48 protein-coding genes and 3 pseudogenes (2 of these 51 cut by a window edge) are annotated in these 57,671 nt (G+C 61.5%); 30 read left to right on the plus strand and 21 right to left on the minus strand.

Annotation, left to right across the window (positions count from 1 at the left end; genetic code table 11):
* A protein-coding gene (locus tag ABSE61_RS18595) for a cysteine desulfurase family protein (RefSeq protein WP_423872591.1) crosses the window boundary here: on the minus strand, positions 1-330 show its 5' portion. Its footprint begins 828 nt before the window's first position; only the first 330 of its 1,158 coding nucleotides appear in the window; its start codon is at positions 328-330; its stop codon lies beyond the left edge, outside the window.
* 296 nt (positions 331-626) lie between these two features.
* On the opposite strand from ABSE61_RS18595, the gene ABSE61_RS18600 reads away from it, so the two are divergent.
* Positions 627-1,274: an alpha/beta hydrolase gene (locus ABSE61_RS18600; protein ID WP_298106051.1), complete on the plus strand. Its 648-nt coding sequence runs from the start codon at positions 627-629 to the stop codon at positions 1,272-1,274.
* 63 nt (positions 1,275-1,337) lie between these two features.
* Here the strand turns inward: ABSE61_RS18600 and ABSE61_RS18605 are convergent, their stop codons facing one another.
* A complete protein-coding gene (locus ABSE61_RS18605) occupies positions 1,338-2,438 on the minus strand; it encodes an anhydro-N-acetylmuramic acid kinase (protein ID WP_423872650.1) in 1,101 nt (366 codons plus the stop codon).
* A 185-nt stretch (positions 2,439-2,623) separates the two neighbouring features.
* Here ABSE61_RS18605 and tyrS point away from each other — a divergent pair, with 185 nt between their 5' ends.
* Positions 2,624-3,877, plus strand: a complete 1,254-nt coding sequence (gene tyrS / locus ABSE61_RS18610) for a tyrosine--tRNA ligase (RefSeq protein ID WP_423872592.1) — start codon at positions 2,624-2,626, stop codon at positions 3,875-3,877.
* 72 nt (positions 3,878-3,949) lie between these two features.
* Positions 3,950-5,197 carry an MFS transporter gene (locus ABSE61_RS18615; protein WP_423872593.1) on the plus strand — a complete coding sequence of 416 codons (1,248 nt, stop codon included), beginning with the start codon at positions 3,950-3,952 and terminating at the stop codon, positions 5,195-5,197.
* Between the two features lie 14 nt (positions 5,198-5,211).
* On the opposite strand, the gene ABSE61_RS18620 is transcribed toward ABSE61_RS18615, so the two are convergent.
* Positions 5,212-8,820, minus strand: a complete 3,609-nt coding sequence (locus ABSE61_RS18620) for a YhdP family protein (protein ID WP_423872594.1) — start codon at positions 8,818-8,820, stop codon at positions 5,212-5,214.
* A 390-nt stretch (positions 8,821-9,210) separates the two neighbouring features.
* On the opposite strand from ABSE61_RS18620, the gene ABSE61_RS18625 reads away from it, so the two are divergent.
* Positions 9,211-9,897, plus strand: coding sequence for a peroxiredoxin (locus ABSE61_RS18625; protein WP_423872651.1), 687 nt, complete (start codon positions 9,211-9,213; stop codon positions 9,895-9,897).
* A gap of 104 nt (positions 9,898-10,001) precedes the next feature.
* Positions 10,002-11,345, plus strand: a complete 1,344-nt coding sequence (locus tag ABSE61_RS18630) for a M23 family metallopeptidase (protein ID WP_423872595.1) — start codon at positions 10,002-10,004, stop codon at positions 11,343-11,345.
* A 14-nt stretch (positions 11,346-11,359) separates the two neighbouring features.
* Here the strand turns inward: ABSE61_RS18630 and prfB are convergent.
* From prfB to ABSE61_RS18645, 3 genes are all read right to left on the minus strand, one after another.
* A protein-coding gene (gene prfB, locus ABSE61_RS18635; RefSeq protein WP_423872596.1) for a peptide chain release factor 2 occupies positions 11,360-12,491 on the minus strand; the annotation gives its coding sequence in 2 pieces (ribosomal slippage) (positions 11,360-12,421 and positions 12,423-12,491; 1,131 coding nt in all).
* Between the two features lie 89 nt (positions 12,492-12,580).
* The gene (locus ABSE61_RS18640; protein WP_423872597.1) at positions 12,581-15,073 is read right to left on the minus strand and encodes a penicillin-binding protein 1A; all 2,493 of its coding nucleotides are present in this window, start codon (positions 15,071-15,073) and stop codon (positions 12,581-12,583) included.
* A gap of 203 nt (positions 15,074-15,276) precedes the next feature.
* Complete coding sequence (locus tag ABSE61_RS18645; protein ID WP_423872598.1) at positions 15,277-16,590, minus strand: N-acetylmuramoyl-L-alanine amidase; 1,314 nt, start codon at positions 16,588-16,590, stop codon at positions 15,277-15,279.
* 687 nt (positions 16,591-17,277) lie between these two features.
* Here ABSE61_RS18645 and ABSE61_RS18650 point away from each other — a divergent pair.
* Positions 17,278-20,331 (plus strand): Rne/Rng family ribonuclease, encoded by a 3,054-nt coding sequence (locus ABSE61_RS18650; RefSeq protein WP_423872599.1) that lies wholly within the window; start codon positions 17,278-17,280, stop codon positions 20,329-20,331.
* A 72-nt stretch (positions 20,332-20,403) separates the two neighbouring features.
* Here the strand turns inward: ABSE61_RS18650 and ABSE61_RS18655 are convergent, their stop codons facing one another.
* Positions 20,404-21,732, minus strand: a complete 1,329-nt coding sequence (locus ABSE61_RS18655; protein WP_423872600.1) for a dicarboxylate/amino acid:cation symporter — start codon at positions 21,730-21,732, stop codon at positions 20,404-20,406.
* Positions 21,733-21,821: 89 nt separating this feature from the next.
* Positions 21,822-23,012, minus strand: a complete 1,191-nt coding sequence (locus tag ABSE61_RS18660; protein ID WP_423872601.1) for a pyridoxal phosphate-dependent aminotransferase — start codon at positions 23,010-23,012, stop codon at positions 21,822-21,824.
* 162 nt (positions 23,013-23,174) lie between these two features.
* Here ABSE61_RS18660 and ABSE61_RS18665 point away from each other — a divergent pair, with 162 nt between their 5' ends.
* The 10 genes and pseudogenes from ABSE61_RS18665 to aat all read left to right on the plus strand — a co-directional run bounded on the left by ABSE61_RS18665 (position 23,175) and on the right by aat (position 33,026).
* The gene (locus ABSE61_RS18665; protein ID WP_423872602.1) at positions 23,175-24,671 is read left to right on the plus strand and encodes a M48 family metalloprotease; all 1,497 of its coding nucleotides are present in this window, start codon (positions 23,175-23,177) and stop codon (positions 24,669-24,671) included.
* A gap of 35 nt (positions 24,672-24,706) precedes the next feature.
* Positions 24,707-25,474, plus strand: a complete 768-nt coding sequence (locus ABSE61_RS18670; RefSeq protein ID WP_423872603.1) for a DsbA family protein — start codon at positions 24,707-24,709, stop codon at positions 25,472-25,474.
* 228 nt (positions 25,475-25,702) lie between these two features.
* Complete coding sequence (locus ABSE61_RS18675) at positions 25,703-26,425, plus strand: DUF1236 domain-containing protein (protein WP_423872604.1); 723 nt, start codon at positions 25,703-25,705, stop codon at positions 26,423-26,425.
* Between the two features lie 257 nt (positions 26,426-26,682).
* On the plus strand, positions 26,683-27,150 hold the full coding sequence (gene aroQ / locus ABSE61_RS18680) for a type II 3-dehydroquinate dehydratase (RefSeq protein ID WP_423872605.1): 468 nt from the start codon (positions 26,683-26,685) through the stop codon (positions 27,148-27,150).
* Between the two features lie 141 nt (positions 27,151-27,291).
* Positions 27,292-27,780, plus strand: a complete 489-nt coding sequence (gene accB / locus ABSE61_RS18685; RefSeq protein ID WP_423872606.1) for an acetyl-CoA carboxylase biotin carboxyl carrier protein — start codon at positions 27,292-27,294, stop codon at positions 27,778-27,780.
* Positions 27,781-27,855: 75 nt separating this feature from the next.
* Complete coding sequence (gene accC / locus ABSE61_RS18690) at positions 27,856-29,205, plus strand: acetyl-CoA carboxylase biotin carboxylase subunit (protein WP_423872607.1); 1,350 nt, start codon at positions 27,856-27,858, stop codon at positions 29,203-29,205.
* Between the two features lie 153 nt (positions 29,206-29,358).
* Positions 29,359-30,767: pseudogene (locus tag ABSE61_RS18695) on the plus strand (sensor histidine kinase).
* Positions 30,764-31,204, plus strand: coding sequence for a response regulator (locus tag ABSE61_RS18700; RefSeq protein WP_423872608.1), 441 nt, complete (start codon positions 30,764-30,766; stop codon positions 31,202-31,204). Before ABSE61_RS18695 ends, ABSE61_RS18700 begins: the two are co-directional and overlap by 4 nt.
* Positions 31,201-32,301 carry a sensor histidine kinase gene (locus tag ABSE61_RS18705; RefSeq protein ID WP_423872609.1) on the plus strand — a complete coding sequence of 367 codons (1,101 nt, stop codon included), beginning with the start codon at positions 31,201-31,203 and terminating at the stop codon, positions 32,299-32,301. Before ABSE61_RS18700 ends, ABSE61_RS18705 begins: the two co-directional genes overlap by 4 nt.
* A gap of 47 nt (positions 32,302-32,348) precedes the next feature.
* Positions 32,349-33,026 carry a leucyl/phenylalanyl-tRNA--protein transferase gene (aat, locus tag ABSE61_RS18710; RefSeq protein WP_423872610.1) on the plus strand — a complete coding sequence of 226 codons (678 nt, stop codon included), beginning with the start codon at positions 32,349-32,351 and terminating at the stop codon, positions 33,024-33,026.
* Positions 33,027-33,050: 24 nt separating this feature from the next.
* Here the strand turns inward: aat and ABSE61_RS18715 are convergent, their stop codons facing one another.
* A complete protein-coding gene (locus ABSE61_RS18715; RefSeq protein ID WP_423872611.1) occupies positions 33,051-34,046 on the minus strand; it encodes a DUF2155 domain-containing protein in 996 nt (331 codons plus the stop codon).
* Positions 34,047-34,246: 200 nt separating this feature from the next.
* Positions 34,247-34,702, minus strand: a complete 456-nt coding sequence (locus ABSE61_RS18720) for a DUF3617 domain-containing protein (protein ID WP_423872612.1) — start codon at positions 34,700-34,702, stop codon at positions 34,247-34,249.
* A gap of 176 nt (positions 34,703-34,878) precedes the next feature.
* Here ABSE61_RS18720 and ABSE61_RS18725 point away from each other — a divergent pair, with 176 nt between their 5' ends.
* Together ABSE61_RS18725 and ABSE61_RS18730 are read left to right on the plus strand one after the other, a co-directional pair.
* On the plus strand, positions 34,879-36,705 hold the full coding sequence (locus ABSE61_RS18725) for a tetratricopeptide repeat protein (RefSeq protein ID WP_423872613.1): 1,827 nt from the start codon (positions 34,879-34,881) through the stop codon (positions 36,703-36,705).
* A gap of 149 nt (positions 36,706-36,854) precedes the next feature.
* Entirely contained in the window at positions 36,855-37,502 is a 648-nt protein-coding gene (locus ABSE61_RS18730) for a hypothetical protein (protein ID WP_423872614.1), read from the plus strand.
* Positions 37,503-37,527: 25 nt separating this feature from the next.
* On the opposite strand, the gene ABSE61_RS18735 is transcribed toward ABSE61_RS18730, so the two are convergent.
* Positions 37,528-38,853 carry an MFS transporter gene (locus tag ABSE61_RS18735; protein ID WP_423872615.1) on the minus strand — a complete coding sequence of 442 codons (1,326 nt, stop codon included), beginning with the start codon at positions 38,851-38,853 and terminating at the stop codon, positions 37,528-37,530.
* 253 nt (positions 38,854-39,106) lie between these two features.
* On the opposite strand from ABSE61_RS18735, the pseudogene ABSE61_RS18740 reads away from it, so the two are divergent.
* Positions 39,107-39,996, plus strand: a pseudogene (locus ABSE61_RS18740) (Na+-dependent transporter); the annotation flags it as partial.
* Between the two features lie 291 nt (positions 39,997-40,287).
* Here the strand turns inward: ABSE61_RS18740 and ABSE61_RS18745 are convergent.
* The 3 genes from ABSE61_RS18745 to ABSE61_RS18755 all read right to left on the minus strand — a co-directional run bounded on the left by ABSE61_RS18745 (position 40,288) and on the right by ABSE61_RS18755 (position 42,290).
* Positions 40,288-40,563: a high-potential iron-sulfur protein gene (locus ABSE61_RS18745; RefSeq protein WP_423872616.1), complete on the minus strand. Its 276-nt coding sequence runs from the start codon at positions 40,561-40,563 to the stop codon at positions 40,288-40,290.
* Between the two features lie 84 nt (positions 40,564-40,647).
* Entirely contained in the window at positions 40,648-41,217 is a 570-nt protein-coding gene (locus ABSE61_RS18750) for a cytochrome P460 family protein (RefSeq protein ID WP_423872617.1), read from the minus strand.
* 134 nt (positions 41,218-41,351) lie between these two features.
* Positions 41,352-42,290, minus strand: a complete 939-nt coding sequence (locus ABSE61_RS18755; protein WP_423872618.1) for a GlxA family transcriptional regulator — start codon at positions 42,288-42,290, stop codon at positions 41,352-41,354.
* A gap of 104 nt (positions 42,291-42,394) precedes the next feature.
* Here ABSE61_RS18755 and ABSE61_RS18760 point away from each other — a divergent pair, with 104 nt between their 5' ends.
* The 3 genes from ABSE61_RS18760 to ABSE61_RS18770 all read left to right on the plus strand — a co-directional run bounded on the left by ABSE61_RS18760 (position 42,395) and on the right by ABSE61_RS18770 (position 43,670).
* A complete protein-coding gene (locus ABSE61_RS18760) occupies positions 42,395-43,081 on the plus strand; it encodes a DJ-1/PfpI family protein (protein ID WP_423872619.1) in 687 nt (228 codons plus the stop codon).
* 143 nt (positions 43,082-43,224) lie between these two features.
* Complete coding sequence (locus ABSE61_RS18765; RefSeq protein WP_423872620.1) at positions 43,225-43,485, plus strand: hypothetical protein; 261 nt, start codon at positions 43,225-43,227, stop codon at positions 43,483-43,485.
* Positions 43,485-43,670: a cupin domain-containing protein gene (locus ABSE61_RS18770; RefSeq protein WP_423872652.1), complete on the plus strand. Its 186-nt coding sequence runs from the start codon at positions 43,485-43,487 to the stop codon at positions 43,668-43,670. Before ABSE61_RS18765 ends, ABSE61_RS18770 begins: the two co-directional genes overlap by 1 nt.
* 12 nt (positions 43,671-43,682) lie before the next feature.
* Here ABSE61_RS18770 and ABSE61_RS18775 read toward each other — a convergent pair whose 3' ends face one another.
* Together ABSE61_RS18775 and ABSE61_RS18780 are read right to left on the minus strand one after the other, a co-directional pair.
* Positions 43,683-43,940 carry a type 2 periplasmic-binding domain-containing protein gene (locus tag ABSE61_RS18775; RefSeq protein WP_423872621.1) on the minus strand — a complete coding sequence of 86 codons (258 nt, stop codon included), beginning with the start codon at positions 43,938-43,940 and terminating at the stop codon, positions 43,683-43,685.
* Positions 43,918-44,511 (minus strand): LysR family transcriptional regulator, encoded by a 594-nt coding sequence (locus ABSE61_RS18780; protein ID WP_423872622.1) that lies wholly within the window; start codon positions 44,509-44,511, stop codon positions 43,918-43,920. Before ABSE61_RS18780 ends, ABSE61_RS18775 begins: the two co-directional genes overlap by 23 nt.
* A 168-nt stretch (positions 44,512-44,679) precedes the next feature.
* Between ABSE61_RS18780 and ABSE61_RS18785 the strand changes: the two are divergent.
* Positions 44,680-45,252, plus strand: a pseudogene (locus tag ABSE61_RS18785) (DUF4865 family protein).
* 182 nt (positions 45,253-45,434) lie between these two features.
* Positions 45,435-47,042 (plus strand): alpha-amylase family glycosyl hydrolase, encoded by a 1,608-nt coding sequence (locus ABSE61_RS18790; protein ID WP_423872623.1) that lies wholly within the window; start codon positions 45,435-45,437, stop codon positions 47,040-47,042.
* Here the strand turns inward: ABSE61_RS18790 and ABSE61_RS18795 are convergent.
* On the minus strand, positions 47,039-48,739 hold the full coding sequence (locus tag ABSE61_RS18795; protein ID WP_423872624.1) for an alpha-amylase family protein: 1,701 nt from the start codon (positions 48,737-48,739) through the stop codon (positions 47,039-47,041). The two genes, ABSE61_RS18790 and ABSE61_RS18795, sit on opposite strands and share 4 nt — an antisense overlap.
* Positions 48,740-49,427: 688 nt before the next feature.
* Positions 49,428-51,227, minus strand: coding sequence for a sensor histidine kinase (locus ABSE61_RS18800; RefSeq protein ID WP_423872625.1), 1,800 nt, complete (start codon positions 51,225-51,227; stop codon positions 49,428-49,430).
* Positions 51,228-51,462: 235 nt separating this feature from the next.
* Here ABSE61_RS18800 and ABSE61_RS18805 point away from each other — a divergent pair, with 235 nt between their 5' ends.
* From ABSE61_RS18805 to ABSE61_RS18820, 4 genes are all read left to right on the plus strand, one after another.
* Positions 51,463-52,245, plus strand: coding sequence for a substrate-binding periplasmic protein (locus tag ABSE61_RS18805; RefSeq protein WP_423872626.1), 783 nt, complete (start codon positions 51,463-51,465; stop codon positions 52,243-52,245).
* A gap of 5 nt (positions 52,246-52,250) precedes the next feature.
* Positions 52,251-52,763: a substrate-binding periplasmic protein gene (locus ABSE61_RS18810; RefSeq protein ID WP_423872627.1), complete on the plus strand. Its 513-nt coding sequence runs from the start codon at positions 52,251-52,253 to the stop codon at positions 52,761-52,763.
* Positions 52,764-52,869: 106 nt separating this feature from the next.
* Positions 52,870-53,019, plus strand: a complete 150-nt coding sequence (locus tag ABSE61_RS18815) for a hypothetical protein (protein ID WP_423872628.1) — start codon at positions 52,870-52,872, stop codon at positions 53,017-53,019.
* A gap of 102 nt (positions 53,020-53,121) precedes the next feature.
* Entirely contained in the window at positions 53,122-53,820 is a 699-nt protein-coding gene (locus tag ABSE61_RS18820) for a substrate-binding periplasmic protein (protein ID WP_423872629.1), read from the plus strand.
* Between the two features lie 343 nt (positions 53,821-54,163).
* Here the strand turns inward: ABSE61_RS18820 and ABSE61_RS18825 are convergent, their stop codons facing one another.
* Positions 54,164-55,072 carry a LysR family transcriptional regulator gene (locus ABSE61_RS18825; protein WP_423872630.1) on the minus strand — a complete coding sequence of 303 codons (909 nt, stop codon included), beginning with the start codon at positions 55,070-55,072 and terminating at the stop codon, positions 54,164-54,166.
* A gap of 96 nt (positions 55,073-55,168) precedes the next feature.
* On the opposite strand from ABSE61_RS18825, the gene ABSE61_RS18830 reads away from it, so the two are divergent.
* Positions 55,169-56,044, plus strand: coding sequence for an aldo/keto reductase family oxidoreductase (locus ABSE61_RS18830; protein ID WP_423872631.1), 876 nt, complete (start codon positions 55,169-55,171; stop codon positions 56,042-56,044).
* A gap of 102 nt (positions 56,045-56,146) precedes the next feature.
* On the opposite strand, the gene ABSE61_RS18835 is transcribed toward ABSE61_RS18830, so the two are convergent.
* The gene (locus ABSE61_RS18835; protein ID WP_423872632.1) at positions 56,147-56,869 is read right to left on the minus strand and encodes an HAD family hydrolase; all 723 of its coding nucleotides are present in this window, start codon (positions 56,867-56,869) and stop codon (positions 56,147-56,149) included.
* On the minus strand, positions 56,851-57,261 hold the full coding sequence (locus ABSE61_RS18840; protein WP_423872633.1) for an NADH:ubiquinone oxidoreductase subunit NDUFA12: 411 nt from the start codon (positions 57,259-57,261) through the stop codon (positions 56,851-56,853). Before ABSE61_RS18840 ends, ABSE61_RS18835 begins: the two co-directional genes overlap by 19 nt.
* Before the next feature lie 265 nt (positions 57,262-57,526).
* Here ABSE61_RS18840 and ABSE61_RS18845 point away from each other — a divergent pair, with 265 nt between their 5' ends.
* Positions 57,527-57,671, plus strand: the start of a protein-coding gene (locus tag ABSE61_RS18845; RefSeq protein WP_423872634.1) for a BA14K family protein. It continues 386 nt past the right edge of the window; 145 of the gene's 531 nt are visible here — the first part of the coding sequence; its start codon is at positions 57,527-57,529; its stop codon lies off the right edge, out of view.

The following is a 57,671-nucleotide window of genomic DNA, read 5'->3' on the forward strand; positions in this document are numbered from 1 at the left end:
AAACCGTCCGCCCGATAGCACGGAGGCATGCTCGATCGCCGACACCACCAACCGCTCAACCGCTGGACCTGCGTCGCGTCTGAGATTGGGCGCCAGTGCAAGCGCATTGGCCTCGGTCCCGCCCGAGGTGAAAACGACGTTTAGCGGCACGGTTCCGACGGCCTTCGCAACCGCAGCTCGCGCGTTCTCGATCCATTTCCGCGCTTCGCGGCCTTCCGCATGAACCGAGGATGCATTGCCCGGAAGATATAGCGCGTCGCTCACAGCTCGCCGCGCTTCGTCACGAAGCGGGGTCGTCGCATTCCAGTCGAAATACACGCGGTTACCCATTGCGTAATATAATACCTTCACGTTTAGCGGGCTTGTTCGGCTTGCCGCGCGTTATGCCAATTGGCGCGCATCCCGTCTCGCCGCAATCCCGGAATGCCGCCTAACATCCGGAGCAAGCAAGTGGATGTTGAAAACCCTTGCTTTTCGCCCCTCGCTCTATGTTAGAACGCGGCCTTCATCACGGGCCGTCGATCAGGCTTTGCCCAGACGTCTGTCTCACCTTCCTCTTCGCGAGGTTCTTCTGGAGCGCCAGATGATGCCTGCGACTTACTGGTCGATCTCGCCAAGGACCATCCATGCCTGAAGTCATTTTCACCGGCCCCGCGGGCCGTCTCGAAGGCCGCTATCATCCGGCCAAGCAGAAGAACGCGCCGATCGCGATGATCCTGCATCCGCACCCGCAGTTTCATGGGACGATGAATCATCAGATCGTCTACCAGTGCTACTACGCCTTTGCTCACCGCGGATTTTCGGTGCTGCGTTTCAACTTCCGCGGCGTCGGCCGCAGCCAGGGCTCGTTCGATCATGGCACCGGCGAACTGTCGGACGCGGCTTCCGCGCTCGATTGGGCGCAGACGATCAATCCGGAAGCGCGCGCCTGCTGGGTCGCCGGCTTCTCGTTCGGCGCCTGGATCGGCATGCAGTTGTTGATGCGCCGGCCGGAGGTCGAAGGCTTCATTTCGATCGCGCCGCCCGCCAATCTCTATGACTTCTCGTTCCTGGCGCCCTGCCCGTCCTCGGGCCTGATCGTGCATGGCGAGAAGGATGCGGTGGTGCCGCCAAAGGACGTCAATACGCTGGTCGAAAAACTCAAGACGCAAAAGGGCATCGTGATCGATCAACAGATCATCCCCGGCGCCAATCATTTCTTCGACGGCAAGCTCGAGCCGCTGATGCAATCGGTGACCGCTTATCTCGACATGCGGCTCGCCAACGTTCGCTGACACAGCGTTTTCAAGCGAAGCGGGTAGCGGTTCGCGTCAAGAAAACGCGTCAGACCAAGGTTTTCACGGCCGCGCGACGATGCCGCCGGTCATCGGAAACGATACGCCCGTCGTGGCGGGATAGCTGAGCGGCAGGCCTTTCAGGCCACGGGCGGCCAGAAAGCCGAAAGCCTGGGCTTCGATCGCATCCGCCGACCAGCCGAGCGCATCGGCTGCTTCGACGGTCGCCGGTTGCAACCGCTCCCGCAGCATCCGCATCATGGTGAGATTGCGCGCGCCGCCGCCGGCAACGACCCAGCTTCTGGGCCGCTTCGGCAACCGCGGAACGATTTTGGCGATTGCCGCGACGGTGAAGGCTGTCAGCGTCGCCGCACCGTCGGCGGGAGCCACATTGCCAAGCACCCGCCTCGCGAACGCGTTGCGGTCGAGCGACTTCGGCGGCGGCTGCATGAAAAACGGATCGTTCAGCGCGTCTGCGATCCACGCCGCATCCACCGTGCCTTGCGCGGCCATGCGGCCCTCGCAGTCGAACCGCTGACCGGTCGTCCGGTGCATGAAATCATCGAGCAGCGCGTTGCCGGGTCCAGTGTCACAGGCAATCAAGGTGTCGCCGTCGATATAGGTGATGTTGGAAACCCCGCCGATATTGAGCACCACAACCGGTCCCTCGCGCTCCAGCGATTGCGCAAGCGCCCGATGATAGACCGGAACAAGTGGCGCGCCCTGGCCGCCAGCGGCGACATCGGCGGCGCGGAAATCATGCATCACCGGGATACGGATGGCTTTGGCGAGCGCTGTGGCATCGCCGATCTGCACCGTCAGTCTGTCGGCGGGGCGGTGCAACACGGTCTGGCCATGGAAACCGACGATGTCGATATCTTCGCTGGCGATGCGGTTCTGGGCCTTGAAGCTGGCGACGGCTTCGGCATGGGCCGCGGTGACCACCCGCTCGGCCTCCCGAAGGATGCCCGGCCGCGCCTCGCGCGCCTCCAGATGAACGGCTTCCGTCAGGGCCTGGAGCAGGAGGCGGCGCTCGACGTCGGAATAAGGCCGATAGCCGGATGGGCCGAATGCCTTGACGCGTTTGCCGTCGGTTTCGATCATGGCGACGTCGACCCCGTCCAGCGAAGTCCCGCTCATCAGACCGATGGCCGTTAATATGATGCTCATTTAGCCTCAGCCCTACCCCAAGGGTTCAGCTCACGGTTCAGTTGGCGCGTTCAGCTTGTGCCACGCAGGCACATCTTATAATGCCACAGCACCGATGCGGGCGGCAGTCCGGCCGGTCAAGTTCCAGCAGCTTTGCTTAGCAATTAACGTAAAACAAAAATGATCAGGTTCGAAGAAAGATGAGCGCTTTCAAGTCTAATTTCCTCAACGTGCTGAAGGAACGCGGCTTTATCCACCAGGCCTCGGATTTCGAAGGCCTGGACGCGCTCGCCGCCAAAGGCGAGGCGACGGCCTATGTCGGCTACGACTGCACCGCGCCCTCGCTGCACATCGGCAATTTCCTGACCATGATGATGCTGCACTGGCTGCAGCAAAGCGGCAACAAGCCGATCACGCTGATGGGCGGCGGCACCACCATGGTCGGCGACCCCTCCGGCAAGGACGAGACCCGCGCCATCCGCACGGTTGCGGAGATCGAGGCCAACAAGGCCTCGATCCGCGGCGTATTCGCCAAGGTCCTGCATTACGGATCGGGCCAAAGCGACGCCATCATGCTCGACAATGCCGAATGGCTGACCAAGCTCAACTGGATCGAGATGCTGCGCGATATCGGCAAGCATTTCTCGGTCAATCGCATGCTGACTATGGATTCGGTTCGGCTCCGCCTCGAACGCGAACAGGAGATGAGCTTCATCGAATTCAACTACATGGTCTGTCAGGCCTACGACTTTGTCGAACTGGCGCGACGCACCGGCTGCCGCTTGCAGATGGGCGGCTCCGACCAGTGGGGCAATATCATCATGGGCGTCGATCTCGGCCGCCGCATGGGCACGACGCAACTGTTCGCGCTGACGACCCCGCTGCTCACCACCGCCTCCGGCGCCAAGATGGGCAAGACCGCGCAAGGCGCGGTCTGGCTCAATGCCGATCAGTTCTCGCCCTACGACTTCTGGCAATACTGGCGCAACACGGAGGATGCGGACGTCGTCCGGTTCTTGAAGCTGTTCACGACCTTGCCGATGGGCGAGATCGACAAACTTGCCAAGCTTGAGGGGGCCGAAATCAACGAAGCCAAGAAGGCGCTGGCGGACGCCGCCACCACACTGCTGCACGGCGCGGAGGCCGCACGCTCAGCCTCCGAGACCGCGCGGCAGACATTTGAGGAAGGCGCGATTGCGGCAAACCTTCCCACTGTCGAAGTGCCTCGCGGCGAACTCGAGGCCGGCATCAGCGTGCTCGCCTCTTTCGTCAAAGCGGGCCTTGTGGCCTCGAACGGCGAGGCACGGCGTCAGATCAAGGGCGGCGGTTTGCGTGTCAACGACGTCGCGGTCACCGACGAGAAGATGCTGCTCAAACCTTCGGAACTGACGCCTGAGGGTGTGATCAAGCTGTCGTTCGGCAAGAAGCGCCACGTCCTTCTAAGACCGATGTAATTGCCAAGGCCGCATAGGCGTATTCGCTTTTCACGCTTGCGAGGGCGCGACGAAACGCGCTCTCTGCAAAGAATGGATAAAGCCACGCAGAGGGAGGAAGCGGCCACTACGCCGGCAAAACCGGTTCGCACGGCACTCGGCGTGCTCGCGATTTGCTTTGCGCTATCGGTCCTCGGCCGCGGGTTGGGCGAAAGCTTCTCGGTTTTCCTGCTGCCGATTTCCGAAAGTTTCGGCTGGGACCGCGCCGACGTCGTCTCGGTCTACTCGCTGAGCGCCTTGGCCGGCGGCCTAGCCTCTCCTCTGATCGGCCGGCTGTTTGATTATTCCGGTCCGCGCAGCGTCTATTCGCTCGGCCTGTTGTTGTTCGGCGGCGCGTTCCTGTTCGCAGCCAACGCCAGCCATCTTTGGCAAATCCAGTTCAGCGTTGGCATCTCGGTCGGCTTGGGGATTGCGCTGATCGGCAACGTGCCGAATTCGATTTTGCTCGGGCGCTGGTTTGGCCCGAAGCTGCCGACCGCGATGGCCGTGGTCTATTCTGCAACCGGCGCCGGCGTATTGGTGCTGTTGCCGACCTCGCAGGTTTTGATCGATCATGTCGGCTGGCGCGGCACCTATCAGATCTTCGGCACGACCGCGCTGCTGTTGCTTCTTCCGCTTCTGATCCTGCCGTGGCGCCTGTTCTCGACGGGCTCGCCCCATGTCGTCAAGGAAGCGGCGGCCGATATGGCCGACGAAGGCTGGACGCTCAGTCGCGCCGTGCGCCACCATGCCTTCTGGGCGCTGTTCTGGACCTTCTTCTTCACGGCGATCGGCATGTATGCGCTCACGCCGCAGGTCGTCGCCTATCTGATCGATGCCGGGTTTCCACCATTGCAGGCGGCAACCGCCTGGGGTTTTTCCGGCGTCGTGCTGTTGTTCGGAATGCTCGGAGTTTCCTGGCTCGACGGCATCATCGGCCGCAGACCGTCGGTGCTGCTTTCCTACGCAATGTCGATCTTCGGGATTTTTCTGCTTTGGCTGTTGCAGTGGTATCCCAACATTTGGGTGCTGACCGGCTTTGTCGTCTGCTTCGGCAGCATGATCGGTTCGCGCGGTCCGTTGCTGACGGCAACCGCGATGAAGCTGTTTCGCGGAAAGCGCGTCGGAACCATCTATGGAAGCATATCGATCGGCAGCGGGCTTGGATCGGCGTTTGGCTCATGGAGCGGAGGCCTGATCCACGACGTCACGCATAGCTATAATCCGCTGCTTCTCTACGCGCTGATCGCCGTCATTCTCGGCATGATCCCGTTTCTGGTGGTCCCGGCGCTCAGGCAGTGACGTCGCGCCGTTGATCAGTTGCTTGACGGAAACTCCGCCGTTCCGTTCTGCCTGCCGGTATTGAAGTCCCAGATTTTTCTGGCGACGCCCGGGAAAACCATCGAAATCGGATTGACGCGAAGCGTCGGCTTGTCGGGAGTTCCGACCACCTCATAGGTCATGCCGAAAAGACCTTCATTGCTGCCGCCGCCGAGAAACAATCCGACCACCGGAATCTGTCCGAAGATGTTGTTGAGGCCGTAGATCGGAACGAAGGTGCCGCTCATGCGCACCTGGTTGCCGGGAAAGTCGATACTGCCTTCGATCGTACCGCCGATGGTCGGCCCCTTGAGGACGCCTTCCTTGATCGTAAGCTGCCCGCTTTGCCGGACAAACTCTGCGCGCAGCCGCGAGAAACTGATGCCGTTTGGCGCGCCCGCCGAACCGCCCGCCGCGAGTTTATCAAGCGATGCCTCGCCCTTGACGGTGAAGTCCTTGACGTTGAGCAATCCTTCCTTTGGGCTCGGATCCGCGGTCGGCGGATCCAGTGCCAGTTGGAGCTGGCCACCGACGACCTTGGAATAGGTGTCGGTGAAGCGCAGGAATGCGCCCGCGTCGTTGGTCTCGAGGAAAATCACCTCGCGGCCCTGCTGGCGGCGCAAATCGGCCGTAACAGGCGTGTCGCGTCCAAGCTTGCTGGAGAACGAGAAGCTTTTGAGCGTCCCGCCGCGCCTCGACATCTTGGCGTCGACGCTGCGCAACGCCTCGCCGAAGAACCCGGCGACCGCCCCCAGTTTCACGTCGACGTCGAAGTCGACGGTTTTGGCCTTGCTCTTGGCGTCGGCCTCCCTGCCGGAGATCGCGGTTTTGAGAAAGCCGCGGCCGTCGAACACGTCGCCGCGCATGGTAACCTTGATCACGCCGTCCGGCCCGCGATCGGCCCGCAGCGATGTCTTGTCGCCTTCAGATGGCGCGTAGGTCGGGAAATTCGCGTTCATGAGGTCGCCGTTCTGGTCGACTTCGAGCGATCCCTTGATGGACGCACCGCCGCCTTCGACCACGATGTCCTCGAGCCTGGTCGATTGCGGCTTTTGAACCACGTTGAAGGTGGCGCGCGTCGACTTGCCTGACGCCTTGACCCAGCCGGGAAGGATATTGTCGAGTTTCAACCCGGTGAGATCGGCATCGATGCCGAGGCGGGTGTCGCCGCCGATCTTGCCGCTTAGTTTGACCGGGATGGAGCCGCTGAGCGCGGGTCCGAGGTCGAAGCCGAACCGGGCACGGCTCGCCTCGTCGAACGTCGCCGACAATTTGATATCCGCATCGCCGTCGTTCTGTTTGCGATAATCGAGCGAAGCCGCCTGCCCGTTGATCTTCACGTCGCCCTTGACCTGATAGCCCTGATTGTTGGCGACCACTTTCAGCCCGTTCGCCTCGACCTTCTGATTCATCATCAGCCGGTCGGCGGCAAAGCCGCCGAGATCGGCGCTAACCGTGTAATTGACTTCGGCCCGGGCGATCTCGTGCTTGATCGGCAAGGCAAGGTTGACGACGGCAGAAATCGTTCCTTTGCTCGCATTCGGATCGATCAAGGTTGCGGAAAGATCGCTCAACTTGTCCGAGGAGAGAATCTCGGCAGCCGCCGGTACCGGGCCGTCGATCCGGAATTTCACCTTGGACTGCACCGGCTTTGGCGCCATGTCCGCGATCTCGAAGACCGCATCCGAAACAGTGAGCTTGCGGCCCGTCGGCGTATCGGCCGCGCCCTGAGCGATGCTGACATTCGCGGTCCGGCCGGTGATATGCGCCTTCAGATCGGCATCGCGAATAGCTGGCAAGCCGTCCACGGGACGCAACGTCACACCGTTGGAGACAATGTTGACGTTGAGACCATCGTCGGGGATCGGCGGCCCTTTTCGCGACAGGTTTTTGACGGGAGAATTTACCCCGATTTCGATACGCTGGATCGCGCCGCGTTCGACGTGGTCGATCACCCACTGCCGCACATCGGCTACGACTAACGCGGGCCAAATCCGCTTGAGCGCCGCGACCGTCATCGGCGTGCTGGCAAATCCCAGCATCATGCGCGGCTCGCCCGAATAGTCGACACTGCCGGTGCCGGCCACGCCGATCTCGCCGTTACTGAAATCGGCCTGCGTCAGGGTCACCCGTTTTTTGTCGGTATCGAAACGCACACCGATCGAGACGCGATTGAAGATGACCGGCGGATCGTTGTTGTCGTTGCCAGCCAGCAAAACCGTGCCGCCGCTAAAGCCCAGTTGCCATTCGTTGACATTGCCGTTGGGGGGCTCAAGCGTCGCGAGCAGCGTGATCCGGCTCTGGCCGGAAACAATCTGGAAAGGCGCCGCCAGCACCCGCTTGTTGGCGTCCCAATCCAGGCTCACTTCGGCCGAATCGATCGCCATCGGATACTCGGGCGTATCGCTGTCGGCGATCTCTCCGGCGCCCGCGGTGATCTTGCCGCGGAAATAGGTAGGCAAACCGTCGCGGCCGAGTTCGCCTTTCAATTCACCGCTAAGCGGCAAGTTCGCGCTGTAGTTCATATCCTTCCGGCGCATCGCCAACAGGATGTTGGTGGTCGAAACCTTGTCGGCCTTGATGTCCACCGACCGCACGCCGTTGGTGGGCGGGCCCACAGCCACACGCAGCGACCAAGCTTGGGGGCCTTCTTCGGCAAGACTCAGCACGACGCCGCCGCCGCTTGGACGGCGCATACTGAGCGAGATGTTCTGGAAATTCCATTTGTTGCCGCGCTGCTGATCGTCAACAATGAGGCTGCCGTTCTTCAAACCGATCTCGTTGAGATTTTGCCCGTCAAGACCCGTCAGGCTCAGGCTGTCGAGCCAGTCCAGGCCTGCGAGCAGTCCGGCTTGTGTGCTGTCGGTCGATGCAGCACCGGCCGGCTGATCCGGCGAAGGCGCCGCCGGTCCATTCGGGACAGCCTGGCGCGGAAAAGTGGGCGGAAGCCCCGCTTCCTTTTTCGAGGCGACGCCGGTGGCGAGCGGTCGCGCATTGTCGCCGGTGGATACGGTGACATAACCATCGGGAGTGATGCGCACGCTAAGCCCGGCATCGACCAGGTTCAGGCTTTCCGCCCGCAGGCGCCCCATCAATAGCGCGTAGCCTGACAGTTTCACCTCGGCCTTCGGCGCGCTCGCAACGATCGCATGATCGCGGTCCCGCACGATGATGTCGCGGATGCGCACCGCGATCCTGATACGGCCGGCCCGCTCGATCTGCGTGCCGCCGACTTCGACCGTGTTGCCGTGACCGATATTGTCTTCGATTGCAGCGGCGAGCCAGGGCGTCGCCATGTCGAGATTGATCGGCCCGGCGCCAAGCCGCCACCACAAGGCGCCGAAGCAGCCGGCAAAAACCACGAGCAGAGACGCAAGGACGATAGCGAGCCGCCGGAACCAGCGCCCGCCGGCGAGCCGGCGACGCAGCGATCCCAGGCGATCGCCAAACACGTAGACTCGGGAATCAGATCGCGACAGCAACCGGCGCGCCCGACGCCCCGCCGCCTCATCGTGTTCCGCGTGCACGTCGTCGGCGCCGTCCCACTGTTGCAGCCGGACGTCAACGGGCGGACTGGGATGCTGGGTCGGCCTCTGTTTTACCATTGCCTCTCATTGCCGGCGCCAGGGGATGGAACAGAACGGGCAATAAAGGCTTCTCGTGCCGGCATTTCACCCCTCCTCATCCGATGGGACCATTTGACCCTGGCCACCCATCTGGTCGCAGGCTCCCAAAGCGAATCTAAAATCCGAAAGTGCAGTAAAACCTATATTTGCAAATAGTCCCTCGATTCCCGCATTCGCAAAAGTGTCGGTACCCCCAAAGTTGAAGCGGGACGACTGGCGCCTCGCTTGTTACTCGGCTGCAGCCACGCCAGCGGGCGGGTGGCGTGTCGAATTCCTTTTGAGCATAATCCGAAAAGACCAAACCGGCCGAACCCGACCTGCCTCAATACCTCAATGATTGATCCGCGGAAAGCGACGAAAGGAAGGCGTATGTCCAAGAAAACTCGCGAGAAAACCCGCAAGCCCCCGGCCCGGAAGACAAGCCCGGGATCGAAGGCTCCGGCCAAACGGGCAGCTTCGAAAGCGGGTCCGCCGTCGGCAAAAAAAGCAAGCAAGAACTCAAAAACTGGGCAAACTAAAGCATCGCCTAAGGTTTCGTCCAAAGCATCAAAGGCGGCTGCGGCAAAATCGAATCGGAATACCGCTGTGCGGTCCACCCTCGCGGAGGGCGCGAAAGCCCCTTCCTTCGCATTGCCTCGCGATGGGGGACATGCAGTTTCCCTGGCCGATTATGCCGGCCAGAAACTCGTACTGTTTTTCTACCCCCGCGCCGACACGCCCGGCTGCACGAAAGAGGCGATCGACTTCACAAGGCTCAAAGGCGCCTTCGCCGCCGCCGACACCGCTGTCGTCGGGGTGTCAGGCGATCTGCTGAAGGCGCAAGAGGCGTTTCGGAACAAGCATCAGCTCTCGGTTCCTCTCGCGTCGGATGAGAACCACGAAATGCTCGCGGCCTACGGCGCGTGGGGCGAAAAGTCCATGTATGGCAGGACGTTCATGGGCATCCTTCGCACCACGGTTCTGATCGGAGCGGACGGTAAAATCATCAGGGTCTGGCGTCGCGTGAAAGTCGACGGGCACGCCGACGAGGTACTTGCGGCGGCCCAGGCGGCCTGACCCGTGGAAGCGGTCATTCGCGAAAAATTAACCATGACCGGGTCAAATCCCTTCCGTAATTTAGGGCCGTAAGGAACTTTCCTCCGACCGGCACGGGAGTGCCGATGTCGTACCGTTCCGGTCATCCGTCTGAGTATCGCCAGCCGCAGGATGCGGGCCGGCAAGCCGCCCGCAAGCCGGTCAATTCTCCCACCGCCAAAAGCGAAGAGAACGGATACACGCTGGTCCATGCCGGTAAGCAGGTCCGCTTCGGGCCGGTGGCTTTCTGGATCGTGGTTGGCACGGTCACGACGCTCGGAATGTGGTCGGCGGCGACCGCCACCTATTTCGCGTTTCGTGACGATGTGCTGACGCGGCTGATCGCCCGCCAGGCGGAAATGCAATACGCCTATGAAGACCGGATCGCGGAGCTTCGCGCCAAGGTCGACCGTGCGACCAGCCGGCAATTGCTCGATCAGGAGCAGTTCGATCAGAAACTCGAACAGATCATGCGCCGGCAGACCGCGCTTGAATCGCGTGCGAGCGCGATGGGCGCCATTCCCGATATTACGGGATCGGTCAGGGCGCCGTCGCGAGGCGCTGCCGCCACCGAGCCGGCAACCTCGGGCGTACCGAAACCCTCCCCGATCAGCGACACTGCGGTGTTCGTCGCGCCGCCCGATCGCGAAGCGCGCCTGGAATCCCGCGCGCCGGTCATCGTCAATGCGCCGGCGACCAAGGCCGCAAAAATCCAGGGCGTCGACAATGTGATCGTGCGCCTGCAAAACTCACTCGATCAAGTGGAGCGCCGCCAACTCGCTTCCCTCACTTCGCTTGAAGACAATCTCGAATCGCGGACGCGGCGCATGCGCGGCGTGTTCACCGATCTCGGCCTTGACATCGGCCAGTTAGAGGCGGCAACGCCGCGTGCAGCAATGGGCGGCCCGTTTGTGCCCGTGAAACTTTCCCCGGACGCCGGCGCCTTTGATCGCCAGCTTTACCGTATCAACATCAGCCGCGCCCACGTCGAGCGTCTCAACCGCACGCTGGCACTGGTGCCGTATCGAAAGCCCGTGATCGGCGAAGTCGAATTTACGTCCGGTTTCGGAGTCCGCTCCGATCCGTTCCTCGGCCGCCCCGCGATGCATACCGGGCTCGATTTCCGCGCCGCCACCGGCGATCCCGTGCGTGCCACCGCCAACGGCAAGGTCGCATCTTCGGGATGGGCGGGCGGCTATGGCCGGATGGTGGAAATCGACCACGGCAATGGGCTATCCACCCGCTACGGACATCTTTCCGAGATCAACGTGAAGGTCGGTGACGTCGTCAAGATCGGACAGGTGATCGGCGCGGTGGGGTCGACCGGCCGCTCGACCGGCCCGCATCTGCACTACGAAACCCGGATCGACGGTGAGGCGGTCGATCCGCAGAAATTCCTGCGCGCCGGCGTTCGGCTCAGCGCCGGCTGAACATTTTACTTACACTAATCCACATCTTCGACTGCACCGGGCTCCGTGCCGAAGGCGCGCTGCGCCAACGTCGCAGCCATGAATTCGTCGAGGTCGCCGTCGAGCACGCCTGAGGTGTCCGAGGTCTGCACGCCGGTGCGCAGATCCTTGACCATTTGATAGGGCTGCAGAACGTAAGACCTGATTTGATGGCCCCAACCGATATCGGTCTTGGCGGCCTGATCGGCGGCGGCCTGTGCCTCGCGCTTTTTCAACTCGATCTCGTACAGCCGGGCGCGCAGCATGTCCCAGGCCTGCGCGCGGTTCTTGTGCTGCGACCGACCGGCCTGGCAGACCACCGCAACGCCGGTCGGAATATGCGTCAGGCGGACCGCGGATTCGGTCTTGTTGACGTGCTGGCCGCCCGCACCGCCCGAACGCATGGTGTCGGTGCGCACGTCGGATTCCTTGATATCGATCTTGATGCTGTCGTCGATTACCGGAAAGATCGCCACGCTCGAAAACGAGGTGTGCCGGCGCGCGTTGGAATCGAACGGCGAGATCCGCACCAGCCGGTGCACGCCCGCTTCGGTCTTCAGCCAGCCGTAAGCGTTGTGCCCGCTGATCTGGATGGTGGCCGATTTGATCCCGGCCTCTTCGCCTTGCTGCTCTTCCAGATACTCGATCTTGAAGCCGTGTTTTTCGGCCCAGCGGGTGTACATCCTCAGCAGCATCTGAGCCCAATCCTGGCTCTCGGTGCCCCCGGCGCCGGCATGGACCTCCAGATAGGAATCGAACCGATCGGCTTCCCCCGACAGCAGCGCTTCGAGTTCGCGGCGCGCGACTTCTTTCTGGAGGCCTTTCAACGCCGCCTCGGCCTCAGCCACAACGGCCGCGTCGTTCTCGGCCTCGCCGAGTTCGATCATGCCGATATTGTCTTCGAGCTCGCGCTCGACCTTGCCGATGCCCGACAACGCATCCTCGAGCGAGGTGCGTTCCTGCATCAGCTTCTGCGCTTTTTGCGGGTCATTCCAGAGATTGGGATCTTCGGCGAGCTGGTTCAGCTCCGCCAGGCGCGCGGTGGATTTTTCGACGTCAAAGATGCCTCCTCAGCAGCCCGACCGACTGCTTGATCTCTTCGACTAGACGTTCGACTTCGGCGCGCATGATATTCTCTGATCTGTTTGGCTTGAAGCGCTGCACTGACAAGACTTCCGCCTGACGTAGCGGCGGAAGTCCAAGAATACAATCTAACTCTAATATAATCCGCCGGTGCCTGAACGGAACAAGCCGCGATCGGCATCCGGTTGCTGCTGCGGCAGAAGCTGGCGTCCATCGGCATCGGCTACCCCAATATTATCCGGCGGCGCCGTCCCCGGCTTGAAGGCCTCAAGGATGGTACGTCCGCCTTCGCCAGGACCGACGCGCATGCCGGTCTTGGCATCGACGCGGATCAGCTTGATGCCGGCAGGGACCTTGAACGGAATCGCCGGCTTGTCGACGAGCGCCAGTTTGAGGAAGTCGCGCGCGATCGGCGCGGCAAGATGGCCGCCGGTTGCGGCATTGCCATGCCCCAGCGGACGCGGCTTGTCGTAACCGAGATAGATACCGACCACGATATCCGGCGAGAAGCCGACGAACCAGGCGTCCTTTGCCTCGTTGGTCGTGCCGGTCTTGCCGGCAATCGGCTTGCCGACTTCCTTGACCGCGATCGCGGTTCCACCCTGCACCACGCCCTCCAGCATCGAGGTCATCTGATAGGCGGTCATGGTGTCGAGTACCTGCTCGCGGCGGTCGATCAACTGCGGCTCGGTCTGGTTCTTCCAGCCGCCCGGCGCGTCGCAGCCACGACATTCCCGTGCATCGTGCTTGAAGATGGTATGGCCATAGCGATCCTGGATGCGGTCGATCAAGGTCGGCTTCACGCGCCGCCCGCCATTGGCAATCATCGAATAGGCCGTGGCCATGCGCATGACCGTGGTTTCGCCTGCGCCAAGCGCGTAGGACAGATAGTTCGGCAGTTCGTCATAAACGCCGAAGCGGTGGGCATATTCTCCGATCAGCGGCATGCCGATATCCTGCGCCAGGCGGACCGTCACCGTGTTCAACGACAAACGCAACGCATTACGCAGCGTCGTCGGACCCTGGTATTTACCGGAAGAGAAATTCTCAGGACGCCAGACGCCGGCCCCCTGCCCCTGATCGATTTCGATCGGCGCGTCGACGACCTGGGTCGACGGCGTATAGCCGTTGTCGAGCGCCGCAGAATAGACGATCGGCTTGAACGACGACCCTGGCTGCCGATAAGCCTGCGTGGCGCGGTTGAACTGGCTCTGGTCGAACGAGAAACCGCCGACCATCGCGAGCACACGGCCGGTCCAGGGGTCCATTACGACCATGGCACCGGACACCTCCGGCAGTTGCCGCAGCCGGTATTGACCTTCAACGGGGTTGCCGTCCCTGAACAGCGGATCGGCATAGATCACATCGCCCGGCGACAGCACCTGCGATACCGCGGTCGGCGTCCGGCCCTTCATCGGACCTGCCACGGGCTTCGCCCATTTGATGCCTTCAAGCGTGATGATCCCGGTCGGCCGCTCCTTGCTCACGGCGCCACCGAGTTCGCGACTTGGTTGAAAACCGATGCGCGCCGACTGATCGCTGGTATCCAAAACCACGGCGAGCCGCCAGGGTGAAACATCCGACAACGATTTGACGTCGGCAAGTTTGACGCCCCAATCGCCGGAAATATCGAGCTTGCTCGAAGCGCCCCGCCAGCCCTGCGCCTCGTCGTAATTGACGATGCCGGCGGCCATGGTCTTGCGCGCCATCACCTGGATTTTCGGATCGAGCGTGGCGCGAACCGACAGCCCGCCCTCATACAGCTTCTTCTCGCCGTAGCGCTCGAAAATATCGCGACGGACTTCCTCTGCGAAATACTCGCCTGCGAACGTATGCGCGGCATTGGTGCGGTTGGTAACAGTCAAGGGATCTTTCCGCGCCTTGTCCGCATCGGCCTGCTTGATCCAGCCGTTTTCCAACAGGCGGTCGATCACATAATTGCGCCGCTCAATGGCGCGGTCACGGTTGCGCACCGGATGCAACGCGGCCGGCGCTTTCGGTAGCGCGGCGAGATAAGAAGCCTCGGCGACCGTGAGTTCGTTGACCGATTTGTCGAAATAGACCAGCGAGGCTGCGGCCACGCCATAGGCACCAAGGCCGAGATAGATTTCATTGAGATAGAGTTCGAGGATCTTGTCCTTCGAATAGGTTCGCTCGATCCGCATCGCCAACAACGCTTCCTTGATCTTGCGGGTGAATGAAACCTCGTTGGTCAACAGGAAGTTCTTGGCGACCTGTTGGGTGATGGTGGACGCGCCCTGCGGCCTTCGGTTCGAACCGATGTTTTGCGCATAGAGAACGGCGGCGCGCGCCATGCCCGAAAAGTCGATGCCGCCGTGTTCGTAGAAATTCTTGTCTTCGGCGGCGAGGAACGCGTTGATGACGAGTTTCGGCACCGCCTGGATCGGCAGGTAGAGACGCCGCTCCTTGGAATATTCACCGAGCAGCGCGCCGTCGGCCGCGTGAACACGCGTCATCACCGGCGGTTCGTAATCCTGAAGCTGGGAATAGTCCGGTAAATCCTTGGAAAAGTGCCAGATCAGCCCGGCTACGGCGGCCACGCCGACCAGGAACACGACGGTTCCCGCAGCGAACAAGAAACCCAAAAACCGCACCAGCAAGCGCATAATGTAAATTCCGTTGGTCCCCGCGCCGAAATAACCGGCGCCTCATGGAGGTATTTTCCGCTCCGACCATCGATAGCCGGAAAGGGATTATATCATACGCCGCCGCAGGGCGAATGACGCCGATTCCCAAGGCATCGCGCCGGTTATAGTGCCGCCGCTGTGGCCAAACTAGGGCCTCTTAAGCCTCGGTTTTTCTTCAGCCTTTAGTTCCCGCTTCCTGCCGTTGCCAACCGCTTGGCAAAGAACATGTCGATGGCATGCGCCACCGAACCTGCGGTTCGGGTGCGCCAGTTCTCCGATGCCAGATGCTCCATGTCATCCTTGTTGGAGACATAACCGAGTTCGACCAGAACCGACGGGACGTCCGGCGCCTTCAGCACCCGAAAGCCAGCCGACTTCAGCGGGTTCTTATGCATCCGCGTGACCGTCTTCATCTCACCCATCAACAGGCGGGCAAAACGGTTGGAAAAGGTGCGGGTTTCGCGCTGGGCAAGATCGATCAGGATGTCGGCGACTTCGGTCGGCTCCGAGGTCAGGTTGACGCCGCCGATGGCGTCGGCCTTGTTTTCCGCCTCCGCCAGCCTTTCGGCCTCCGCGTCCGAGGCGCGATCGGACAGCGTGTAGATCGTTGCTCCTTGCGCATCGCCCTCATGACGCGGCAAGGCATCCGCGTGGATCGAGACAAACAAAGCGGCCGACTGGCCACGCGCGAATTTCACGCGATCGTCGAGCGGGATGAACGTATCGTCGGTGCGGGTCATCACGACGCGGAATTTGCCGCCTTTCTCGATGCGGTCGCGCAAAATGAGCGCAAAGCCGAGCACTAGATTCTTTTCGACCTCGGTGCCGGACTGGGTGCCGTTATCCGGGCCGCCATGGCCGGGATCGATGACGATCACGGGACGCGTATCGTTCGATGAAGGCGACGCGGCAGGCGGCTCCAGTTTCGCAGGCACGGTCGATACCGGAAGCGACGTCGTTTTGGCATCGGCGATTCCAGGTCGAAGCGTGGGGCGGCTTTCCGGCGCGAGCAACTGAACGAAGGTGGTGCGGTCGACCTCCTCCAGTTCGAGCACGAGCCTCGCCGGCTGGCCGTTGGCCGCCTCGAGCACCGACGCGTTGACGATCCTGGCGGGACCCGTGAGGTCAAAGACCAGCCGCGAACCACCCGGCATCACGAGGCCATAGCGGAACGCCTTGATCAGGCCCCGCCCCGCGGTGCCAATTCCGGGCGGGAGCTGAAAACTGACCTGGGGGATATCGACGACCACGCGATAGGGGTCGGCGAGCGCAAAGGCGTGGACCGAGATCGGCTGATCGAGATCAAGAACGAAGCGGGTCTGCTTGCCATCGCCGGCGAGCCGAACGTCGGAGGCGACCGGAAATCGAACCGAAGGAGTCGGCTTGGGCGGCTGGCTCTCGACAGCGGCCACCTTGCCGAACGGAAGCCATAGGCATGCTGCGGCGCACAACAGCGCGAAACCCAATAATACAAGGTGATTTGCGCGGCCCGCCACCGAATCCGTGCCTCCGAGCAGCTCTCTTACTCCAATAAAACCACGGGGTTAATCGCGCCTTAAACACTATACGCCGAAAAGGGCAGAGTGTGGCCGGCATGCGACTCCCTTGCACGGAAAGGCTGATCCACGTATGTAGGGTGTGCTGACGGCCAAAATTTCCGGTTGTGTCGTGTCCAGCCTCCCGGTGCAGCGCAGGAGCCTCCAAAGCAGGAGATTTCAGCGTCTTTCCGGCCTCTCCGGAGCCAGCGCAGCGCGCGGCTGACAGGAGGGGCGGTTTCAAGCCCGAGCGGCTCCGCTCCCAGGTCAACAGCTTGTTCCAGGGACGGCTCGAGATCCGACCTAACCAAATATCGGGCCTTTTTGGCCCCGATATACGATCAAGGCGTGCGCTTTAGCGCCAAGCCTTCAGCGACCGATAAGCGGCCACTTCGCCGCCCAAAATTACTCAGACGGGCCGACGCTTAATGCGCCAGACTGTATTGCCGGAACTCCAGGGAAAAATACCGCCGATGCGGGGCGCAAGCCGCGCGCGTCGTTGTCTGCCCCGGGAATCATGTTCGGCGCGGCGCGCAGGATTGCGTTTCGGCCTTCCCCTCACCCCCGAATCAGGTGGACCGTCGCGTCACCCGGCCGTGCGATTTGCGCGCGCCGCCCTGCGCGCCAGCCGCCGTCAAGAGTTCCAAAATGCCCAACAAAATGCTTATCGATGCCACCCACCCGGAAGAGACCCGGGTCGTCGTGGTCCGCGGCAACCGCGTCGAAGAATTTGATTTCGAAACCGCGCAACGCAAACAACTGCGCGGCAATATCTATCTAGCGAAGGTCACGCGGGTCGAACCGTCGCTGCAAGCCGCCTTCATCGAATATGGCGGCAACCGCCACGGCTTCCTCGCCTTCAGCGAAATTCATCCCGATTACTATCAGATCCCCGTTGCCGATCGTCAGGCGCTGATCGAAGCCGATGAGCGTGCCCATCGCGAAGCGGAGGAAGAATCCGAGAACCGCTCCAGCCGCCGCCGTTCGCGCCATCGCAGTTCGCGCCGGCGCGGACACGGCGAGCGTGTTCAAAGCGAGATCGTCGAAACCTCAAGCCTGGAGACGCCGGCAGAGGGGTCGCACGAGACCGCCCATGCTCACGCCGAGGAAGGCCATCACGACGCGCACGATCACGAACATCACGTCAACGATGCCGACCACCACGAGGACACGGCGCACCATCACGACGACGATCACGAACATTCCCATGATCATGAGGCGCATGCCGAGGACGACGGGCATGATTCGGACCACGTCGCCGCGACACCTGCACACGCGGCCGAGCCTGTAGAGGCCATTGCCGATATTTCAGAAGCGATGCGGGAGGCTCCGGCGGATAGCGCACACGAAGACGACGCGCACGAAGACCATGCCGATGGCGAGGCCCATCCGGAAGAAGTCGCGGCCGAGAACGCTGCTCATGCCGCATATGCCATCGAAGCCCAGGCCGCACCGTCCGACGAAGTGCATGCGACAGCCGACGGCGAAGAGCTTCACGAAGATGACGAAGGCGACGAGGCCGAGGAAGAGGTTGTCGAATCCGTCGGCGGCGACGACGTGATGGAAGAAGTGCCCGAACGCGCCTTCCGTCCGCGCCGCCAGTACAAGATTCAGGAAGTCATCAAGCGGCGCCAGGTGATGCTGGTGCAGGTTGTCAAGGAAGAGCGCGGCAGCAAGGGTGCGGCGCTGACCACCTATCTGTCGCTGGCCGGCCGCTATGCGGTCCTGATGCCGAATACCGCGCGTGGCGGCGGCATCAGCCGCAAGATCACGTCCGCCCAGGACCGCTCGCGGCTGAAAGAGGTCGTCCAGGACCTCGACGTGCCGGAGGGCATGGGCATCATCCTGCGCACCGCCGGCGCTTCCCGCACCAAGCCCGAGATCAAGCGCGACTTCGAGTACCTGATCCGGATGTGGGAGACGGTGCGCGACATGACGCTGAAGTCGCAGGCCCCGACATTGGTTTACGAAGAAGGCTCGTTGATCAAGCGATCGCTGCGCGATCTCTACAACAAGGAAATCGACGAGATTCTGGTCGCGGGCGAAGCCGGTTACCACGAAGCGCGCGATTTCATGAAGATGCTGATGCCCTCCAATGTGCGGGCGGTGAAACAATATCGCGACGGCCAGCCGTTGTTCTCGCGCATGGGCGTGGAGAGCCAGCTGGACGCGATGTTCTCGCCCACCGTGCAGCTGCGGTCGGGCGGATACATCGTCATCAACCAGACCGAGGCGCTGGTTTCGATCGACGTCAACTCCGGCCGCTCGACGCGCGAACATCATATCGAAGACACCGCACTCAAGACCAATCTCGAGGCGGCGGAAGAAGTCGCCAGACAGCTCAGGTTGCGCGATCTGGCCGGGCTGATCGTCATCGACTTCATCGACATGGACGAGAAGCGCAACAACCGCTCGGTCGAGCGCAAGCTGTCCGACTGCCTGCGGCAGGACCGTGCGCGGATCCAGGTCGGACGCATCTCGCATTTCGGCCTGCTCGAAATGTCGCGCCAGCGTATCCGCGCCAGCGTGCTCGAAAGTTCAACTGAGCCCTGCCCGCAATGCGGCGGCAGCGGCCACGTTCGTTCGGTCTCTTCGGTTGCGCTGCAATTGCTGCGCGGACTTGAGGAAGTCTTGATGAAGGGCGCGACCCACAATCTGGTGGTGCGGACCCGGACCGACGTCGCGCTCTACGTTCTCAACCACAAGCGCGGTCATCTGCGCGATCTCGAAAATTCGTTCAAGGTGACGCTTGCGGTCATCGCCGACCCGACCGTGAGCGGACAACAGTCGTTCGTGATCGATCGCGGCGAACAGGTGCACACGCTGGAAGCGGCAAAGGCGTTGCTCGTGGCCCAGGCCGCGGCCGCTCCCTCGCAAGTCGAAGAAGTGTTCGACGACGAAGAGCTGCTCGACGCCGAGGCCGAATCGGAAATCGAAACCGACGAGACCGAGGGACTCGGCGAAGATTCCGCAGGTGGTGAAGAAGGAAGCACGGAGGCCGCAGGCGACGGACCGCGGCGCAAGCGGCGGCGGCGGCGGCGTGGTCGCAGCGGCGAGCCGCGCGAAGGCGGAATGCCGCGCCAGGATAGTTCTTTCGCGCCGGAAGCAGGTGTTTCAGCCGATGCGGAAATCGCCGACGAAGGCGAAGCCGATGACGATGAAGCCGGCGAGCAGCCGAACCCGGCGCGTGCCGACAGTGGATCGGGCGAGCGGCGGCCGAGGCGCCGCGGACGCCGTGGCGGACGCCGCCGGCGTGGCGGAACCGAAGACGGTCTTGCCGGATCGATCGCCGACGAGCTCGGGCCTGTTCCAGTGCCGGAGGCTGCAAGCGCCGTCGCCGACTTCGATGGAACTCCGTCGCAGCCATCGCCTTTGCCGGCCGAATACGCGCCACCGCCGCATCCTGCCGAGCAGCCGGCAACTGTCCAACCGACCGCACCATCAGCCGCAGAGGCCGAGGCGCATGAGGCTGAAAAAGCCGCTCGGCGACGTTCGACGGTGCGCGAGAAGGTGAGCTTTGGGTCCAGCTCACAGGCTGAGCCGGCAACGCCCGGTTCGTATCAGCCGCAGCCTGCATCTGCTGAAGCGCATTCCGAACCGGCCCGAGAAACCGCCGAAGAAACCACGCACCAAACCACGACCGAAGCCGAGCAGCCTCGGCGCGCCGGCTGGTGGTCACGACGCTTCGGCGGCGGCGAATAGAAGACCTGAAATTTCAGACCAATAAAAAAACCGCCCGGCGAGAACCGGGCGGTTTTGAATTTGCGCAATAGACTAGCCCGTCGTGACCGCGGTTTCGATATCGGTCGGATCGACCTGACGGTTGAGATTGGCTGCCAGACGTTCGCGATCGAGTTCGCCTTCCCAGGCCGACACCACGACACAGGCGATGCCGTTGCCGCACAGGTTGGTCAGCGCGCGGCATTCGCTCATGAACTTGTCGATGCCGAGCACGATCGCCATGCCCGGCACGAGGCGCGGATCGACCACGGCGAGCGTTGCCGCCAGCGTAATGAACCCAGCCCCCGTGATTCCCGACGCGCCCTTTGACGTTAGCATCGCAACGACAAGGATGGTGATCTGCTGCCCGAGCGTCAGATCGAAGCCCAGCGCCTGCGCGATGAACAACGTCGCCAGCGTCATGTAGATGTTGGTGCCGTCGAGATTGAAGGAATATCCGGTCGGCACCACAAGCCCGACCACCGACTTCGAACAACCGAGCCGTTCGAGCTTCTCCATCAGCGAAGGCAATGCGCTTTCCGAAGACGAGGTGCCGAGCACGATCAAGAGTTCGTCCTTGATGTAGGCCAGGAATTTGAAGATCGAGAAGCCGAGGACGCGCGCGATGATGCCGAGCACCACGATCACGAACAGCGCCGCGGTAAGGTAGAAAGTCGCGATCAAACCGAGGAGGTTGAGGATCGCGCCGGTACCGAATTTGCCGATGGTATAGGCCATGGCGCCGAAGGCCCCGATGGGCGCTGCCCGCATCACGATCGAGATCACGCCGAACACGCCTTGCGCCGCGTCGTCGATGAAAGCGCGCAGCGTATGGCCGCGCTCGCCGAGCGCCATCAACGAGAAGCCGAACAGGATCGCAAACAGCAGAACCTGCAAAATCTCGCCGGTCGCGAACGCACCGACCACGGTATCCGGGATGATATGCAGGAAGAAGTCGACGCTCTTTTGCTCGCCTGCCTGCTTGGCGTAGGTCGCCACCTTGTCGGCATTGGCCATCGCGCCGCCGAAACCTGTGCCGGGACGAACGATGTTCCCGACCAGAAGCCCGATAACGAGTGCGAAGGTCGAGACGACCTCGAAATAGACCAGCGCCTTGATGCCGATACGGCCGACTTTTTTCGCATCCTGAATATGCGAGATGCCCGACACCACGGTGCAGAAGATGATCGGTGCGATCACCATCTTGATCAGCTTGATGAAGCCGTCGCCCAGCGCCTTGACCCAGTCGCTAGTCGCGAAATCCTGAAACCGCCAGCCGACGAGGGCGCCAAGCACGATGGCAATCAGCACCTGGATGTAGAGAACCTTGTACCAGGGTTTGGCCACGCGGACCGGTGCTGCGGTTACGGTTGTCGGCGCCATCGAACTCACCCCCTCCTCGACTTTCTTGATTTCAAGCCAAAATCCATTGCACCGGGAGTGTCAATGGGATGGGCCTATTTTAATCCGCGTCACTTCAGCCAACGCGCGATGCGTTCCACCGCCTCACGCATTTCCTGGGCCGACCGCGCATAGGAAAAGCGGATGAACTGCCGCCCGTGAATGGGATCGAAATCGGCGCCTGGGGTCGCCGCGACATGGGCCTTTTCCAGCATTTCGCTCGCGAATGTGAGACTGTCGGAGGTGTAGTCCGACACGTCGGCGTAAAGGTAGAAGGCGCCGTCAGCGGGCAGGAATTTGGTGAGGCCGGCCCGCGGCAGTCCCTCGATCAGGATCCGCCGGTTTTCCAGATAACCGCGCTTCACCTCCTCCATTTCAGGCTTGCCGTCGAAGGCAGCTTCGGCCGCGATCTGTGACAGCGTCGGCACCGAAATGGAGAGATTTTGCTGCAACCGCTCAATTGGACGCACCAGCGGCTCGGGTACCACCATCCAGCCGACGCGCCAGCCGGTCATGCAGAAGTATTTCGAGAAGGAGTTGATCACGAGCGCATCGGCGGAAAGTTCCGCCGCCGTCACCGCCGGGAACGCGTAGTCGAGGCCATGATAGATCTCATCCGAGATGAATCGGATGCCGGCGCTTTCGGCGGCCGCCATCAGCCCGCTCAACGCCTCCCGCGACATCATCGTGCCGGTCGGATTGGCCGGGCTTGCGACCAATACGCCCTTGAGCGGCGCCTTGCGGTGCGCGGCGAGCAGAGCCTCTCCGGTCAGTGCGTGCCGGGTTTCGCTGGATGTCTCGATCAACACCGGCTCGCAGCCGAGAGCGGTGAGAATATGCCGGTAAGGCGGATAGCCGGGAACCGTCACCGCGACCCGGTCGCCGGGCTCGAACATCGCCATGAAAGCTAAAATGAAGGCAGCCGAAGAGCCCGTGGTAACGACGATCCGGCTGGAATCCACCTCAAAGCCATAGCTTTCGCGGTAGTGGCGGGCAATTCGCGCCCTTAAGCTCGGAGTTCCAAGCGCAGCGGTGTAGTCGATCCGCGTCGAGTCCAGCGCAGCACGCGCCGCCGCAATGGCGGCTTGCGGGGCTGACGCGGCCGGCTGCCCTACTTCCATGTGAATCACATGACCGCCGGCTGCCTCGATACGGGCAGCGGCGGCCATGACGTCCATCACCATGAATGGCGGGACGTCGCTGCGTCCGGACGCCGTCGTCAAAAGACCTGTGGCACGTTCTCTCAATGTCGCTTCAAGCATCGATATCTGCTACTGGATTGGTGTTGCGGCTCTGGCATTCTGTGATGTCGCGGAGAAGAGCTTTTACGGGTGCCGGAACGGCCGCCCCAGACTAGCCTTATTCCGCGGATTGTTAGGGCATATCCCGTATCAAACCCGCCGCCAATCAATAAAGACCGCGTGATGCTGCTGCGCCTCGTCCTGTTCCGGAAAATAACCAAAACGACCGCGATCGCCACCGCGGTCGCCCTTCTTGTTGCCCCGATGGCCGCCCTCGCCCAAGAGGAAAAGCTTGGGATCCTTCGCGACACCGAGACCGAGCAGCTCCTGCGCGACTATACGAGGCCCATCCTTCGCGTCGCGAACCTGGAGAAGCAGAATATCCAGGTCACGATCATCAACCAGCCCGTATTCAACGCGTTTGTCGCCGACGGCCATCGCATTTTCGTGAACCACGGCGCGTTGCTGCAATCGGAGACCCCGAACCAGATCATCGGGGTGCTGGCGCACGAAACCGGCCATTTGGCCGGCGGCCACCTCGCCCGACTGCGCGAGCAATTGGCCCAGGCCCAGACCCAGATGATCGTCGCGATGGTGCTTGGCGCCGGCGCACTGATCGCGGGTGCCAGAAGTGGCGCCGGCGGCAACGGCATGGCGGATGCAGGCGCAGCAGCGATTTCAGCGCCCCAGACCGTGATCATGCGCTCGTTGCTTTCCTATCAGCGTCAGCAGGAAGAAAGCGCAGACCGCGCCGGGGTCAAGTTCCTGACCGCGACCCAGCAATCCGCCAAGGGCATGTACGAAACCTTCAAGCGTTTCACCAATGACAGCCTTTTCTCCGCCCATGGCGCCGACCCCTATTACCAGTCGCACCCGATGCCGGCCGAACGCGTCGCCGCGCTCGAAGAAATCGCCCGCACCAGCCCCTACTGGGACAAGAAGGACGATCCGGCGCTGCAATTGCGCCACGATATGATGCGCGCCAAGATTTCCGGGTTTCTGGAACGTCAGGACACGGTCTATCGGCGCTATCCGCTATCCAACACCAGCCTGCCGGCGCGCTATGCGCACGCGATCACGACCTATCTTCATGGCGATCTGAACAACGCGCTCGGCCAAATCGATTCGTTGATCCAGGTTCAGCCCAACAACCCCTATTTCTATGAATTGCGTGGCCAGGCGCTGATCGAAGGCGGCAGGCCCGCGGAGGCTATCCCGGCCCTGCGCAAGGCCGTGACTCTGTCCAATAACGCCCCGCTCATCGAGATTTTACTTGGGCAGGCGCTCGTGGCGGCCGATAACAAGGCCAACACGGAGGAAGCCATCAACATTTTGCGCAACGCGATGGCGCGCGAGACCGAACAGCCGATCGGTTATACTCAATTGGCGATGGCATTTGCCCGAAAGGGAGATCTCGCGGAAGCCGACCTCGCGTCGGCACAGGCGGCGTTTTTGCGCGGAGACAACAAGACCGCGAAAGACCTCGCCTCGCGTGCCAAGACCCGCTTTGCCGTCGGCACGCCCGGATGGGTCAAGGCTGACGATATTGTTTCGGCCAAGCTGCCCGCAGGACAAAAGAAAGACGGGCCCAAATTTCAGTTTGAGACGGGATCATCTCAGAATCGAACAGGTCATTTGTTAGGCCCAGGACGCCAACCCGATTCTGATGCAAGCCAATAACGAACCGAATTAGAGAAAACCCGAGGAATCATCGAATGTATCCCTTTCGCCTGCTCTCTCCCGCTCTGTTCGCGCTGACGATCGTCGCCGCACCTTCTGCTGCCTCGGCGCAGACCTTTTCCGACGGTCAGCGCGGCGAGATCGAGACGATCGTGAAGAACTATCTGGTCAGCCATCCCGAAGTGCTCGAAGAGGCGATGAACGAGCTCAACAAGCGGCAGGCGGCTGCCGAAAACGAGAAGCACGAGGCGAGCATCGTCCAGAACTCGGACGCGATCTTCAACTCGCCCCGTAACGTCACGCTCGGCAACAAGAACGGCGACGTCACCTTCGTCGAGTTCTTCGATTACAATTGCGGCTACTGCAAGCGGGCGATGAGCGACATGCTCGATCTCATGAAGTCCGACCCCAAGCTCAAGGTGGTGTTGAAGGAATTTCCGGTGTTGAGCGAGGGTTCGGTGGAGGCGGCAAAAGTCGCCGTCGCCGTGCGGATGCAGGATCCCGGCGGCGCCAAATATCTCGACTTCCACCAGAAGCTGCTCGGCGGCCGTGGGGCGGCAGACAAGGCGCGGGCGCTGGCGGCCGCGAAGGAAGCCGGCCTCGACGTGGGGCGCATCGAAAAGGACCTGGCAAGCCCGGAAGTGAAGGCCACCATCGAAGAGAACTTCAAGCTCGCCGAATCGATGGGCATGAACGGCACGCCAAGCTACGTCATCGGAAAACAGGTCGTTGTCGGCGCCATTGGTCTTGACGGCTTGAAGGAAAAAATCGGCGTCGCCCGCTGCGGCAAAGCGACATGCTAACAAGGCGACCTGCTAATTCGGCGGCACAACGCCGCACTCCAAACCAATATCCTGTGAAAAAAGAGGCCGGCGACTTCGCCGGCCTTTTTTGTTTGCAGGCTTTTTGCAGCACGCGGCGTTTATCCGCCGTTCATCAAACAAACTTTACGGAACCGGTGAAACGGCGGAACATCGTCGATCTCCTTTCGTTGTCGCGCGGGCAGTGCAAACTCGTGAGGAGAAGGTTCAATGATGAATCGTTTGATGATCACCGCGGCCACCGCGGCGTTGATCGCCGGAACCGGTCTTGCCAATGCGCAAGGCACGGGCGGTCGCGAAGGCGGAGCAGCCGGCGGCGCAGGCATGCAGCAGAGCGCACCGTCGGCGCCTTCGGCTGGTGCACCCAGCCGTGAAGGTGCTGCGGAAGGTACGAAGGCGCAGTCCGAGGAAAAGGGCGGCATGAAGAATCAGCGCGCCCAGCAGGATATGAAGTCCGGCCCCGCGGGTGAAAAGTCGATGGGCGAGAAATCAGCCCAGGACACCAAGGCCGACCACTCCAAGGGCATGACGCAGAATGAAAAGGGCGCGGCCGGCAAGGACATGAAGGCCGAAGACGAGCGCAAAGGCAACATGAAGGCCGAGGGTCGCGACAACAACAACACCGCCGGCGCGAAAGAGGAAGAGCGCTCGAAAACCGTCGGACAGGCAGGCAGCGGCGCCAAGCTCTCCACCGAACAGCGCACCAAGATCACGACCGTGATTCGCGATCAGCATATTTCGCCTGTTACGAACATCAACTTCTCGGTTTCAATCGGCACCCGCGTTCCCCGCGACGTCGGCTTCCACCCGCTGCCGGCTGAAATCGTGACGTACTATCCGGATTGGCGAGGCTATGAGTTTTTCCTCGTCCGCGACCAAATCGTGGTGGTAGATCCGCGAACCCTCGAGATCGTCGCCTTACTCGACGCCTGATCTCGAGCCAAATCTCGCGAATCCAGGGCGGGCCGTTATGCGGCCCGCCCTGTTCGTTTTGGGCGGTCCTGCCCAGGCACCAACTCAGGCGGCGCTAGACCATCCTTTGTGGTTAATGAATGGTTTCCGTCGATTCTATCGGGATTTTCACCAACTAGATGAGGTATTTGGGAGCCGGACGGCCGGGGCATAAGGCTTCCCTCCCGCCTTTTAGTTACCTATAACCGCGCCATCACCACCACATCACCGGGATCTGGATGGCCAAGACCGCTGCCGATACCATTTACGTGCTCAACGGCCCGAACCTCAATCTGTTGGGAACCCGCGAGCCCGAAACCTACGGCCACGCTACGCTTGCCGACGTCGAGAAGTTGTGCGTGGAAGCTTGTGCCAAATTCGGTCTCAAGGCCGATTGCCGGCAGTCCAACCGGGAGGGTGAGCTGATCGACTTCATCCACGAAGCCCATGGCAAAAAGGCCGCCGGCATCGTCCTCAATGCGGGGGCCTATTCGCACACCTCGATCGCGCTCCATGATGCGCTGGTCGCGGTGAAAATCCCGACGGTCGAGGTGCACATCAGCAACATCCACGCCCGTGAAAGCTTCCGCCATCACTCCTTTACCGCGAGAGCCGCCTTCGCGACCCTTGCGGGTTTCGGCATTGACGGCTACCGCCTTGCGATCAGCGGCCTTGCGGCCAAACTCGGCGCCAAGGCCAAGACCTGACGCTTAAGACCTGACGCTTAAGACCTGACGCTTAAGACCTGACGCTTAAGACCTGACGCTTAAGACCTGACGCTTAAGACCTGAAAGCTGAGGCCCGACGGCCCCCTTAAACCACGAGACAGAGAGTTCCGGATCAAGATCATGGCGCGCCAGCCTGAGGATAAAGCAGCCGCAAAGTTCGCAACCAGCGACGGAGCGCTCATTCGCGAACTCGCTTTGTTGCTTGACGAAACCAGCCTCACCGAAATCGAGATCGAACGCGCAGGGCTTCGGCTGCGCGTGGCGCGCAATGTCAGCATTGCGGCTTCGGTGCCGATGGCCGCGCCGGTCGCCGCCGTGCCGCCGCCGCTGCCGGCAACCGCAGCAGTAGCTCCCGCTGCCGACATGGCCAAGCATCCCGGCGCGGTTCCCTCCCCGATGGTCGGCACGGCCTACTGGGCTTCCGAGCCCGGCGCCAAGCCGTTCATCGAGGTCGGCTCCAAAGTCTCGGTGGGACAGACCCTGCTCATCATCGAAGCGATGAAGACAATGAACCAGATTCCTTCTCCGAAAGCCGGCACCGTCACACAGATTCTCGTCGAGGACGGCCAGCCCGTGGAATTCGGCGAGCCGCTCGTGATTATTGAATAGCGAATGGTGAGTAGCGAATAGCGAGTAGTTTTTCTATTCGCCATTCCTATTCGCCAGTCGCCCCCGAAGGGCACGATGTTCGATAAAATCCTCATAGCCAATCGCGGCGAAATCGCACTGCGGATTCTACGCGCGTGCAAGGAGCTTGGTATCGCGACGGTAGCGGTGCATTCCACCGCCGACGCCGACGCCATGCATGTGCGGCTTGCGGATGAGAGCGTCTGCATTGGGCCGCCACCGTCAAAGGACAGTTACCTCAACGTGCCCGCGCTGCTGGCGGCCTGCGAAATCACCGGCGCGGACGCGGTACATCCCGGTTACGGATTCCTGTCGGAAAACGCGCGCTTTGCCGAAATTCTCGCCGATCACAATCTGCATTTCATTGGACCCAAGGCCGAGCATATCCGCCTGATGGGTGACAAGATCGAGGCCAAGAAGACCGCCAAGCGCCTCGGCATTCCCGTCGTGCCGGGCTCGGACGGCGCGGTCAGCGCCGACGACGACGCAATGACGATTGCGAAAGGCATCGGCTTTCCGGTGCTGGTGAAAGCCGCTTCCGGCGGCGGCGGTCGCGGCATGAAGGTGGCGCAAACCCCGCAGGACCTGATGCTGGCGCTCTCGACCGCCGCTAACGAGGCGAAATCCGCCTTCGGCGATGCCTCGGTCTATCTCGAGAAATATCTGCAGAAGCCGCGCCACATCGAAATCCAGGTGCTTGGCGACGGCCGTGGCGGCGCCATCCATCTCGGCGAGCGCGACTGTTCACTGCAACGCCGGCATCAGAAGGTCTGGGAAGAAGGCCCCTCGCCTGCGCTGGACGCGGCCCAGCGCAACAGGATCGGTACGATCGTGGCGCAGGCGATGCAGCAAATGAAATATCTCGGCGTCGGTACCGTGGAGTTTCTCTACGAGGACGGTGAATTCTACTTCATCGAGATGAACACGCGCATCCAGGTCGAGCATCCCGTCACCGAGATGATCACCGGCATTGACCTCGTGCTCGAACAGATCCGGATCGCCGCCGGTGGCGATCTGCCGGCCACGCAGGAACAGGTGGTCATCAACGGCCACGCCATCGAATGCCGCGTCAACGCCGAAAACCCGGTGACCTTCCGTCCCTCCCCCGGCAAGATCCTGCAATATCATCCACCCGGCGGCCTCGGCGTGCGGATCGATTCCGCCGTGTACCAGGGCTACGTGATCCCGCCTTATTACGACTCCCTGGTCGGCAAGCTGATCGTGCACGGCAAGACCCGGGCCGAATGCCTGATGCGGCTGCGCCGGGCGCTGGACGAGATGGTCGTGGAGGGCATCGAAACCACCCTGCCGCTGTTCCGCGCGCTGGTGCGGGAGACCGACATCATCGACGGCGACTACCATATTCACTGGCTGGAACAGTATCTCGCCGGCAAGTCGCCGGGCTGAATTCAGAATTTCCGGCCCTCGCGGCTAAAAGTTCCGCCCTCCGGAACCAAGGGGCAATCAGCGCGTTTTTATTGCCCAAAGCTTTTCGTCTAGGTGGACCTGATTTCTTTTAGCGCGACAACTACGACGCCGGGTGCGAAACGCCGACGCGCCATCGGGCAAACCTTCCTGCTTGCGGCGGGATTTTTGGTGCTGGTCGCCGTCAGCGCCCTGTCGGTCATCCTCGTCAACCGCGCCCGCGAAGACAATGACTGGGTTGTGCATACGGTCGAAGTTGAAAACCAGCTTTCAACCCTGCTTTTGCGTATTCGGACCACCGAAAGTGCGGCGCGCGGCTACCTCTTGACTGGGGAACAGCGCTTTCTCGACGAATACCAGGCCACGGCCGCCGGCGTTCATTCCGATATTGACCAACTACTCAAACTGGCCGGCGACAACCCTGTCCAGATCGACAATTCCAATCAGTTGCGCCAGCCGGTTCAGGCGCGACTGGATGAATTCGAAAAAGCCATCGGCTTCGCCAAACGACAGGACACGGCCGGCGGAATCGCCATGTTGCGCTCATCCGATTCCGGCGCCGCCGTCCAGCGCATCGGCGAAATTGCCGGTCGGATGCGGACCGAAGAAGAGCGCCTGTTCGCAATGCGCACCACAACCGCGGACCGAACCGAGAAGCTCGCATCCATTGTCACGGTCACGGGCTCCGCGCTCGTCATCCTGCTCGGCGGCATTTCCGTTTTCCTGGTGAGACGCTCAACCCGCGCACGCGACACGGCTGAAGCGCAATTGCTCGACAACAACCTCAACCTCGAAGCCACGGTGGACGAGCGCACCGCCGATCTTCGCGAAGCCAACAACGAAATCCAGCGTTTTGCTTATATCGTCAGCCACGATCTTCGCTCGCCTCTGGTCAATATCATGGGCTTCACCAGTGAGCTCGAGGAACTGCGCGCCGATATTTTCAAGCGGATCGGCACATTACGCCTTGCCGCGATCTCCGCCCCGCCTCCAACGGTCGACGGCGGATGGACCGACTGATTACGGCCATCCTGAACCTCACCCGCGAGGGCCGGCGCGAATTCGAGCCGGTCAGGATCGACACGCGAGAACTGATCGAAGCGATCGTGACGACGGTCGCGCATCAGGCGTCGGAGGCCCAAGCACAGATCCGCATCGAGCCTCTACCCGAAATCACCAGCGACCGGCTCGCACTGGAGCAGATCTTTTCCAACCTGATCGACAACGCACTCAAATACCTCAAGCCCGGCGTTCCCGGCGACATATCGGTACAGGGCCGCACCAAACTCGGATATGCGATCTTCGAGATTGCCGATAATGGCCGTGGGATCGACCCCAAGGATCATCAGCGCATTTTCGACCTGTTCCGGCGCGCCGGATTACAGGACAAACCAGGTCAGGGAATCGGCCTCGCCCATGTCCGCACCCTGGTGCGCCGTCTGGGCGGCACCATGTCGGTCGCATCGGAACTTGATCAAGGCAGCACCTTCACAGTAACCCTTCCCATCAACTGGAACGTCAACCGTCGGAACAGGGATTCATGAGCAAACCGGTTAGCATCATCATGATCGAAGACGACGAGGGTCACGCCCGTCTGATCGAACGCAATATCCGTCGTTCCGGCGTCAATAACGAAATTGTGCCGTTTACAAGCGGCACGGCCGCCGTACGCTATCTGTTCGGAAGCGACGGCTCCGGCCTCGATCACAAGGGAGAAGCGCTGCTGATCCTGCTCGACCTCAACCTGCCCGACATGGGCGGGGTCGAAATCCTGCAACGGGTCAAGGAAAACAAGCATCTCAAATCGACGCCGGTCGTGGTGCTGACCACCACCGACGACTCGCAGGAAATCAAGCGTTGCTATGAACTCGGCTGCAATGTCTACATCACCAAGCCCGTCAACTACGAAAGCTTCGCCAACGCCATCAGACAATTGGGACTGTTCTTCTCGGTCATTCAGATTCCGCCTGCCGCCATATGAACACTGAGACGCCTACGCTGCTTTATATCGACGACGACAAGGCGTTGGCGCGCCTGGTCGATCGCGGTCTGACGCGGCTTGGGCTGAAGGTTATCCATGCCGGCAGCGGGACGGAGGGGCTCGATCGTCTGGCGCAAGGCGGTATCGACGTTATCGCGCTCGATCAGCACATGCCGGGTCTGGACGGGCTGGAAACGCTCGAGCAGATCATGGCGATTGTGAATGCCCCGCCGGTGGTGTTCGTCACCGCCTCGCAGGATTCCAAGATCGCCGTCACCGCGCTCAAGGCCGGAGCTGCCGACTATCTGGTGAAGGACGTGCAGGGCGATTTCATTCCCCTGCTCCAGGTCGCCGTCGACGGCGCGCTGCGGCAGGCACGCATGCAAAAGGCCCGCGACGACGCCGAGGCCGAGGTGCATGCCTCGCGCGACCGCTTTGCGGCGTTGGCCGCCGAACGCGAGGTGTTGTTGCGCGAGGTCAATCACCGCGTCGGCAACAGCCTGCAGATCATCGCGTCGCTGTTGCACCTGCAAGCGAGTTCGGCGGCGGAGGATGATGTCAAGGCCGCACTCACCAACGCCATGGGCCGCGTCGCGGCCGTGGCCCAGGTTCATCGCCGGCTCTATACGTCGCACGACCTGAAAAGCGTGCTGCTCAATCAATATCTCGACGCGTTACTGGAGGATCTCCGGCGATCGGCCGAGGGCAACAGGATGTCGCGGCTGACGCTGAAGGCTGAAGCGATTGAAATCGATCCCGACCGGGCAGTCGCCATCGGTATAATCGTCAACGAGCTGGTGATGAACGCGGTGAAATACGCCTATCCGGACGGCGCCGGCCCGATTCATATCGACCTGACCCTACGCGGCAGGGAGATTGAGCTGTGCATCGCGGACGACGGCGTCGGCCTGAACGCCAAGACTGATCCGCGTTCGACCGGAATGGGACAACGCATCGTCACGGCGATGGCTGCAAAGCTCGTGGCAAGCGTGGAGCGCGACCCGGCCCATTCAGGGACGAGGATTCTGCTGCGATTTCCATTGGCCGGCAAGGCCACCACCAAAGCTGGTCCTGAAACGGCGGCCCAGCCATCGTAACGGAACCACTGGCCGCCGCACTCGTCGGCCTGCTAAGCTTTTGAGCCATGACGCCGCGCGACGCTGCTAATTCCGAGATCACACCCGAAGTGCTGCTGCGGGCCTACGCCTGCGGCATTTTCCCGATGGCCGAGAGCGCCGACGATCCGAGCCTGTTCTGGGTCGAGCCGGAAATGCGCGGCGTGATCCCCCTCGATGCATTCCATATCGCCTCGCGCCTCGCCCGCACCGTTCGCGCCGACGCTTTTACAGTCACCGTCGACAAGGCCTTCAAGGCCGTGATCGCCGGCTGCGCGGCGCCACAAGCCGGCCGTAACGACACCTGGATCAACCAGCGGATACGCGATCTCTATATCGGGCTGCATGGATTAGGCCACGCCCATAGCGTCGAGGTCTGGCAAGACGACGAACTGGTCGGCGGTCTCTACGGCGTCAACCTTGGCCGTGCCTTCTTCGGCGAAAGCATGTTTCATCACGTCCGCGATGCTTCAAAAGTAGCGCTCGTGCATCTCGTCGCCCGCCTGATTGCCGGCGGCTTTGAACTGCTCGACACGCAATATGTGACCGAGCACCTGCGAAGTTTCGGGGCGATCGAAGTCCCGCGCCGCCGCTATGCCGCGCTGCTCGACAAGGCGCTGGAGGGCGAAGCGGATTTTTACAGGCTGCCAGTTGCTCCGCCGCTTGCCGGCGCACGCGCACTCGAGATCATCGCGGCGCGCAACTAGTGCGGCCGTTCAGCTAGCGAGAGCTTACTGCCGGAAAATCCCGAACAGTCCGCCGGATTGGGGCGGCGGTTGCGGCTGAGGCTGCGGGGGTGGCTGTTGCTGGACCTGCGCCTGTGGCGGCGGCCGCGGCGCCTGTTGCACCTGCTGTTTCGGCGCCGGCGGCCGTTTTTGCGCGGGCGGCGGAGGCGGCTTCGGCGCATCGGTCTGCACGCTGACGACGGTCGTGTCCGGCGCTTTGCAGTCGGTCAGCCAGATATCGTAGATCGGATGCTCGACGCCGTGCAGGCCCGGGCTTGCGGCAAACATCCAGCCCGAAAAAATCCGCTTCACTTCGCCTTGCAAGGTGATCTCGTCGACCTCGACAAAGGCGTCGGTGTTGGCGGCCTCGGTGGCCGGACGGGTGTAACAGGCGTCGGTCTTCACGCGCAGCGCGCCGAACTGAACGGTCTCGCCGATGTCTTCATCGAAATTGATGATGCGGCCAGTAATCTTGTCCAACCCCGAAAAGCTCGCCTTCTTGTTGACGATCTTCTGCGCCGGCGGCTCGGTCACGACCTCATCACCAGGCTGCAATGTAGCGGGCACCGGCGGCACGCCTTTTTGTTGCGGACGCTGGCCGGGCGGTACGTTGACGCCGGGCGGTGCGAGCGCGACACCCTGATTGGGTTGCACCTGACCGGGTTGCGGCGGCGTCACCGCCACGGGGGCATTTTGCGGAACGACTGATGTGCCGGGCGGCGGCGGGAGCGGCTGCGACGTCACGCTTCCCGGTGGCGGCACGCCCTGACCCGGCAGCGGCCGGTTGGGCGTCGGCAACAGGCGCCCCCGCGGCAATTCCGGCACTTCTTCTTCGTCGTCGGGAACAGCCTGCGGCGGCTGGCCGCCACGGGGAACATTGCCCGGCGGCCGTGGCTGATCGGAAAAGATATTGCCAATCTGCGCGTGCGCCGGCGGCGCAAGCGAGATGGTGGCAACGGCAACAATGGCCGCAAAACCGGTCAGCAGAAGGGTTCTGATCATCTCGCGATTATTACAAGCGAATCGGGCGTGCGACACTGAAAAGCTCCGTCGCTCGCGGACTTGCGGGTTAACACGCCGAATACGGCGGGGAAAGGGCGGCTTTAGGCCCGCTCGGACGCAAGACTGCCGCGGCCCGGACCTCGCTTCCCACCGCGGGACAATCGGCCGCAGCGGCGCCTGCCCGATAACGCGGTTCCGCGTTAGTGGGTGATCTGCCGGTCGCCCGGCTTGCACGGGCCAAGCCGGCGCGAAACCGTCACGGTATCGCTATCCGGAATAGGCACGGTCTGCCCATTGGGCATCTTGATGGCGCCGCCCTTCGATTGCACCCTGCTGGTGAAGGCATCGGGACCGGTGACAGTGATCGTCGCGTTCGACGTCATCGTACTGCCGCCGATCACACATTCCAGCGAAATGGACGTGGCCTCGCCGACCGTTTTGATGCCGTTCATCTTGCAGCTTGCACCGGGAATCTTCGCCAGCGGCCGCATCAGGGTGTTCTCGTCGAGCGTCTCGTCAACGGGAAAGCAGGCGACCAGCGGCTGCCCCTTGTCGATCGTGGTCTCCCATTCGCCCGCATGCCGGACGGGGGCGGCCAAGGCGGCAGACGCCGAAATGGCGAAGAGCGCGGCGATGAATATTGCAAATTTTTGCATGGCGGATTCTTCCCCTGCCAGGCGGCAAGCCAGTTACCTAACGATGGACTTTAAGTCTCTTCCATGAAGCCAGCCAAGTACAAGATCCCTGGCGCAGACGGTCTATGCCGAACGAGCTTGTCGGTGAGGGCGAATCATATACGGCTTAAGGCACCGCCTCGATCCCAGAAGTACCGATGAATCGCAAAGAGCGCCGCGCCGAGAAGAAAACGGATGCCGGCGAGCTTACGCCTGCCGCGCAATGCGAAGCCGGTCACCGTCATCTGCAATCGGGACAACCGCTCGAAGCCCAGATTTGTTGCCAAAAATTACTGGCATCCGATCCCAATCACGCCGGCGCCTTGCAACTGATGGGCCTGATTGCTTTCCGCGCCGGACAGTACGATCACGCGCTGGAGTGGACGGCCCGCGCGATCGCGCAGGAGCCCAAGCCGGATTATATCGCAAGTCTTGCAACCACGCTGCTGAAGCAGGGCCGGCGCGAAGACGCGCTCAAGGCTTTCGACAAGGCCGTCCAGCTCAAGCCGGATGATGCCGACTTATGGAGACAGATGGGCGACGTCTTGCTGGAGTTGCAGCGCTACGACCATGCTTTGTTGAGCTTTCAGCATGTGCTCAAGCTCGATCCGTGCCACCGGGACGCCGCCTACAAGAGCGGCGTTCTGCTCAACGACGTCGGCCGATTCGAGGAAGCGGTTGCCTGCCTTGATGTCTGCGATGACGTGCTGCCCAACGACGCGGCGACATTGCAGGCGCGCGCCCGCGCGCTGCTTGGACTGAAAAAATACGAACCATCCCTCGCCGATAGTTTGCGGGCCAACACACTTCGGCCGGGCGATGCCGACACGCTCAACAATATCGGCACCAGCCTGCAATCGCTTGGCCGCGCCGAAGAGGCGCTGGTCTGGTTCGATTTCGCGCTCGAACGTCTGCCGCACTCGATTGAAATCCTGAATAACAAGGCGTCCGTCCTCGGCCAGTTACAGTGCTTCGACGAAGCCCTGGCGCTTTTGGATCATATCCGCGCTTGTCATCCGGCAAATGCCATGACGGATTGGCATCTGGCGTTGCTGAAGATGCTGCTCGGCGATTTCGAGGCCGGCTGGGCCGGACGCGAGGCACGCTGGACGATGCCGGATCCGGCGCCCTATCCGAAGTTCAGCCAGCCGATGTGGCTCGGCCAGCAATCCATTCAGGGAAAAACCATCCTGATCCACGTCGATGAAGGCCTGGGAGATACCATTCAGTTCGTTCGCTATGCGCCGATGCTGGCCGCCCGCGGCGCGCGCGTCATTCTGGCGGTCGAACGTCCGCTCGCTCCCCTGCTGGCGAAACTCCCCGGCGTTTCGCAGTGTCTTGCTGTCTCCGATGAACCCCTGCCCGCCTTTGACATGCATTGCCCGATCGGGACCCTGCCGATGGCGTTCGGCACGCGCCTCGACAGCATTCCGGCAGAGACCTCCTACTTGCCATCGCCCGACGAGGCGCGCATCCAGGCATGGAGCGAACGTCTCGGACCTCGCAACAAGCTGAGAGTCGGTTTGGTCTGGTCGGGCAACCCTAATCACCGCAACGATCACAACCGATCGACGTCGTTGCGGGTGCTGTCACGCCTACTCGATGTTGATGCGACCTTTGTCAGCCTTCAGAAAGATCCGCGGCCCTACGACAAGGCCGAGCTCGACAAAACCGGCATCATCGACTGGACCGTCGAGTTCAAGGACCTCGCGGACACGGCGGCGCTGGTGAAGTGCCTCGATCTCGTCATCACCGTCGACACCAGCGTCGCCCATCTCGCCGCCGCGCTTGGGTGCCCAACCTGGATTCTTTTGCCCTGGACGCCCGATTATCGTTGGCTGCTCGGTCGCGACGACAGTCCCTGGTATCCGACGGTTCGCCTGTTCCGGCAGAGCGAAACGCGCGACTATGCGAGCGTGATGGATCGCGTGCGGCTTGAGTTGCTTCAACTGACAGCCGCCCGATCGTCTGCGACGCCTCTCTGACAACGCCCGCGACGCAGGCTTTGCGACGACCGGCCAGGCCCTCCGATGCGTTGCAGAAACCTCCAGCAACAAATCGGCGGCGAGAGAGTCAGGGTTCGTTAACCATACTCATCCAAGGATCACCGCAGGTTTTAAGCGGAGAACATTGGATGTCGTCAGTTTCATCGCTCGGATCGAGTCAGTACACCTACAGCAGCCCGCTTCAGCAGTTGGAAGCAGAACTTCAGTCCGAAGTGTCGGCTGGTACCGTAAGCTCATCCGACGAGTCGGCGCTGTCTTCGGCTCTCACGAGCATCAATAATTCGCTGACCGCCGATCAGTCTTCGTCCGGTTCGCAAGCCGCGGGTGGTACCGGAGACAACGGTCCCGGCGACATCAAATCCAAGATCAACAGCCTGATCCAGGCCCAGGTCTCCAGTGGCGCACTGACGAGCGATCAGGCCTCGGAATTGCAGAACCTCTTCAGCAACACCTTCGGTAATGGTCCGGGTGGCTCGGGCGGACAAGGCGGCCCAGGTGGTTCGCAGGGGTTTGGCGGACCTCCTCCCGGCCCGCCGCCGTCCGGTTCAAGCGCGTCGTCTTCAAGCGCTTCGGCACTCGAACAGTTGCTCGACAGCTCTTCTTCAACGGATTCTTCATCGACAGACAGTTCGTCCACCGACAGCAACTCGTTGAGCAACGTCCTGCAGGATTTCCTGAAACAGCTTCAGGACGCCCAATCTCTCTCCTATGGTGCGAATGGCACCACGACAGCGACAAGCTCGCTTTCGTCGACGCTCCTCAACTATCAGGCGTGATAACCCCGCCGAGCATCATCGGCTTCTAGTGCGCCATGGCAACTTCGCCCGACAACTGCTCGCGCCTTGCGTCGATCCGCAGCATCGCCACGACGATAGCGCCTATCAGCGCGCAACCCGCCAGCAATAAAAGACCAGCCGTGAAGCTGCCGGTCAAATCCTTCAGGTAGCCCATCGCGTAGGGACCGGCGAAACCGGAAAGATTTCCAAGCGAGTTGATCGCGGCGATGCCGGCCGCGGCCGATGCCCCGGTGAGGAAACTCGCCGGCAGCGGCCAGAACATCGGAGGCACCGCGGAGATGCCTATTTGCGCAAAACAAAGCAACGCCATGACCATGATCGGGTTGGAAATGAGACCGGCCAATCCGACGCCCACGGCGGCCATCAAAAGTGCCGCGGCGACGTGGCCTTTTCGTTCCATGGTCCGGTCGGAATGGCGGCCGAGCAACACCATGCCGATGGCCCCGAAAACAAAGGGCAGCGCCGCCAGCAATCCGGTCTGGGTGTCGCTGACGCCAAACCCCTTGATGATGGTGGGCAGGAAAAACGCCACGCCGTAACTTGCGGCGTTCAGGCAGAAGTAAACCAGAGCGCACAATAGAATCCTGACATCGGTGAGCGCCTGCCACAAAGACAGGTGTTCGACCTTCTCTTTATTCCGCTTCTCGGTGGCCTGAACGTTCTCGAGCCAGGCTATCTCATCCGGTTGCAGCCAGCGGGCCTGGCTCGGGAAATCGGTCAGATAGATCAGGACGCCGATGCCCACCAGAACCGACGGCAAAGCCTCAAGAATGAACAGCCACTGCCAGCCTTCCAGACCCCAGCCGGTCACGCCGAGCAGCAGCCCGGAAATCGGAGATCCAATGATCGACGAAATCGGAATCGCCAGCATGAACAGGCTGATGACCCGGGCGCGGTACACGGCCGGGAACCACAGGGTCAGATAGAAGATGATGCCCGGAAAGAAGCCGGCCTCGCAGGCGCCGAGCAGCAGACGGAGCGAATAGAAAACACCCGTCGTCGGAATTCCGGTCGCTGACGATATCGACGGGATGAAGGCGAAGGCCGCCGAAACGATCCCCCAGGTGATCATGATGCGTGCGATCCAGACGCGCGCGCCGACTTTTTCCAAGAAGATGTTGGAGGGCACTTCGAACAGGAAATATCCGACGAAGAATAATCCCGCGCCAAGTCCGAAAGCGGCTTCGCTCAGACCGAGCGCCTGGTTCATGTGCAGCTTGGCGAAGCCGACATTGACGCGATCGAGATAGGCCACGAAATAACACAAGATCAGGAACGGAATGAGCCGCGTCATGACCTTGCCGATGACACGCTTCTCGATGTCGTCCATAGCGAAGCCTCCCGTTAAATCATCAGGCCTCTTTGAAACTGGGCTCTCTCGCTTTGCAAAACTATGACGGTCACGGGCGATGAGTGCAAATGAGTTTTTAATGCTGCACTGCAGTCGACGGCGCGCGTCTTCTGGCAATAGACCGTAACGAGATGTTACTTGGTGGCACGAAGCACGTGCCGCATGTTGCCAGTGCAACAAGCTTGCGCCTGAACTTTCCGTCGAGGCGCATCTCCCCTCAGCCTTCAGCCATATGTCCGCGACTTTCACTCATATCGTCGCCTTTCCAGCGGCCGCGCTGGTCTGGCTTGGCAATCAAGGAACGCGGGCGATTGCCGCACTCGTGTTCATTGGCATCGCCGTGCCACCGGCCGGCGAACTGCTCAGGCCTTATGTCACCGAAGCGATCTTCCTATTGCTCTGTGTTTCGTTCCTGCGCGTCGATCTCGGCATACTGCGGGAATATTTGCGGCGACCCGGCCTCGTGCTTGCCGCGACCGGCTGGACCGTGCTCGCGGTGCCCTTGATATCCGGGGGAATCTGGCGCTTGACCGGCGTCGATCTGCGTTCGCTGGATCTCTATCTCGCCTTGATGCTGCAGGCCGTGGCCTCTCCCATGATGGCCGCGCCGGCACTTGCGGCCGTGATGGGGCTCGATTCAACACTCGTGCTGGTCACACTCGTGATCGACACCACTCTCGTCCCCGTCACCGCACCGCTGTTCGCTTACATTTTTCTCGGCTCGGCCCTGACGCTCTCCCCGTTCGCGCTCGGGCTGAAGCTGCTCGCGATCCTTGAGGGGTCGCTGTGTGCCGCCAGCGCCATCCGCTGGAGCGCCGGCAGCGACGCGATCAAACGGCACGCCCGCCTGATCGACGGGATGACGGTGATATTTCTGTTTGTCTTTGTCTCCGCGGTGATGGGCAATGTGGCGGGCGGATTTTGGGCCGATCCCGTCCGCGCGCTGAAATTGACGTTGCTCGCCTTTGCGGTCTTCTTCGCGCTGATGGGCGTCACCGCGCTGATCTTTCGCAAGGCCGGCTATGAACGAGCGATGGCGCTCGGGCGACTGATGCTGGCGGCGACCGACGGCATCTTGCCGGAACGACGTGGCTCTACTTCGCGCTATCGCAATTTCCGATTTAGCTGACGCCACAGTTACTCAAGCCATTCGTGCACCGGCTGGGTAAGCGTGAAGCCCTGAGGTAGCGTGGTTCGCGGCCCAATTACCGCGCGGTGCGAGAATACAGATCGAAGGAGAGGCTTCTCAGCCATCGACGGCCGGCGTCGAGATAGCGCTCGTGCCAGAATTGGGCGATCTTGATCCGCGGCAACGCCGTAGGCAGACCGCGCGCTGGTGGGAAATCGGCGTGGTAGGCCACGCCGACAAGCGTGGCCCGTTACACACTCGGCGCCGAAAATGTCCGCGAGAGGTTAGCTCTTCGGGGTAAACAGCTGGCACCAGCCGCTCGGGCTGACATTGCCTTGAACGAATTTGCATGCGTTCGGCGGTTGAAAATTGGCGCAACCGTCGCAGTGTTGCCCGCCCTTCGGAGTGCCCTGATATGTAGCATCAGCCTGGCTGATCTTCTGTTGCGCTGCTGCTTGCGGCACCGCCGTAGAGATTGCAACCGCGCCGAGCGCAGCCGCGGCGCCGGAGAGCGCCACACGGCGTGAGATGCGTTGGTAATCGTTGCCGTCGTGATTCATGATCGGCTCCCATCAGGCTTTTGCTTCGTACAGGCCGATGCCTGTCGTGGCGGCGACATCAAGCGGACGATGACGATCCGCTGTTCAGCGATGCCCGTATTCGGTGAAGACGTAATCGCGTGCCTTCACCACCGTGTGGCACGCGTAGCCGCACTTGGCATCGCTCGCCTGCGGCGGACTGTCGGTCAAAGTGCCAGCCCTGAACGTGTCGGAGGCGGCGTCGTACTCGAACTCGGCATATCCCCATCCACCGCTGTCGGCGAACCTCTTGCTGTCTTTCAACATGAAATCCATGTCGTGCTGGGTCCCCGGCACCAATGGTTGGCCTGGGTACGTCTCCTGCTTTTTCGGGGTCCAATGGATTTTCGCCATCATGGCACCGTCCGGAAATGGCTTGCCGTTGCCGGGCGCGCCCGCCTTAAAGGCGTCGATCATGATGGGATTTCCCAGGATCGCGGCGATCTTGCCCCCGTTCTCACTGACGGCAATGACTTGCCAGCTTTCGTATCCTCTGAACTCAGCGAAGGCGAGGCCGCCCGGCACTTCCAGAGTGTACTTGTCCTTGGCTTTGTCCTGGGCCAAAATCGCGTTGCCGCCGAAGATGACGACCACTGCTGCAGAGATCAAAATCGCGGAGAATACAGATCGCTTCATGACTCTCTCCCCTGCTTTAGCGTCTAATCGCTATTGATCCTTCGATGCTGTTTCTATCGCGTTCTTGCTATGTTGAGAAGCGATCGCTCGCCGTCAGCAAAGCCGATCGTGCCGCAATCGAATAAAAGTCGTAACTAACCGGCCCGCGCGGCGCGCCGCAGTGATTGCGGCGGCTGGCCGAACGCACGGATGAACGCACGGCGCATCCGTTCGGGATCGCGAAAGCCGGTTGAATGCGCCACGCGCTCGATCGCCTCGCTTGAGGATTGCACCCGTTGCCGCGCCACCTCGATCCGCAGCCGCTCCACCGCCTTGAAAGGCGTGGTGCCGGTCTCGGCAACAAAGGCGCGGGTAAAATGACGCGAGCTCATGCCGGCCCGCTCGGCCAGATGTTCGACCGTCAGCGGTGCGTCGAGGTGCTCGCGCGCCCAGCTCAACAGGGGGCCGAAGCGGCCGGTCGGCGCCTTCAACTCCAGCAGTGACGAGAATTGCGATTGCCCGCCGCTGCGCCGGTCATAGAGCACGAGCTGGCGCGCGGTCTGCCGCGACACTTCCTCGCCGAAATCCTCAGTCACCATTGCAAGCGCCAGGTCGATGCCGGCGCTGATCCCCGCCGAACTCCAGATCTCGCCGTCGCGGACGAAGATCCGGTCGGATTCCAGTTTCACCTTGGGATAGGTCGACAAAAAATGCGGCGTGCGGCGCCAATGGGTGGTGGCGCGGCGGCCATCCAAGAGCCCCGCTTCGGCAAGAATGTAGGCGCCCGAACAGACGCTCGCGATCCGAACGCCGCGCCGCTGCGCCGCGCGCACGAAGGCGAGTATTTTAGCCGATCGCGATGCCGCGATAACCCCCTCGCCGCCGGCGACAATCAACGTCGAAAGTGTCCCTGCCGATCGCAAGCCGCGCGCCAGCAATTCCACGCCGGATGAAGAGCGCACGCCGCCCGGCACCTCCGCGAGCACCCGGATCGAGGCAGGACGGCCGGCAATCCGGCTTGCAATCTCGAAGACCGAGATCGGGCCCGATGCATCGAGCAACTGGAAATCGGGAAATACCAGGACGCCGATCATGTTCAAAACCCTCTATGTCCGAAAATGAGGGAAATATGCCATTTACGACATGAGAACATCATGCAAGACAAGCGTCAAGCCAAACCCTCGAAAGGCACGCTTCCATGCCGAACCCGCTTCAGATCGGAATTGTCGTATTTCCAAAGGTGACCCAGCTTGATTTCACCGGCCCCTTGCAGGTGTTCTCGAGCTTGCCTGACACAACCGTGCATCTGCTCTGGAAACGCATCGAGCCGGTCGCAAGCGACACCGTGCTGACGGTGTCGCCAACCACGAGCTTTGCCGATTGCCCGCCGCTCGACGTGATCTGTGTTCCCGGCGGCGCCGGCACCGACGACATGGTCAATGACGAGGAGGTGCTTGATTTCGTGCGTTCGCAATCGGCACACGCGAAATACGTCACGTCGGTCTGCACGGGATCACTGGTTCTCGGCGCCGCCGGTCTATTGAAGGGATACAAGGCGACCACGCACTGGACCGCGATGGAATATCTTGGACCGTACGGGGCGCAGCCGACCAAGACGCGGGTCTGCGTCGATCGCAACCGCATCACCGGCGGCGGCGTCACGGCCGGAATCGATTTCGCGCTGACGCTGGTCTCACACCTCGTCGACCGGTCGACCGCGGAAATGATTCAGCTTCGGCTCGAATATAATCCGGCGCCGCCGTTCACGTCAGGCTCGCCCGACGCCGCACCGCTCGACGTGCTGGCGCGCTTGCAGCAACGCAACCCTGCGGGGCGGGAATATCGGACCGCCGCCAACCGGCGGGCGGCGGCACGGCTCGTGTGACGAGGGGCCTTGTTTGTTGCACGCGAGGAAGTTCCATTCGGCGCATCTTGCTCGCGCAACAACCACCATTGCGGATTGCAATCACTGAAACATCCGCCCTTGCGTTGTTGAACATTGGACCGCCCAGTATCTGAGCGTGGTTCATGATCAACATCGGGAGTGCCACCATGCCACTGACTTATCGTCCTCTGCACGCGGCGATCAGCATCGCTGCAATATTTGCCGCAACGTTCTTTGGTGTTGATGCCGCCAGCGCGGCGGAGGCTGCAAAAGGGAACGCCAATGGAATGACCACGCAGGAGCTTGAACGCCGTCCGATCCCTGGAACAGATCTGGAGATGCGCTTAAATCTCGTCACCCAACCGCCGTGCACCATCACCCCGGGCCGAGCTTCGTCTATATGATGGAGGGCACGGCCGAAAGCGCTTGCGGCGAGGACGACGTCAAGCGCTTTCACCCCGGGGATCACTGGTCCCAGCCGATCGACCTGCCACATCGGGTTGCGCGCAACCCCGATGCAAAGATACCGCGCCGATTTCTGGTCTTTACAGTGATCCGGCCGGGTGAGCCCAGCACCGAGTTTCCGTGAGATCAACGAATCTCATCTTGCCGTCGTTGAGCGGATGGCCGTCACCAGGCTCCGCAGAAAACCGCGCGCCTGCCGATCGGCAGCGTTTGAATACAGCATCACGTCCCGCGACGGCAGCCGTGGAAGGCCAAGCTTCGGACCAATGTCGATCGTGCCCGGCGGCGCTACGCGCCGGCCGAGCGCGGCCACGCCAAGACCCGCCGACACGGCGGCACCGATCGTAGCGACGCCGCCGCCGACGAACACCTCAGTCCAGAATCCCGGCGGCATCGAGCGCGGTCACGGCCATATTGCGGACACCGCAAGGTTCAGCCTGGGTCGCCAGCGGCAGCTTTCCACCGGCGGGATATTCGAAGTCGGGCGCAGCCATCCAGCCGAATTCTTCCTTGAGAACGACTTCACCGGCGCGGCGCCAGTTGTTGCGCCGCAGAACGACCGCAGCGTCGAGAGCACCACCGTCGAACTCTTCGAAAACCTGTTGCGACGAGGCGACCCGCATCTCCATCACAAGCTCCGGCGCCGCGCTGATCATGCGCTTCAAAAGGCCAGGCAATTCGGCGCCAACGATGTGATGACTGATGCCGACGATAAGCCGCCGCTGCGCCACACCGAACGAACCGAGCGCGCCCTGATGGGCGGCGACAAGGGCGCGGGCCGGCCCAAGGAATGCGTTTCCTTCCGCCGACAGGCGGACGAGGCGCGGCGTGCGCTCCAGCAAACGTTTGCCCAGCCCGTCCTCGAGCCGTTTGATTTTCAGGCTGACCGCCGATTGCGTCGTATTCATCACCTCGGCCGCGCGGGTGAAGCTCTTCAGATCCACCGCCAGGACGAATGCCTGCACGGCCTCAACATCCAGCGCTTTTACGGGCGGCCATCCATTTAAACTGAAATGCTATTTCATATCGTTTTACAATGGTCAATGACCCGCTACATCAGAGGTCCCAGGAGATTAGTTCTCGGCCGCGCGCCGGAGACCAGCTCCATTCGAGACGCCTTACGGAGATCATCAATGATCATCGCGCACTACGCACACCGCCTGCCGGTCAACCGCGACATGGCGCAGATCCGAACCCGCGCCAGGGAACGCGGCCCTCTGTGGGACAAAACGCCGGAGCTTTATTTCAAGGGATTTTTGCTGCGCGAACGCGGCCGCTACGGGGCGATCGCCAACAACTACTCCTCACTCTAACTGTGGCGCCAGGACGAAGCCTTCCGCGATTTTGTGACGACCGGCAAATACGACGTCGTCACGGACACCTTCGGTCGTGCAGGTATCGAGACCACATTCGGCCTCGACGCGATCAGAGGACATGGCCAGGCCGCACGCTTCGCTTACAAGGAAGCCGTCGACATCCTCCTGGATGCGGACCTGCCGCACGCATGCAAGATCGAGATTGAACGGAATCGAGACATTGCCGGGCGGCTTGGCACGGTTGTCGCCGCGGTCGGCGTCGATACGCAGAACTGGAAGTTTACCCGGACCATCGTCTCGGAGGACGCGCCGAGCGAAAACTCGGCTGGGACCGGCTATGAAGTCGTCTATTTCGCAGCGCCGCTTCTCGATACGCTGCCGCCTCGTTAGCGGCGGGTTTGCCTCCGAAAATCCCGGAAGAAGCCGCGTGGGTTAGAGCGGAACCTCGGGCACCGACAGACATTTGCTCTTGCACGAGGTACGGCTGGCGGGACGGGCAACTCGCAAGCTGCACTCCTCGAACTCTGCCGCCTGCGGTTCGGACTTTCACAAGCTGAAGATTGATCTTTGAAATGGCTGAGAGTGTCGGGCCCTGGTGGCAACGCGGCGTTTTCTATCAGATCTACCCGCGCTCGTTTCAGGACTCCAGCGCCGATGGCGTCGGCGATATCAAGGGCATCATCGACCGCCTGCCCTATTTGCTGACGCTTGGCGTTGATGCCATCTGGCTGTCGCCGATCTTTCCCTCGCCGATGGCCGACTTCGGCTACGACATCTCAGACTACAGCGGCGTGGACCCGCTGTTTGGCACGATGGACGATCTGGAGGCCTTGCTGGACGCTGCGCACGCGGCCGGCCTGAAAGTGATACTCGACCTTGTACCCAATCACACCTCTGACCAGCATCCATGGTTCGTCGAAAGCCGGCATTCGAAACAGAACCCCAAGCGCGACTGGTACATCTGGCGTGATCCGGCACTAGACGGCGGTCCGCCGAACAATTGGCTTTCGGAATTCGGAGGAAGTGCCTGGCAGTACGACGCCGCGACAGGGCAATACTACTACCACGCCTTTCTGGCGCAACAGCCGGACCTGAATTGGCGCAATCCCGCTGTGCGCCAGGCGATCTACGATGTGATGCGCTTCTGGCTTCGGAAAGGGGTCGACGGTTTCCGCGTCGACGTGATCTGGCACCTGATCAAGGATGCCGAGTTTCGCGACAACCCTCCCAACCCGGCGTTTCGGGAGGGGCGCCCACCGCACGAGAGAATTCTGCCAATTCATTCCACCGACCAACCTGAAGTTCACGACGTGATCGCGGAGATGCGGCGCGTGACGGAGGAATTCGATTCCCGCGTTCTGATTGGAGAAATCTATCTGCCACCCGAGCGTCTGGTCGCATACTACGGCAAGAACCTTGGAGGCGCTCAGTTGCCGTTCAATTTTGCGCTGCTGTCGGCACCATGGAATGCGCGTGCGATCGAGAAAATCATCCATGACTACGAAGCCGCATTGCCGCCCGGCGCCTGGCCGAATTGGGTTCTCGGCAATCACGATCGTCCGCGCGTGGCGAGCCGGGTCGGACACGCGCAGGCGCGCGTAGCCGCAATGCTGCTGTTGACGCTGCGCGGAACGCCGACGCTCTACTACGGCGACGAAATCGGAATGCGACAAGTGGCAATTGCGCCGGATCAAGTGCGCGATCCCTTCGAGATAAATGTCCCGAATATCGGGGTCGGGCGAGACGGTTGCCGCACGCCGATGCAATGGGACGCGACACGGTATGCGGGCTTCTCGACGTCGATCCCCTGGCTGCCCGTTGCCGAGGATTCTATTCATGAAAACGTGGTCAATCTCAACGCGGATGCTCGTTCGATTCTCAATCTCTACAAGGCGCTGATCGGACTGCGTCGAAAGCTGCCGGCTTTGCAATGGGGCGATTACGTGCCGGTCGCAGCCGAAGGCGACCTGCTGATTTACCGCAGGGAACGCGATGGCGGTTCGGTGACGATCGTACTCAACCTGGGTGACCAGCCGGTGTCGATCGCGTCGGAAAAAATGGCTGGGCTGGGTGGAACAATTTTGCTTTCGACTTTCCTCGACAGGGAGCGCGAGAAAATCGAGGGCGCGGTTGATCTGCGCGGCAATGAGGGCGTCATCCTCAATGACTCCAACGGCTAAGCCGGATGACTGGCCTTGCCCGTCGAATCCGTGTCGATATCTGTTCGCTTCAGCAGATAATCCAGGCCACCGACGCGGTACCATCGGTATCCATAGGCTTCCAGCATCAGGTGGTGCTTGCCGTCATCGTCGGCGTGGCTGTGGTCTTCCGCCAGCAGATTGACCAAAAGCTTTCCGCCTTCGCCTGAAAGTCCGGTCGCGAACGAAACCTCACGCGGCTTCTCATCGAGATTGTGCACGAACAACACAGAATTGTTTCGCCAGTCGTAGCGCAAAATCAAGACAGCCGGATCGCGGTGGGCGATGACCTGAAAGTCTCCCCAGCCGACCTCGGGAACTTCCTTGCGCATCCGGATAATGCGCTCGGTCCAGTTCAAGAGAGAGTTGGGATCGCGGCGCTGCACGGCCACATTGACGTGTTCATAGCCGTAGGGACCTTTGTCGATCACCGGCGAAGCCGGTTTGTCACTTTCGGTGAAGCCCGCGTTCGGCTCGGTCGACCACTGCATGGGCGTGCGCGCGCAATTGCGTTCGGGCAGATCGAGATTATCGCCCATGCCGATTTCGTCGCCGTACCGGATCACCGGCGTGCCCGGCAACGTGCAGAGCAGGCTATAGGCCAATTCGAGCCGGCGCCGGTCGCCTCCGAGCATCGGAGCCAGCCGGCGTCGAATTCCCCTGTCATAGAGCTGCATGTTCTTGTCGGGACCGAATTTCTCGAACACCGTCTGGCGCTGCGCGTTGGTCAGACGGCCGAGGTCGAGTTCATCGTGGTTGCGCAGGAATAATCCCCATTGCGCCGTGGCGGGCCGGGTTCTGGTTGCCTTGAGAGCGGCGGCGAGCGGGCGGGTATCGGCGGATGCCATCGCATAAAACAGATGCTGGTTGACGTGGAAGTTGAACATCATCTGCATGCGATCGCCGGCCTTGCCGAAATATTCCATGTCGGTTTTCGGCTTCACATTGGCTTCGCCGAGAATGATGGCGTTGCCTTGCCGCCACTGCAGGAATTCGCGGAGCGACCGCAGCATGTCGTATTGTTCGACCGGGGTTTTGACCTTCGCTCCCTTGGTGGCGATCACAAACGGGACCGCATCCATGCGAAAGCCGGATACACCGAGCTGAGTCCAAAATCCCATGACCTTAAGAATTTCGGCCTGCACCTGCGGATTCGATGTGTTGAGGTCAGGTTGAAAGTCGTAGAAGCGATGAAAGTACCAGGCCTTGGCCTCTTTATCGCGCGTCCACGTCGATTTCTGCACGCCGGGAAACACCATCCCCTTGTCGGCGTTGGTCGGCTTGTTGTCCGACCAGACATACCAATCACGGTATCGCGAATCCTTCGAGCTGCGAGCGTGGCGAAACCACGGATGGGCGTCGGATGTGTGGTTGACGACGAGATCGATGATCACGCGGATGCCGCGTTGTTGGCAGCCATGGGTGAATTCAACAAAATCGCCGAGCGTGCCGTACCGCGGGTCCACGCCATAATAGTCGGCGATGTCGTAGCCATCGTCCTTGCCCGGTGACGGCTGAAACGGCATCAGCCAGATTGTGGTGATACCGAGACCCTGCAGATAGTCCAGCCGGCGCAGCAGCCCTTTGAAATCACCGACACCGTCTCCGTTGGCATCCATATAGGTGCCGACGGACAGACAATAAAATATGGCATTCTTGTACCAGAGATCATCGATCATGCGCGGCTGACTTTTGTCCGGGTTGGGAACAAGCCGCGGCCGCAGACAGAGTTCCCCTGCGTTGCTGCCCACGGCACTTTGACGCACGCGCGATGTCCGACTTCACGCCCTGGAATGCGCCCCGAACTCGAAGCCCGCCAGCTGCCGAAGATTTTCTGGATAAAACCGAGGCAAAGAACGAGACAGAAAAAGGCCGCCCGGTTTCCCGGACGGCCTTTCCTGTCTCACGGCAGCCTCACATTTAAACGGGCGATCTCAGGACGTCGTATCCGGGGGCCTATCTCCCGGCCCATACTGATCGGAAGCCGCTGCTTATCGGGGCAGTCGCGAGCTGTTGCCCGATCCGTCCGCGGTGGTTTCCCATCTCCGTAAGATGACCCTACTAAGCCATCGCCCCAGACGTGACGCAACGGCGGTGTCCTTGATATCCCCGTTGATCCCGTTGTTCACAGGCCTAGTGGCCCGATTTTAATATTCGCATCCCTTCTCGGCGGGCACTTTTGCGAGTGTTAGAATCACAGGACCGCCAGCAAGCATATGCTTCTAGTGGAATTTAGGATTTGACGTTCGCTTTCCGGACTCGTGGTCAAGTGGGTGGCGAACGTCAGATCCACTCCACTGGGCGCCGCACAAAAGATTTCGCTCGAGCTGCGTGTCGCGCAACCGAGCCTGTCATATCGGGTCGCGACTACGCCTCAGACGACTCCAGGTTCTCAAGCGATTTTTCCCGGGTCCGCAGCATCACGTAAAAGACGGCGCCGTGAGGTTGGTTCGGCATCGCCCAGAGCCGCCCCCCATGGTTTTGGATGATTGAGCGGCAGATCGACAATCCCATCCCCAAGCCACTTGCCTTGGTCGTGTAAAAGGCATCGAACATTCGCTCAGGATTGGTGTGAGGCAGTCCCGGACCGGAATCTGCTACCGCAACAAGCACACCGCCCGACTCGCCCTCACTGCTGCTGATCAGTAACTCGCGCGATCCTTCCCCAACTTCGCTCAACGCTTCAATGGCGTTCATGATCAGGTTGAGGATGACCTGTTGCAACTGGACTCTGTCCCCCACGATGGGCGGCAGCCCTTCTGACAGCTGCATTTTCACGAAAACGCCATGCTGCGACGCCGCGGCACGGGCCAGTGTCATAATCTCCAAAATGGCTTCGTTGATCTCGAGGTCTCCGTTCTGCGCCGGCGCATTTTTGGAGAAGTTACGAATCCGGCTCACAATATCGGCGGCCCGCTTGCCGTCTTTGATAATATGCTCGACCGCCTGCGTGGCCTCTTCCAAATTTGGCGGCTGGCGGGCGAGCCAGCGCAGGGCAGTTCCGGCATTCATCAGTGTGGCAGCGATGGGCTGGTTGACTTCGTGGGCGATGGACGCCGAGAGTTGGCCCATGGTCGCGACACGGTTCGCGTGCGCCAGTTCGGCCTCGGCGCGCTTTCGCTCGGTCAGATCCACGACAAAGGCGACAGCTTGGTTTTCAGCTTCCTCGATGCGCGCTACGCCGACCAGCGCCGGCATGCGGCTGCCGTCTTTGCGGAAATACTCTTTCTCGAATGCCTGCAAAGCCCCTGTTGTCTTCACCTTTTCAACACGCGCCGGGTCGGCTTCGCGCCACTCCGGCGGTGAATTAGTCCAGCGCACACGGCCCGCGACGAGGTCCTCCCGATCGTATCCCACCATTCGAAGGAACGCGTCATTGGCCTCGATGATCTGGCCATCGAGATCTATGATCAAGATTCCGATAATGTTGGAATCGACCAGGCGCCGGATCTTCGCCTCTCGTTCCCTGAGATCGCCGTAGGCTGCTTGCAGCCCCGAATACATCTGGTTGAACGCTCCGACCAGACCGTCAAGCTCATCCGCGGGCCGAGGCGAATGCCGCGCCAGTCGAAGCGGCAGGTGTGAACCGCGAAGATCGTATCCCCTGAGCGATGTTGCTATCGCGGTGAGGTGACGTGTGATCAGCCGGTGGACAATAAGGAGGATGAAGAAGGAAACCACGAACGTCTTGATCGCCTGACTGACCATGATGACCGCCGCGGTGTCGACAAGCCGGCGATAGACCGGTTCGAACGTGGCTTCGACCACGAGAATGCCGAGCAACTGCTCGGGGCCGTGATCCGCATATATGATTCTGAACTCGCGGCGCATGGGAGCGTTGGCCTGGCGCGAGCCGGCGGTCACCACGAAGGGGGCGGGTACGGCACGATCGGTGGCCTCGCGCAGTTCGACGTAGCTGATATCGGGCAGGTGAAGTATTCCCTCGACCTGCAATCGAAGCTGGCGCGCGTCCAGCCGCCAGAGGCCGTCGCCGAGGCTTCGACTATAGACGCTATCGATCTCGGACATTCGCAGATCGATAGCCTGGACGTCGCGGCGATAGTCGAAGTAGAGCTGTAGCAATGTCAGAAGCAGCGTGATCACTGAGCTAAAGAACAGGACACGGACGAGAAGACGCCATCCAAGACCGCCGAGGCGGCCAGGCAACGAACGCCATGCCGTGGGGATGCGCCTCAGCGTCGGTGATCCGCGATCGGATCGGCCGCCGTCCTTGCCGGCGTGTGTCGCTTCAAATTGCAAAAACTCACCCTTGCGGCGACAAGCGCATACAACTGGCGCAAATACGACTGCTGTGCCCTGTTTGCATCACACGGAGACCTATACCATCGCATAGTTCCCGTTCCGACACTATCGTGCAACCATCGGCGCGATGGGGATGCCGATGATGGCGAGACCGTTCGGGTTTCGGCGCTTTTTCTGTCTTGCGATGATCATCGTCTCGATGCTCGGCGGACGGGCACTGGCAACCGAGCCGTTGCGGCTTGTCACGTTTTCCCTGCCGCCCTTCATGGATTTGAACGATGAAAAAACGCCGGGATTTAGCGTCGAGGTGCTGCGGCAGGTCTTCACTGTCATGGGCCGGGAAACCTCGTTCGAAGAATTCCCGTTTTCGCGTAGCTGGGCAATGGTTGCTGGTGGCGAGCGCGACGGGATTTTCGGCGTGGTCCGGACCGGCGAGCGAGAGCGGATCTGCTCCTTTCCGGACGAGCCGCTGACGCGGGAGCGGTGGGTCTTCTTCATACGAACGGCCGACGCCGGGAGGCTGACGTTTTCCTCGTACGACGATCTCGTCGGACATGACATCGCGATGCCCGGACCACTCCCCGGCGTGTACATGTCAGCCGAGTTGCGGAAGTTCTTGCAGGAGCATCACGGCAACATCGTCGATACGGCGGATCCCGCTATGGTCTTCAGCATGCTGGCATCCGGCCGCGTCGACTACGCGATCGTGAACCTTGCCGTCGGAAAGCGGGAAATCGCCGCCATGGGGCTATCCGGCAAGATAGAGCCGATATTGTCCCGCAGCGCGATGGAAGACAGTTATCGCGTCTGTTTCAGCAAGGCGCGCGTTGATCCGGCGTTTGTCGATGCGTTCTCGAGCGCCTTGAGGGAATTCAAGCAGACCGAGGCGTTCCAGGCGATCTACCGCAAATATTTTCCGTGAGGGCCATGGCAGGAATGGTCGGATTTCGAGGCCTTCTGTGCGCGACAATTGCCGTCGTTTGGGCGCTTGGCGGATGGGCAGCGACGGCGGAGCCATTGCGGCTCGTCACTGATCATTTGCCGCCCTACGAGGACCTGAACAACGAAAGTGCGCCGGGATTCAGCGTTGAAGTCGTCAAGCAGGTCTTCGCTGCCATCGGCCGGGATGCCTCCTTCGAAGAATTCCCGTTGGCCCGCGGCTTGGCGATGATTGAAAGTGGCGAGCGCGACGGAATATTCGGCTTGGTCAGCACCCACGAGCGAACGCAGTTCTGCCGCTTTCCAGACGAGCCGCTGAGTCGGGTGCGGTGGGTCTTGTTTGTGCGTACAGCCGACGCCGCGAGGCTGAAGTTCTCGTCGTTCGACGATCTCGTTGGACACCAATTTGCGGTCGCCGCCGGCAGCTACCTGTCGCCCGAGCTGCGAACGTTCTTGCGCGAGCATCCCGACAAATGGTCGAAACGTCGGGCCCGGCCATGAGCCTTCAAATGCTCGCGGCCGGCCGCGTCGACTACGCACAGGTGAATCTCGCGGTTGGGATGGGGTATATCGCCGCGCTGGGGCATCAGGTAAGATTCAGCCTATATTGACCCGCAGCGCAGGGGAAGCCATCTATCTTGTCTGTTTCAGCAAGACGCGCGTTTCGCCCGCTTTTGTCGATGCGTTCTCGAACGCACTGAAGCAATTCAAGCAGACCGAGGCGTTTCAGGCGATCTATCGCAAATACTTTCCGTGAGGAATGCCTGCAATGGCGAGACCGATCGGGCTTCGATGCCTTCTGTGCGCGGCAATTGCCGTTATCTGCGCGTTTGGTGGACGTGCACCGGCGGCGGAACCATTGCGGCTCGTCACCGAACGTCTGCTGCCCTTCGAGAACCTGGACGATGACGAAGCGCCGGGACTCAGTGTCGAAGTCCTCAGGCAGGTGTTCGCCGCCATGGGCCGGGACGCCTCCTTTGAGGCTCTCCCCTTTAATCGCGATTGGATGATGATCGTCCGGGGCGAGGCCAACGGAATATTCAGCACCTTTCGCACCAGCGAACGAGAGCAAATCTGCTCCTTCCCGGACGAGCCGCTGGGCCAAACAAGATGGGTCCTCTTCATACGCAAGTCTGACGTCGGGAAGCTCAAATTTTCGTCGTTTGACGATCTCGTGGGACACGACGTCGCTGTCCGCGGACCGGTTCCTGGCTTGTTCGAACAGCCGACCGTGTCGCCCGAGCTGTGGAAATTCTTGCGCGAGCATCACAACATGGTCCAAACGGCCAGCGGCGCCGAAAGCCTCCGCATGCTGGCAGCCGACCGCGTCGATTATGCGGTCGTAAACCTCTCCAGCGCGATGGGGGAAATCGTCGCAATGGGGTTATCTGGAAAGATCGAGCCGCTGTTGTCCCGCAGCGCGAACGAAGAAGGCGTTTACGTCTGCTTCATTAGGGGGTGCGTCGATCCAACGTTCGTCGATGCGTTCTCGCGCGCGTTGAAGCAGTTCAAGCAGACCGAGGCGTTCCAGGCGATCTACCGCAAATATTTTCCGTGACTTTCTCCCGCGCAATAGCCACAGCCGTAAAGAAAAAGGCCGCCCGGTTTCCCGGACGGCCTTTCCTGTCTCACGGCAGCCTCACATTTAAACGGGCGATCTCAGGACGTCGTATCCGGGGGCCTATCTCCCGGCTCATCCTGATCGGAAGCCGCTGCTTATCGGGTCAGTCGCGAGCTGTTGCCCGATCCGTCCGCGGTGGTTTCCCATCTCCGTAAGATGACCCTACTAAGCCATCGCCCTAGACGTGGCGCAACGGCGCTGTCCTTGATGTCCCCGTTGATCCCGTTGTTCACAGGCACGTGGGCAGCGCAATACCACGTGGTTTGCGTTTCGACTGACGCTAAACCTTGTCGGCCGATGCCTTGATGAAATCGACAAAGGCCCGCAGTGGCGCCGGCACAAGCCGCCGTCCGGGGTAATAGAGATACGGCCCCGCGAAACGCTGCCACCAGGGTTCGAGAACCGGTTGGAGCGCGCCGCTTTCAAAGTGCGGGCGCAGCCAGTCCTCGAACAAAGGCACGATGCCGGTGCCCGCGATCGCGGCGTCGACGAGCAGATCGGTGGCGCCGCCGACGGTCACCGTCAGCGGCCCCGTCACGTCGACCTTGACGACTTCACCATCGCGCTCGAACTCCCAACCCACCGTCGCGCCGCTCGGAAACCGCCCCTGCAGACACGTATGATTGAGCAGATCGCGCGGGTGCTCAGGTCGTCCGCGTCGCTTGAGATAGGCCGGGGCGGCACCGAGGGCGAAGCGCTGCTGACGCGGCCCGATCGGCACCGCAATCATGTCCTGCTCCAGCCGCTCGTCATAGCGGATGCCGGCGTCGCAACCGGCCGCGAGCACGTCGACGAAATTCTCCTCGGCGATGACCTCCAGGCGAATGTCCGGATAGGCGGCGAGAAACCTCGGCACAATCGCTGGCAGCACCAGCCGGGCCGCGCTGACCGGAACATTCAGTTTTAGCGTACCCGCCGGCCGTTTACCCAGGCCATGGACCACATCGATGGCGGCTTCGACCTCGCTCAGCGCCGGGGTCAGCCGCTCCAGCAGGCGCTCGCCCGCCTCGGTCGGAACGACACTGCGCGTGGTCCGGTTGAGGAGCCTGACGCCGAGCTGCGCCTCCAGCCTGCGAACCGCCTCGCTCAGCCCGGATGCGCTAACGCCACTCGTGCGGGCGCCATCGCGAAAACCACCGGCGCGGGCCACTGATACGAATGCATTGAGATCAGCGAGGTTGGCTTTCATTGTTCGGTTTTTCGTACGACCTGTACGAACTGTGCCCATTTTCGTGCATGCTGGCAAGGTCTAGCTAGGGCTGGTCACACCCTAAGGAGATCGACCATGACCAGTGTTCAGAAATCCTGGACTTTCACGCTCGGCGACCGCACCGTTTATCGCCTCGGCTATGGCGCCATGCAGCTGGCAGGGCCCGGCGTTTTCGGCCCGCCCAAGGACCGCAGCGCGGCAGTAGCCGTCCTGCGCGAGGCCGTCGCGCAAGGCGTGAACCACATCGACACCAGCGATTTCTACGGGCCCCACGTCACGAACCAGATTATCCGCGAGGCGCTGCACCCCTACCCGGACGACCTCACCATCGTCACAAAAGTCAGCGCCCGGCGCGGCGCCGATGGATCGTGGATTCCGGCGATGTCACCGGCTGAACTGACCCAAGCCGTGCACGACAACCTTCGCAATCTCGGGCTGGACGTGCTCGACGTCGTCAACCTGCGCAGCATGTTCGACGTACATGGCCCCGCCGAAGGATCGCTTGAAGCGCCGCTCTCCGCCCTCGCCGACCTGCAGCGCAAAGGCCTGATACGTCACATTGGGCTCAGCAACGTCACACCGACGCAGGTCGCGGAAGGACGCAAGATTTGCGAGATCGTTTGCGTGCAGAATTACTACAATCTGGCGCACCGCGACGACGACAAGCTGATCGACGACCTCGCGCGCGCCGGCACCGCCTATGTGCCGTTCTTCCCGCTCGGCGGTTTCAATCCGCTGCTATCGTCGGTCTTGTCTGACGTTGCCGCGCGACTTGGCGCGACCCCGATGCAGGTCGCGCTCGGCTGGCTGCTTCGTCGCGCGCCCAATATCCTTCTCATTCCCGGCACCTCATCGATGGCGCATTTGAAGGAAAATCTGACGGCGACCGAAATCGCCTTGTCCGACGATGTCATCAAGCAACTGGACGGCGTCGCAACCAAAGCCGCCTGACTGGCGTCCGAAAGCCGGCTGCGACCCACCTCGTCTAACGCCGTCGCTCGCGGCGTTGCATACGATTCTCGGCTACCTCTGACGTGACGGCGTGGCCGCCGCTTATGAGTCCACGCCCAACAACGGACGGATCACGCGATCGAGTTCTGCAAACGAAGCCACCACATGATCGGCGCCGGCTTTTCTCAACTTCACATCATGGCCGGGCTGGATATGGCCCGCCGCGGTGAACCCGATTACGGTTGCGCCCGCGGCGTGCCCTGCGGTAACGCCGCCAACACTATCCTCGATCACGATGCAATCGGCGGGTGCGAAGCCGAGTTGTTCGGCCGCATGCAGGAAGATGTCGGGATGCGGTTTGCCGCGGGCGACGTTCGAGGCGCTGAACACCCGCCCTTCGAACAGCGGCGTCATGTTCAGCACCTCAAGGCTCAACGCCAGCCGCTCGGGTGACGATGACGAGGCAATGCAACGCGGCACCTTGCGCCAAATCCCGAGGAATTTCTCGAGAAATTCGCGCGCGCCGCCGACCGGTGTCAGACGAGCGCGAAAGGCCTCGAACGTCCTGAGCTGATAGGCGTCAGTGAAATCCGGAGGCAGCTTGCGGCCGGTCACGGCTTCGATGGTCTCGATCACTTCAGAAAGCCGCTTGCCCATGAAGGTGCGGTAGGCGTCGTCCACCGTCGTAGGTACGCCCAATTCGGTGACGATCTCGGCGATCACGGTGTTGGACAGCACCTCGCTGTCGGCAAGCACGCCGTCGAAATCGAAAATGATGGCGCGGTGGTGCGAACTCAGTTTCGAGTTCAGTTTCCGGGAGTCCACGGCTGGTAATCGCCGGTGGCCTTGGGCCTTCGGCCGCTCGCCAGCGTCGAGCCCGATGGGCGATAGGCGTTGGGCGTGCCGGTCATGTTCGGCACATGCGGCTTTTCCCACTCCCGCGGCGTGTAGTTTTCTTCCGTGGGGGCGACGTCGACCGTGTGATGGATCCAGCCGTGCCAGGACGGAGGAATGCGGGTCGCCTCGGCATAGCCATTATAGACCACCCAGCGGCGCTCGAAGCCGAGCGTCGGATCGATCTTGCGGCCCGCGGTGCGGTAGTAACGGTTGCCCTGCTCGTCCTCGCCAACCAGCTCGCCGAACCGCCAGGTCCATAGCTGCGTGCCGAAAGTCTGGCCGTTCCACCAGGTGAACACTTTGAGGAAGAACTGCTTCATCGGGCCAAGCCGCCTTGTTGTGCGATGCCGTTCTGATGCCACCTGCGTGCCGAATTGTCCAGTTGGGCATTGCCCAGCAGGCCTGCGCGGCAGGCTTGAGGGTCTTCCCGGGCAAGGCCGTCATCACAGCCGCGTCATTGGCCCGACCGTTCGTTCCGCCCAGCCAACGGCGCGATTTCATCACTTTAAGTGCACGCGTCGTTGCGACTCGGGAACATCAGCCCTCGGGAGGGGTGGATCTTTCGAGCAAGTCAAGGAGCCGACCATGACCATCTCATCAATCCACGCAAAAGGTTTTGGCGCCGCCACGGCAATCGCCCTGGTTCTGGCGATGGCCGCGCCCGCCGCAAACCACGCCGAATATCGAGGTGCCGGCCACCCGGCCCATGTGAATGCCCTGCCCCGTCCGC

The sequence above is a fragment of the Bradyrhizobium sp. genome (genome assembly GCF_049519115.1).
Lineage (GTDB): Bacteria > Pseudomonadota > Alphaproteobacteria > Rhizobiales > Xanthobacteraceae > Bradyrhizobium.

Coding starts and splice junctions, on each gene's coding strand:
- ABSE61_RS18775 (WP_423872621.1), bottom strand. CDS start 43,940: ATGCCGCCGGGATTCTGGACTGAGGTGTTCGTCGGCGGCGGCGTCGCT.
- ABSE61_RS18660 (WP_423872601.1), bottom strand. CDS start 23,012: ATGCTTGAAGCGACATTGAGAGAACGTGCCACAGGTCTTTTGACGACG.
- ABSE61_RS18700 (WP_423872608.1), top strand. CDS start 30,764: ATGAGCAAACCGGTTAGCATCATCATGATCGAAGACGACGAGGGTCAC.
- ABSE61_RS18705 (WP_423872609.1), top strand. CDS start 31,201: ATGAACACTGAGACGCCTACGCTGCTTTATATCGACGACGACAAGGCG.
- ABSE61_RS18805 (WP_423872626.1), top strand. CDS start 51,463: ATGATGGCGAGACCGTTCGGGTTTCGGCGCTTTTTCTGTCTTGCGATG.
- ABSE61_RS18675 (WP_423872604.1), top strand. CDS start 25,703: ATGATGAATCGTTTGATGATCACCGCGGCCACCGCGGCGTTGATCGCC.
- ABSE61_RS18790 (WP_423872623.1), top strand. CDS start 45,435: ATGGCTGAGAGTGTCGGGCCCTGGTGGCAACGCGGCGTTTTCTATCAG.
- ABSE61_RS18760 (WP_423872619.1), top strand. CDS start 42,395: ATGCCGAACCCGCTTCAGATCGGAATTGTCGTATTTCCAAAGGTGACC.
- ABSE61_RS18650 (WP_423872599.1), top strand. CDS start 17,278: ATGCCCAACAAAATGCTTATCGATGCCACCCACCCGGAAGAGACCCGG.
- tyrS (WP_423872592.1), top strand. CDS start 2,624: ATGAGCGCTTTCAAGTCTAATTTCCTCAACGTGCTGAAGGAACGCGGC.
- ABSE61_RS18670 (WP_423872603.1), top strand. CDS start 24,707: ATGTATCCCTTTCGCCTGCTCTCTCCCGCTCTGTTCGCGCTGACGATC.
- ABSE61_RS18795 (WP_423872624.1), bottom strand. CDS start 48,739: ATGATCGATGATCTCTGGTACAAGAATGCCATATTTTATTGTCTGTCC.
- aroQ (WP_423872605.1), top strand. CDS start 26,683: ATGGCCAAGACCGCTGCCGATACCATTTACGTGCTCAACGGCCCGAAC.
- ABSE61_RS18720 (WP_423872612.1), bottom strand. CDS start 34,702: ATGCAAAAATTTGCAATATTCATCGCCGCGCTCTTCGCCATTTCGGCG.
- ABSE61_RS18755 (WP_423872618.1), bottom strand. CDS start 42,290: ATGATCGGCGTCCTGGTATTTCCCGATTTCCAGTTGCTCGATGCATCG.
- ABSE61_RS18765 (WP_423872620.1), top strand. CDS start 43,225: ATGATCAACATCGGGAGTGCCACCATGCCACTGACTTATCGTCCTCTG.
- ABSE61_RS18770 (WP_423872652.1), top strand. CDS start 43,485: ATGGAGGGCACGGCCGAAAGCGCTTGCGGCGAGGACGACGTCAAGCGC.
- accC (WP_423872607.1), top strand. CDS start 27,856: ATGTTCGATAAAATCCTCATAGCCAATCGCGGCGAAATCGCACTGCGG.
- ABSE61_RS18640 (WP_423872597.1), bottom strand. CDS start 15,073: ATGCGCTTGCTGGTGCGGTTTTTGGGTTTCTTGTTCGCTGCGGGAACC.
- ABSE61_RS18830 (WP_423872631.1), top strand. CDS start 55,169: ATGACCAGTGTTCAGAAATCCTGGACTTTCACGCTCGGCGACCGCACC.
- ABSE61_RS18750 (WP_423872617.1), bottom strand. CDS start 41,217: ATGAAGCGATCTGTATTCTCCGCGATTTTGATCTCTGCAGCAGTGGTC.
- ABSE61_RS18745 (WP_423872616.1), bottom strand. CDS start 40,563: ATGAATCACGACGGCAACGATTACCAACGCATCTCACGCCGTGTGGCG.
- ABSE61_RS18825 (WP_423872630.1), bottom strand. CDS start 55,072: ATGAAAGCCAACCTCGCTGATCTCAATGCATTCGTATCAGTGGCCCGC.
- ABSE61_RS18600 (WP_298106051.1), top strand. CDS start 627: ATGCCTGAAGTCATTTTCACCGGCCCCGCGGGCCGTCTCGAAGGCCGC.
- ABSE61_RS18840 (WP_423872633.1), bottom strand. CDS start 57,261: ATGAAGCAGTTCTTCCTCAAAGTGTTCACCTGGTGGAACGGCCAGACT.
- ABSE61_RS18620 (WP_423872594.1), bottom strand. CDS start 8,820: ATGGTAAAACAGAGGCCGACCCAGCATCCCAGTCCGCCCGTTGACGTC.
- ABSE61_RS18725 (WP_423872613.1), top strand. CDS start 34,879: ATGAATCGCAAAGAGCGCCGCGCCGAGAAGAAAACGGATGCCGGCGAG.
- ABSE61_RS18735 (WP_423872615.1), bottom strand. CDS start 38,853: ATGGACGACATCGAGAAGCGTGTCATCGGCAAGGTCATGACGCGGCTC.
- ABSE61_RS18655 (WP_423872600.1), bottom strand. CDS start 21,732: ATGGCGCCGACAACCGTAACCGCAGCACCGGTCCGCGTGGCCAAACCC.
- accB (WP_423872606.1), top strand. CDS start 27,292: ATGGCGCGCCAGCCTGAGGATAAAGCAGCCGCAAAGTTCGCAACCAGC.
- ABSE61_RS18615 (WP_423872593.1), top strand. CDS start 3,950: ATGGATAAAGCCACGCAGAGGGAGGAAGCGGCCACTACGCCGGCAAAA.
- ABSE61_RS18715 (WP_423872611.1), bottom strand. CDS start 34,046: ATGATCAGAACCCTTCTGCTGACCGGTTTTGCGGCCATTGTTGCCGTT.
- ABSE61_RS18810 (WP_423872627.1), top strand. CDS start 52,251: ATGGCAGGAATGGTCGGATTTCGAGGCCTTCTGTGCGCGACAATTGCC.
- aat (WP_423872610.1), top strand. CDS start 32,349: ATGACGCCGCGCGACGCTGCTAATTCCGAGATCACACCCGAAGTGCTG.
- ABSE61_RS18630 (WP_423872595.1), top strand. CDS start 10,002: ATGTCGTACCGTTCCGGTCATCCGTCTGAGTATCGCCAGCCGCAGGAT.
- ABSE61_RS18625 (WP_423872651.1), top strand. CDS start 9,211: ATGTCCAAGAAAACTCGCGAGAAAACCCGCAAGCCCCCGGCCCGGAAG.
- ABSE61_RS18730 (WP_423872614.1), top strand. CDS start 36,855: ATGTCGTCAGTTTCATCGCTCGGATCGAGTCAGTACACCTACAGCAGC.
- ABSE61_RS18665 (WP_423872602.1), top strand. CDS start 23,175: ATGCTGCTGCGCCTCGTCCTGTTCCGGAAAATAACCAAAACGACCGCG.